We start from the raw sequence: 57,671 nt of genomic DNA on the forward strand, positions 1-57,671 counted from the left end.
TGTGCCAGTGGCGGGCGGTGTAGCCGGTTTCTTCCAGCAGCTCACGCTGGGCGGTGGCCAGCCCGCTTTCGCCGGGGTCGGTCTTGCCGGCGGGAATTTCCAGAAAAGTTTGCCGCGCCGGATAACGGTACTGGCGCACCAGCACCAGCTCGCCAGCGTCGGTCAGCGCCAGCACCGCCACCGCGCCGGGGTGGTCGATGTACTCCCGTGGCGCTTCCTTGCCATCGGGCAAACGTACCGTGTCGCGGTACACCTTGAGGAAGCCACCTTGCAAAACCTGCTGGGAGCTCAGGGTATATTCAGTGAGTGCCACGCGATGCCTTTCGTTGACGCCATGCCCGCACCGTATGCCAGCGCCAGCCAATCATAATCAGTCCATAACCGGTCAGGCCCAGGCTGATGCCCAGCGCCGGAACCCCCAGCAGCAGCGGCCAGCCCATGGCCGACGCCCAATCTACCATTTGCTGCAACCAGCTGCCAAACCCCTGCGCATCCCACTCGGGCGGTGGCGCGGCGGCGTGATGCTGCTGACCCGTCAGCAGCCGGCCATATTCGTAGGCCAGCCAGTATAAAGGAACAATGGTGAATGGATTGGTATACAGCGTGCAGGCCAGCGCCACCGGCAGGTTGACACGCCAATACCAGACCAGCAGCGCGGCAGTGAGCATTTGCGTCGGCCCCGGCATCAGCCCGGCAAACAGGCCAATGGCCACCGCCTTGGCCACGCTGCGCCGGTGCAAGGTCCACAGCTGCGGGTCGGCCAGACGTGGGCCCAGCCAGCTGAGCCAGCGGTTATTGGCCAGTTGGGCCGGGTGGGGCAGGTATTGCTTGAACCACTTGCGCGGCATGGGGATTCCTGAAAAAAACCAAGGCCGGCTTGGACCGCCAGGCCAGCAAAATGTGCCAGAGCCAGGTGTATGACACCCTGCTGGCACCCGCCTGGCAGGTGTACCGCATGCGCCCTTGGCGCGCAAGCCCCAATACGCTGGAATGGCCACGCCCGCTACGGCCAACCGCCGGCCATGGCACATTTTACCGCCGCTTGCCCCAGGCCGGATCATGGCATTGCCCGGCCAGGCAGCCAGAAGGGGGACCTAAACCAGCGGGTGCCGTTCCCTTGTCTGGCTCGACAAGCCGGACAACGGCAGGCAAGATGTGGCTTCCGTTCTGAATCAAAAAGGCAATTTCCTATGCTGTTGACGGTGCTGGTGGCCAACCCCAAAGGCGGTTGTGGCAAGTCTACCCTGTCAACCCATCTGGCCGGCTACTACGCCCAGGCCGGATACCGCACCCTGCTGGGCGATATGGATCGCCAGCAAAGCTCGGCGCGCTGGCTGACCCGCCGTCCGGCGGGGGTGGCCGCCATTGCCGGCTGGGCAATCGACCCGGAAGACCCGGCCCCGCCGCCCAAGGGCACGCAGGTGGCGATTCTGGACAGCGCGGCCAATCTGCACGGCAAAAAACTGGCCAGCCTGCTGCGCAAGGTAGACCGCATTGTGGTGCCGGTGATGCCGTCCCCATTCGATACCTGGGCCAGCGAAGATTTTTTTGCCGCGCTGGCCGAAGAAAAAGCCATCCGCAAAGAGAAAGTCACCATTGGTGTGGTGGGCATGCGCGTGAACCCCCGCACCCGCGCCGCAGGCGAGCTGCGCGACTTCTTTACCCGCTTTGAACTGCCGGTGATTACCTGCCTGCGCGATACCCAGCTGTATGTGCATGCCGCCAGCCATGGCCTGACCCTGTTTGACCTGCCCGCCAGCAAGGTCGTGCGCGACCGCCAGGAATGGCAGCCGCTGCTGGACTGGCTGGGCCTGCCAGCCAATGCCCGCGAACTGGACAGATGATCGGGCTTGCGCAGCACACGATGGGCACCCGTCGGTGTGGCGTTTACCCGGCCCAATCCAGCGCATCCGCCACCACCCTGGCCAGCGTATGCAGCGCCCGATCCACCTCGCGGGTGTAGGGCAGGCCGGCGTTCAGCCGCAGGCAGTGATCCACCCGGCCCGCGTTGGAGAACATCACCCCCGGCGAAATGCGGATGCCCTGCTGCAAGGCAGCGTGAAACACCGCCAGCGAGGATAACTCCCCCGGCAGCTCCACCCAGATGCTCATGCCACCCGGCGGCAGGCTAAAGCGGCAGCCCGCCGGAAACAGCCGGTCCACCGCGTCGGCCATTTGCTCGCGCTGGTGGCGCAGCGTGCGCTTGAGCGTGGTCAGATGGCGCGGCAGCGCGCCGCTGTTCAGGTAGTCGGTCATCGCCAGCTGCGGCAACAGCTCATTGGGCCGCGACTGGCTGTATTTCAGCATGGCGATGCGCTCGTGCCACTTGCCGCCGGCAATCCAGCCCAGCCGCAGGCCAGGGGCGAGAATCTTGTGCAGCGACGAACAGACAATCACCTGCCCGCTATCGTCCCAGGCCTTGATCGCCGCCAGCGGCGGGCCGGCGTCGTACAGCGGCGTGTAGGTGTTGTCTTCAATCAGCGCGATATCGTGGCGCACGCACCATTGCAGCAGCTGGCGCTTGTGCGCGTCCGGCATCACGCAGCCCAGCGGATTGTGCAGATTGGGCGTCACCGCCACCGCCTTCAGGCCGGGGCATTGCCGCGCCGCCACTTCCAGCGCCTCCAGCGACAGCCCGGTGTGCGGGCTGGCCGGGATTTCCAGCGCCTGCAAACCCAGGCTTTCCAGAATCTGTAACAGCCCGTAATAGGTGGGCGACTCCACGGCAATCACCTCGCCCGGCTGCGCCACCGCGCGCAAGGCCAGGGTCAGAGCCTCGGTGCAACCGTGGGTCACCACCAGCTCATCCGGCGACAAGGTCATCTGCGCATCCAGCGCATGCTGCGCCAGCGCCTGCAAAAACGGCGCACAGCCGGCCATCGCCAGCGGCTGGCTGAAAATATCCGGCTGCGCGCGCAAGGCGCGCTGGGTGGCCAGGCGCAAGGCCGCGCCCGGATACAAGCCCGGCGCGCCGCACGAGCCGGACAAATTCACCTTGGCCGGATAACGCTGGCTGAGCGCCAGCACCTCGGACACCCGCTGATGAATGCCCACATACTGCGCCACATCCGGCACACTGGGCTGCGGCTCTTGCAAACTGGCCAGCGCCCGACGCGGCCGCACAAAATACCCGGCGCGTGGCCGCGCCTCCAGCAAACCCTCCCGCTCCAGCGTGCGGCACACCAGCACCGCCGTGGACAAACTCACGCCATGACGCGCCATCAAATCCCGCAAGGACGGCATGCGCTCACCCGGCGGCAAGGCACCGGACTGAATCGCCAAAGCATAATGATCCGCCCATTGGCGGTACAAGGTGGGTGTGTGCATAGCCCACATCATGCCCGCCAACACCCCCCGGCGGACAGATACAGATGCAGGAAATTGGCGGGGGAACAGCGGGTGTATTGGTGGGGGGAGGTTATCTGCGTTTGGGTTTGGGCTTGGCTTTGCTGGGCGTGCGGCTGAAATGGTGCAATGCTTGGCGCATACCTTGCAAGCTGGCGCGCCATACGGCGTGATCTGGGGATTGCTGCACCAGCTGGCTGAGTTGGGATTCGGCTTGTTTGAGCAATAACAGGCCGGCTTTGGGTTTGCCTGTGTAAAAGTGACATTGGCCAAGGTTGGCTGCTGCTACGGCCAAGTCGTATTGCCAATTAAGGTTGGCTGGATCCAGCGCCGCCAGCTTGCCGCTAATGACCAAATATTCCGCACATGCTTGAGCAGCGGCATCTAGCTGGCCTTGCTTCATGCGCACATCGCCCAGCCTGCTATGGGCCACCGCCAAGTCATGCAGCCAGCCGGTGTTGGCCGGGTCGAGCGCCACCAGCCTGCTGCTGATGGCCATACCTTCGCTGAATGTCTGAGCAGCGGCGTTCAGCTGACCTTGCGCCATGTACACATCGCCCAGCTTGCTATGAGCCACTGCCAAGCCGCGCAGCCAGCCGGTGTTGGCCGGGTCGAGCGCCACCAGCCTGCTGCTGATGGCCATACCTTCGCTGAATGTCTGAGCTGCGGCGTCCAGCTGGCCTTGCGCCATGTACACATCGCCCAGCTTGCTATGGGCCACTGCCAAGTCACGCAGCCAGCCGGTGTTGGCCGGGTCGAGCGCCACCAACTTGCTGCTGATGGCCAAATCTTCCGCAAATGCCTGAGCAGCGGCGTCCAGCTGACCTTGCGCCATGTACACGTCGCCCAGCCTGCTATGGGCCACCGCCAAGCCGCGCAGCCAGCCGGTGTTGGCCGGGTCGCGCGCCACCAACTCGCTGCTGATGGCCAAATATTCCGCAAATGCCTGAGCAGCGGCGTCCAGCTGGCCTTGCGCCATGCGCACGTCGCCCAGCTTGCTATGGGCCACTGCCAAGCCACGCAGCCAGCCGGTGTTGGCCGGGTCGCGCGCCACCAACTTGTTGCTGATGGCCAAATATTCCGCAAATGCCTGAGCAGCGGCGTCCAGCTGACCTTGCGCCATGTACACATCGCCCAGCTTGCTATGAGCCACTGCCAAGTCACGCAGCCAGCCGGTGTTGGCCGGGTCGAGCGCCACCAGCCTGCTGCTGATGGCCATACCTTCGCTGAATGTCTGAGCAGCGGCGTCCAGCTGACCTTGCGCCATGTACACATCGCCCAGCTTGCCATGGGCCACCGCCAAGCCGCGCAGCCAGCCGGTGTTGGCCGGGTCGAGCGCCACCAGCCTGCTGCTGATGGCCATACCTTCGCTGAATGTCTGAGCAGCGGCGTCCAGCTGACCTTGCGCCATGTACACATCGCCCAGCTTGCTATGAGCTACCGCCAACTCACGCAGCCAACGCGGCGCATCGGGCTGTGTGGCCAATAATTGGCTTTGCAAAATGCGTTTGGCCTGCTGGTAGGCGTGCTCTGCATCGGCCAATTGGCCGGAGGTGAATTCAACATCCCCCAAGGCGCACCAGGCATCCATTTCGCCATCGGCTACTGCCTGCGCCTGGAACAGCGCCAATGCCCGGTGCGCCAGGCGTTCGCGTTCTTCGATGTTCAGATAGGCGGCTCGAATTTCCACCACATGCAGGCAGGCGCGTGCTTCGGCGGCGGCGGGCAGGTTTGGCAGGGTGAGCAGCTCGGCCAGCACCAGGCCCAGGCGATCCAATTCGGCCTGGCGGCCGATTTGTCTGAACTGATAACACGCCTCGCCCACTTGCCCGGCGGCGCTGTCAGGGTCGGCCAGCAGGCGGTGGTAGAGGGTTTCCACCTCGGCGTCTGGCTGCGTCTGAAAATGCGCGGCGGCATGGGCGGAAAGTTGGCGCAGGCGTTCGGGGTGTTCCACCGCCAGCCAGCGGCGCAGCGCCAGGCGGGTGGATTCATGCACATTCCAACCCTTGCCCTGAAAGGGTTCGACCATGGGCAGGGCGGTCAGCGCGGTGAAGGCGTCGGCGCTGATGGTCTGCTCGGGCAGCAGGGCGGACAAGATGTGGTGGTCGAACCAGTGCGGGATGGCGGCGGCTTCGATCAGCGGGCGCAGTTGCGGGCCGCGCGCCTCCAGCACGATGTTCAGCGTGGCCAGGGTGAGCGCTTGCGGGTCGCCTTGCGCGGCTTGCAGTTGGGCGAGGATGTGGTCGAAGTCGAAGCTCATATGGTGCTCCCCGTGGCACCAAGGCGCTCGGTATACAAGTTTAGAATAGGCGAAATTTTGTTGGGGTCACCTCTGTAGGTAAAGATCAGTGCCTCAATAAATTGAGCGGCATTTCCAGGTAACGACGTGCTGCGGCTATTTTTTATACAAAATGCCTGCCACACCTTGCTATCCAAAATCGGTTGTAGGTCAAATGTTTGCGCATAATTTCGCCAGACATTGTACTGGCGGCGAGGGATAGACTGCCCGCATAAAACCACTCGCAAGCCAGGGCAGGCATGCAGGTGCGTCAGCACATCACGCTCCAGCCATTCTTTTACCTCTTCTGAGGCCTGCTCAACGGTGTCCACTAACAACAGATGAGGATGGTCCAGATTTTTGCAGGCTTCAATCCAGTGCTTGCGCTGCGTGCCAGGCAAGTCTTCGGCGCAGGGGGTAAACCCTGGCACAGCCACCTCGTGAAGCACTGCCTCCAAGGTGGCACCACCTCTGCATTCGATTCGTGAATACTCAAGCCCCAGATCTATGGCCATGCGCTGGCATTCATTGGCCAATTCGGTTTTGCCGTGCCCACTCGGGCCTTGGATGAGCAGCGCACGCAGGGTAGAGTGGCCTTGTAGCATGGCTTCAAAAGCCTGGAATTCGTCGTTGCAGTTGGCCATGCGGCGGTCGAATGGCGTGTGCAGTGTAGGCCAGGGGATGACGGAGGCTTGGGGGGTGGTTTTAGGCTTTAGCCAGTCTAGCAGTTGGGCTTGCCCATGTTTTGTGTGCCAATCAAACCAATGAAAGGGCTCTAGCCCAAGAGGGATGCTCGGCATATCGTCCGGGGCCAATAACACTATGCGGAATTTTGGGTTATTGAAGCCAGTTTTATACAGAATCTGACGCACGATATGTGCTTCTGCAGCACTGCCAAGGCCAGTTGCCGAGGAGCCGCCTGCTTCGTAACACTCCCGCCAGCCTTGCGTGCAGGCAATCAGCACCTTGTCAGCTTTCTCTACCTGCTGTTGCGACCACTTCGGCCAGCCTTCATTCGGCCCGGCAGGCAGTTGGTCAGAGTCAATCACCACGTTCACCCCAGCGGCGCGCAGGGTTTGCGCCAATTCGGCCACACGGGGGCTGTGGATGTCGCTGTGTCGATACGAAATAAAAACCTGGCTCATGGGCGGTGGCGGGGGCTGGGCATGCAAGACAGGTATTGTGGCACAGTGCACCGGGGCGGGCGAGGGCTTGCCTGGCGGGCGACAGAGACAGATGGGCCGGCGGGCGGGGATAACAGCGGCTGATTCTGGCGGCTGTATCGGTCACAGAAGCCGGCGGCTATGCCTGTTTGCTCCAGGTGGGCGGCAGGTAAGCTGGGGTCATCGCATGTCAACCCGATGGAGCCTCCCGATGCGCGCTGCTGATTATTTCCTTCCCCGTGGCCAGGTGTTGCAATGGCATGGCCAGGCCGGCCAGTGCCTGCAGGTGTGTGAGGGTCTGATTGTGCTGGAAGAACTGCTCTGGGTAGAAGAGCAGCTGCTGCAACCCCGCCAGCGCCTGGGCCCTGGCAGCTGCTATGTGTTGCACAGCAGCGGCTGGGTTACCCTCACTGCGCTGGGCGATGCGCAATTGCGGCTGCCGGCCTGCCCGCCACCCGCCGTGCCGGCCCAGTGGTGGGCCACGGGGCTGGCGCGTTTGCGCCGGGTGGCGGACAAGCTGGGCGGGCGGTGGCTGCGACATATCCCTTGGGCTTGGGGGTTTTCAGCCCAGCCTGCGCTTGGGCGGCGACGCTCTCAGCGCCCTGCTTCCTGGCGTGCCTTGTCCAGCAAGGGAGTGAATTCGCGCAGCGACGCCTGATATGCCTGCTGTTTCTGGGCGCAGAAAGTTTGCTGGTCCTGCTGGCGGGCTTGCTGGTTGATTTGTTCGGCAATGCGCTTGCTCAACTGCACGCCTTCCTGTTCGCTCACCTGTCGGGTGCAGCCCAGCAGGGAGAAACCTTGCTGCAGCTGGCTGCTGAGCGTGCGTTGTGGCAGCTGGCACAGTTGTTCCACGCCACTGGCCACCAGCGCGCCGCTGAGCAGGGCGACACACACTTCGCGGGGCGAGGGCGGCGGCGGTTCGGCAGCCTGGGCGCAAGACAGGGCCAGCAGCGCGGCCAGCGCCAGCGGATAACAGGGGGTCATGGGGCATCCGGAAGTGGGGCGCGCGGTGGCACCGGGGTGCTCATGCTACACAGCGCATCGAGGGCGGGCAATCGGGCGCGCTCAGCTTTGCTGCCCGCGCTGGGCGCGTTCTTCGCGCGGGGTCATGCCAAAGTGGTTGCGGTAGGTGCTGGAAAAATGCGGGCCGGAGGAAAACCCGCAGGACAGGCCAATCTGCACAATCGACTTGCTGGTTTGCTGCAGCAACTGGCGGGCGCGACTCAGGCGCAGTTCCAGATAGTATTTGGACGGCACAGTGTTCAGGTGCTGCTTGAACAGCCGTTCCAGCTGGCGGCGGGAGACGCCCACATAAAAGGCGATGTCGTCGGTGGTCAGCGGTTCTTCAATATTGGCTTCCATCAGGCTCACCGCCTCGGTGAGCTTGGGCTGGCTGCCGCCAATGCGGGTTTGCAGCGGAATGCGCTGGCGCTCGTTGCCGGGGCGAACCCGTTCGATGCTGAACACTTCCGACAACTGGGCGGTAAAATCGCTGCCCAATTGCTGGCCAATCAGTGCCAGCATGAAGTCCAGCGTGGCCGCGCCGCCAGCGCAGGAGCCCCGGTTGCGGTCAATTTCATACAGATTGGACGACACAATCACATCGGGAAAATCATCGCTGAAGCGGTTGATTTCCTGCCAGTGCAAGGTGGCGCGGTAGCCGGACAGCAGCCCGGCGCGGGCCATCCAGTAGCTGCCGGTGTCCAGCCCGGCAATAAACAGCTTGTCCGGCGACAGCAGCGCCAGGTGGCGTTGCAGCAGGTCCACGTCCACCGGCAGGTGAATGTCTTCCGCCACGATGAACAAGGCGTCCAGCCGGGGCGCGTAGCTGAGGGTGAGGTCGGTGGTGATGTCCACGCCACAGCCGGCACGCACGCGTTCGCCTTCCAGGCTCAGGGTGAGCGTTTCAAACACCTTGCGTTCGGCCAGCAGATTGGCGCGGGTCAGCGCGTCTACCGCCAGGGCCCAGGCAGAGAGCGAAAATTGCGGCAGCAGCAAAAAGCCGTAGCGCAGGGGTTTGCTGGTGGGCGGAGTGGGTTCCGGCATGGGGCGGTGGCGGGCAGGCAATGGCGGTTGAACGGGCACGTCAGAACTCACACTAGGGCAAATCGGAAAAGATGGCAAGCCGCCAAAAGGAGGATGCAGCGGCGGACGGCAAGGTCAGAGGCAACCTTTATGCCTGTAATCCCGCAGGCTGGCAAGGCCAGCGCGGGACGGATTGGGCCACAGGCAGGCATGGGGTGCGGCCAAGTCTGTGGCAATGGCGCGGCGCACAAAACCCTCCTGGCGTGGTTGTACTGCCTTGCCGTGTCTGCGCCAGCACGCCTGGCCAGGCACGCTACGCTGGGTTGTGTGAGCTGCTCGACACAGGTTGCCAGCATACACCTTAGGCAACGAATGTCGCTTCCATTCGCGTTTACCGTCTTGATGTTGTATCTCCATGTCGCAAAACCGAAGGTGAGCCCCCCCTCCCACGCCTAGAATCGGCGGATGCATGGTCATCCCGCCCCAATCGGGCGCAAGATGAATGTGCACAGCAGACGCATTCTGTCCTAGCCTGAATTGTCGCCCCGCACTGAAAAGAGCCCTACACATGTCCTTGTCCAGCCAGATTGAACTGAAAGCGTTGATTGCCGACGTCACCGCCATTGCCGCCGAGCGCCTGCCGGTGGCCGAGTACGAACGGCTTGCCCCGTATTTTTCTGCCTACTTTGAAGAAGCCGAGGCGGCAGACCTCAAACGCGCTGCGCCGCTGGACCTCTACGGCGCGGCCATGGCCCATCTGGACTTTGCCGGCAGCCGCACGCCGGGCCAGCACAAGGTGCGGGTGTACCACCCGGATTTTGAACGCCACGGCTGGCAATCCACCCACACTGCCATTGAAATCGTCAACGACGACATGCCGTTCCTGATTGATTCGGTGGCCATGCTGCTGGCGCGGCACAACCTCACCCTGCACCTGCTGGTGCATCCGGTGCTGGAAGTGGAACGCGACAGCGCCGGCCAGTTGCTGGCGGTGCGCCGCACCGGCGGGCGCGCCGTGCCGCTGGAATCGCTGATTCATCTGCAGGTGGACCGCATCAGCGACCCGGCGCAGATGGCGCGTATTGCCGAAGAGCTGCAACAGGTGCTGGCCGATATTCGCGTGGCGGTGGAAGACGAACCGGCCATGCGCCATGAACTGCGCACCATCCAGACCGCGCTCAGCCAGGCGGCCCTGCCGCCAGGCAAGCTGGATGTGCAGGAGATTTCCGCATTTCTGGACTGGGTGAACGAGCGGCATTTCCTGCTGCTGGGCTATTGTGCCTACGACCTGGTGCGTACCGACGACGGCGACGCGCTGCGCATTGTGCCGGGCAGCGGCCACGGCATCCTGCGCAATCAGGGCGACAAAACCTTCTCGGCCAGCTTTGCCGTGCTGCCGGCCCATCTGCGCGAGCTGGCCTACGATCCGTCCTGCCCGATCATGCTGAACAAGTCGCAGACCCGTGCCACCATCCACCGCTCGGCGCATCTGGATTTCATCGGCATCAAGCGCTACAACGCCGACGGCCAGGTGGTGGGCGAATGCCGCTTCCTGGGCTTGTACACTGCCGCCGCCTACCATGAATCGCCGCGCAACATCCCGATTCTGCGCCGCAAGATGGACGCGGTGGCCACCGAATGCGATTACGTGGAAAACAGCTACAAGGCCAAAACCTTGCAGTTTGTGCTGGAAAGCTACCCGCGCGACGAGCTGTTTGAAATTCCGGTGGAGGTGCTGCAGCCGATTGCCGAAGGCCTGGTCAACCTGCTGGAGCGCCCGCGCGTGCGCCTGTTCCTGCGCACCGACCTGTACCAGCGCTATGTCAGTGCGCTGGTGTTTGTGCCGCGTGACAGCTTCAGCACCGAAGTGCGGCTGAAAATCGAAAAAGTGCTGATGCAGGCGCTCAATGGCAGCGCCGCCGAATACAGCGTGGCGATTTCCGACACCCATCTGGCGCGGGTGCATTACATCATCCGCACCCCGGCGGGCGCGCTGCCCGACTTTGACGCCCAGGCCATTGAGCTGGACATTGCCCGCATTGTGCGTGGCTGGGGCGACGAGCTGCACCACCAGCTGGTGGACAGCTACGGCGAAGGGCGCGGCAATGTGCTGTTCAGCCAGTACCAGAACGCTTTTCCGGTGGCCTACCGCGAAGATTTCTCGCCGCGTCATGCCGTGCTGGATATTGCCTTGATTGAAGAAGCGCTGGCTGGCGCGCCGCTGGCGCTCAAGCTGTACAAGCCGCTGCGCAAGGGCAGCGCCGGGCAAAACCTGAAAGTGTTCCGCGCCGGCCAGCCGGCCAGCCTGTCGGCCAGCCTGCCGGTGCTGGAAAACATGGGCGTGCGCGTACAGGACGAACGTCCGTATGCGGTGGAACGCGCCGACGGTGCCACGGTGTGGATCAACGACTTTGGCCTGGAAGTGGCCAATGTGGCCCATATCGAACAAGACGACGTGCGCGAGCGTTTCCAGCAGTTGCTGCGTCGGGTGGCAGCCGGCCAGGGCGAGAACGACGGCTTCAACAAGCTGGCGCTGCAAGCCGACCTGGACTGGCATGAAGTGCTGCTGGTGCGTGCGCTGGCCAAGTACCTGCGCCAGGCCGGGCTGACCTTCAGCCAGAGCTATATCGAACAATGCGTGGCCAACTACCCGGCCATCACCCGTGGCCTGGTGCGCTTGTTCATGGCCCGCCTCGACCCGGCCCAGCATGACCGCAGCCATGCCGCCGCGCTGGAAGCCGAGGTGCGCGAGCAGTTTGAACAAGTCAGCAACCTGGACGAAGACCGCATCCTCAACGGCCTGCTGACCATCATCCTGGCCATCCGCCGCACCAACTACTGGCAGCGCGACGCCGCCGGGCAGGTCAAGCCGTATCTGTCGTTCAAGCTGGAATCCGGGGCGATTCCCTTCCTGCCGCAACCGCGCCCGCTGTTTGAAATCTGGGTGTACGGCGCGCGGGTGGAAGGCGTGCATCTGCGCGGCAGCAAGGTGGCGCGTGGCGGCCTGCGCTGGTCGGACCGCATGGAAGACTTCCGCACCGAAGTGCTGGGCCTGGTGAAGGCGCAGATGGTGAAAAACTCGGTGATCGTGCCGATGGGCTCCAAGGGCGGCTTTGTCTGCAAGCAGCTGCCGCCGGCCAGCGAGCGCGAAGCCTGGCTGACCGAAGGCGTGGCCTGCTACAAGATGTTTATCTCCGGCCTGCTCGACCTCACCGACAACCTGGTGAATGGCCAGATTGTTCCGCCCGAGGCGGTGCTGCGTCTGGACGAGGACGACCCCTACCTGGTGGTGGCCGCCGACAAGGGCACGGCCACCTTCTCCGACATCGCCAACAGCGTGTCCGAGGCGTATGGTTTCTGGCTGGGCGACGCCTTTGCTTCCGGCGGCTCGGCGGGCTACGACCATAAAAAGATGGGCATCACCGCGCGCGGCGCGTGGGAATCGGTCAAGCGCCATTTCCGCCATCTGGGCATCAACACCCAGACGCAGGATTTCACTGTGATCGGCATTGGCGACATGGCTGGCGACGTGTTTGGCAACGGCATGCTGCTGTCCGAGCATATCCGCCTGCTGGCGGCATTCAATCACCAGCATATCTTCCTCGACCCCAATCCGGACGCCGCCAGCAGCTTTGCCGAACGCGCCCGCCTGTTCAACCTGCCGCGCTCCAGCTGGAGCGACTACAACACCGCGCTGATTTCTGACGGCGGCGGGGTGTTTGAGCGCCGCGCCAAATCCATCCCGCTGTCGCCGCCAGTGCGCGCCTGGCTGGGGGTGGAGCGTGACAGCATGGCACCCAACGAACTGATCCACGCCATTCTGCAAGCCCCGGCTGACCTGCTGTACAACGGCGGCATTGGCACCTACATCAAGGCCAGCACGCAAAGCCACGCCGAAGCCAACGACCGCGCCAACGACGGCCTGCGCGTCAATGGCAATGAATTGCGGGTGAAGGTGATTGGCGAGGGCGGCAACCTGGGCATCACCCAACTGGGCCGCATCGAATGCGCGCGCCATGGCGTGGCGCTGTCCAGCGACGCCATCGACAACTCCGCCGGGGTGGATTGCTCCGATCACGAAGTGAACATCAAGATCCTGCTGGGCGGGGTGATGCAGGCCGGCGACATGACGCTCAAGCAGCGCAATCTGCTGCTGGCCGAGATGACTGACGAAGTGGGCCAACTGGTGCTGCGCAATAATTATCTGCAAACCCAGATTCTGGCAGTGAACAAAGCCCATGCCGCACAAATGCTGTCGGCGCAGCAGCGCATGATCACCCAGATGGAAAAAACCGGCGAGCTGAACCGCGCGCTGGAATTCCTGCCTGACGACAGCGCCATTGCCGAGCGCCGCGCCAGCCGCCAGGGCCTGACCAGCCCGGAAGTAGCGGTGCTGCTGGCCTACAGCAAGATTTCGCTCGACCGCGCATTGCAGGCATCCACCCTGCCGGATCACCCCGATCTGGACAGCGTGCTGGTGAATTACTTCCCCACCGCCTTGCAAAGCCGCTTTACCGACGCCATGCACCGCCACCCGCTCAAGCGTGAAATCATTGCCAACCAGCTGGCCAACCAAGTGGTCAACCGCATGGGCACCACGTTTATCTTCCGCATGCAGGAAGAATCCGCCTGGCCGGCGGCAGACATCACCCAGGCCTGGGTGACGGTCAACCGCATCTTTGACGGCGAAGCGCTGTGGAACGCTATCGAGGCGCTGGATAACCAGGCCCCGGCTGACGTGCAGGTGAGCATGCTGGTGCAAGTGCGCACGCTGATCGAGCGCGCCACCCGCTGGCTGCTGCGCAATGGTCGCCCGCTGGATGGCATGGCCGCCTGGGTGGCACGTTGCTACGCGCCGATGGCCAGCTTGCTGGCGGGCCTGCCCAGCTGGATTGACGCCGCCCATTACCCGGCGGTGGCCGACTGGGAGCAGCGCCTGAGCAGCGCCAGCGTGCCGGCTGGATTGGCGGGGGTGATTGCCCGGCTGGACTTTGCCGTGGCCGGTTTTGACATTCTCGACCTGGCCCAGGCGCAAAGCCTGCCGCTGGGCGTGGTGGCAGCCAATTACTTCGAGCTGGGCCGCGTGCTGCAGCTGGACTGGCTGCGCGACGCCATCACCCGCCTGCCGCGCGACAACCGCTGGCAAGCCCTCACCCGCTCGGCACTGCGCGACGATCTGTATCGCCTGCACCGCGAACTGACCGCCAGCGCACTGACCTGCCCGGTATGCGGCGACCAGCAGTACGCCGCCCACTGGCTGGCCGGCAAGGGCGAACAGCTAGAAGTGTGCAAGCAGATGCTGACCGAGCTGCAAAGCTACGACACACTGGATTTGGCCATGCTGTCGGCAGGTATGCGCGAGGTGGGTAACCATCTGATGCGTTGATGGTGTGGTGGTGAAAATTTAGAGGGCGACCCGGAGTGAGTTCGGGTGAAGGGGAAACCGCGCGGGAGACCGCGCGGTTTTTTTGTGTTACGAATCAATACTGAGGGTTGCAACTATCAACTTGAATTTTCTTGATTTCCATATGAGCACGATGTACATTTCCACCTAATATAGACAAAATTGTGCGGCAACTTGCATCATTTTTAAGTATTTCAAACCAATCAGAAAATATCATTATGATTTGCATTAATTGCACAACACACAACCCGCTTAAAAATTTGATTATAGAAAATAATGAATTTGGGGTATGTAGTTACTGTGGTAAATCTGATTTGGCAATTAAAAAAACCGCATTATTTGATTACATCATAGACACAGTGCGCTCAAACACCATTGAACTTGAAGATCTCTCAATAACCACATTGTCTAATTTTTGGGGCGGCGGGGCGGATGACCAATGTATGCAATTTTCTGATTTATTAGAAATTAAGGCAGACTTAGAGAAAGAACCTTATGCGGAAGATTTTTATTCTCACATCCCAAATGACTTAATTTGGGATGAGGATGGCTCTACTCGAATTTTTTGTATAGACGACGGCATGGAGCGAGAAAATATTTTTAGTATTAAATGGGGTGAATTTGTTAAGCAGATAAAACACTCCTATAGGTTTTTTAATTCACACGCAAAAGATTTTCTGGATTCTGTTTTTCGTTTCTTGACAGAAGGTGGAAAATTAAAGCCTGAGCTGCTTAGATCAATTGCAGAAGGTGAGCCTATGTATAGGGCTCGAATTATATATTCTTACCAAGAGGCAAAGAGCTTTGAAAAAGATTTGATTGGTCAATTTGGCAAGCCTCCCAGCCATAAAGCAAGCAATCAGAGAATGACTCCCAGTGGCATTTCAACATTATATTGTGCTTTAGAACGCGAAACATGTTTAAGTGAAGTGAGAAGCATCACTGGCGATACCGTGGCCAGCGTTGCGCTAACTCCATGCTCAGAAATTGCCCTGCTTGACTTAAATCGACTGAATTTAATTCAACCGCAACCCCCATCCTTGCTGGATAAAACATACCGCGAAGTGGTACACTTTAAAGCATTTATTGCGTCACTTATTACTGAAATGTCAAAACCCAAGCGCCGGGAGGATGAGCTTGGATATTTGGCAACTCAAGCCGTATTTGAATATCTGAGAGCAAGTTTTTGTGATCAAATTCATGGGCTTGCTTTTTCATCAGTGCAAACAGGGGTTGGCACTAATGTTGTTATATTTCCAGAGTTCAGTTCAATTGGAAAGAAAGAAGACTACACCCCTCCAGAGCAGATTGACAATCCCTTCGAAGAGCCAATTTACTTTTACATTCAAGAAGACTCACTTCGCTGGCACAAAGTTAGATCGATTGTTACTCAGGCAGATGAATATTTTTCGCACCATAATCCTCAAATGCACCCTGAAGAATATTTATCTGTAGCCATAAAAGACAAGAGCTTGTATGGCCCCTATTAAAGATACGCTGAAAAATGTGACTCGTACGAAGGAGGGAGTCCAGGATTTTGATCTTGCTGGACTCTGTTTTTGGCAAACACGATGTTCCTGAATAAATTAGCGCATCCTTAAGAGTGTTGTATTTTTTGAAGCAGTTATCCCAACACCAGGGCCTCCGCACTCGGACATCATATTGGTTCGAGCCCAAGTACCCGGACGCGTTCTTCGTCCGACCATGCGGTGGCCTTGCGCTTCATGCGCAAGCTCATCTTGCCGTTTTTTCCCATCGGGACCGGTCGCACCAAATTCAGCACCATCTTTTTCAATAACGACAGGTTCTGCGGCGCGTAATCCTTGCGCACCGTACTGGCATCCTCGCCAAATCCCACATCCAGCACCCAGTGCAGCCGGTTTTCGATGCCCCAGTGTGCGCGTACCGCACGCCCCAGCGCTTCACCATCCAGATCGCGCGAACTGATGTAATAACGCCGCTCCCATTGTGCTGGCTTGTCGCCCTCCTTCCGCCACGAATCGATCACGCCAATACTTTTGCAAGCTGGCCAGGCCGTCGTGTCGATATGCCCTGCAGCCGGAATCACCCGCGCCGTCTGTACCACTTTCCGGCCATGGCGGTCCTCGACCATCGGCCACGGCACGGCGGCTTCACCCAGTTCGATCACCGCCGCCTCAACCGCCTTTTGCAGCGAGGGTTGGTTACCTTTGACCGCCAGCAGGTAATCACCTTCCTGTCGGTGAATTTGTGCCGCAATGTCGCGCTGGCAACCCATGGCATCGATGCTGACCAGCAAGCCCTTGAGGTATAGGCTTTCCAGCAGGATGGGGATCGCCGTGATCTCATTGCTTTTGTCGTGTACTTTCTCCTGCCCGAGCACCAGTCCGGCCTGGGTGGCAAAGGCACTCACCATATGGATGGCGCGTTCGCCACCGCTGCCAGAGCCGCGTAAGGTTTTGCCATCAATGGCCAGCGTTTCGTGACTCAGTGCCGGCAGAATGTCGCCGGCCCAGTCACGGAATGCCTGCTCGAACTGCCTGGGGTCGAGCATGCGGAATACGCGGATGAAGGTGTCTTCTGAGGGGATGCCATTCGCCAGTTTGAGGAAACCTCGCAGCCAGTCCTGCTTGTAACGTGCCCACGCCACCATTTCTTCGAAGGTGTCGTTGTCCGACAGCATCGCGCAGATGGCCACCACCAGGAGTTCACGGAAGTCATGACGCGTTCCGTTACTGGGGCTGCGTGGATCGTCAATATGTTCAAGGGCTTGCATCAGGCTGACTCCGGCAGTGCTCATGTTGGGATTGGGCAAAGCCTGATAGTGGACAACAAGTTCGCAGCCGGTGCAAACCTCAGCTCATGGCGCTTGTTAGCTATGCATTCCGAGTGCGGAGGCCCTGATCCCAACACCCCCAGCAACCCCGCCCCCGACGGGCGGTCCCGCCGATGAATCCGCCATAGCGTGCGCGTCAGCACCGGCAGGTCGGCGCGCAGTTCCACCAGCGCGCCGCTGGCCAGCAGTTCCGCCACCACGCGCCGTGACAGGCAGCTGACGCCCAGGCCGGCGGCGGCGGCGCGTTTGATGGCTTCGGAGTCGTCCAGCCAGGGGATGACTTCCAGCTCGGGGTGCTGGTATGGGCCTTCTACCAGGCCAAAATCCACGGTGCAGGCCAGCACGGCGGCACGAGTCGCGGGTGTTGGCCACGCGCAGGCTCAGCCGGCAATCCGGTTGCTGGCGGCGCAGCACCCCAGGCGCTGGGGCAGCAGGTAATTGGCGGCGGTGCTGCTGGCCACTCAGCCGATGGTGCGCGCCGATGCCCAGCGCGCCAGCGTAGCACCACCACATAGGCGGCGCTCACCCAACTTATCACCCTGTCTACCCAGCTGCAAAGCTGCTTACCACCCACACCGTGCCACCCCTAATCAAGCTGCTGTTTTGTCAGCGGTTTTATTGTCGGGAAGCTTGGCACGCATCTTGTTGTCTTCTTGGCATGCACTGAAGCTTTTCCCGCCACGTACATAAGGACAATAAGACGAGATGGAGACTTTTTACAACGTGATGCGGCGTCAGGGGGTCACCCGTCGCAGCTTCCTCAAATTTTGCAGCCTGACGGCCACCTCGCTCGGGCTGGGGTCGGCATTTGTGCCGAAAATTGCTCACGCACTGGAAACCAAGCCACGCGTGCCAGTGATCTGGCTGCACGGGCTGGAGTGCACCTGTTGCACCGAATCGTTCATCCGCTCGGCGCACCCGCTGGCCAAGGACGCGATTCTGTCGATGATCTCGCTGGATTACGACGACACCATCATGGCGGCAGCTGGTCATCAGGCGGAAGCCATCCTGGAAGAAATCCAGCAAAAGTACAAAGGCAACTACATTCTGGCGGTGGAAGGCAACCCGCCGCTGAATGAAGATGGCATGTTCTGCTTTCCCGGTGGTGAGCCGTTTGTGGAAAAACTCAAGCGCCTGTCCAAAGACGCCAAGGCGTTGATTGCCTGGGGTTCGTGCGCCTCCTGGGGCTGTGTGCAGGCGGCCAAGCCCAACCCCACCCGCGCCACGCCGGTACACCAGGTGATTCTGGACAAGCCGGTGATCAAGGTGCCGGGTTGCCCGCCGATTCCGGAAGTCATGGCGGCGGTGATCACCTATATGGTGACGTTTGACCGCATGCCCGATCTGGACCGCCAGGGCCGGCCCAAGATGTTCTACGGCCAGCGCATTCACGACAAATGCTATCGCCGCCCGCATTTCGACGCCGGCCAGTTTGTCGAGCAGTGGGACGACGAAGGCGCGCGCAAGGGCTATTGCCTGTACAAGGTGGGCTGCAAGGGCCCGACCACCTATAACGCCTGTTCCACCATTCGCTGGAATGACGGCGTGTCCTGGCCGGTGCAGTCTGGCCACGGCTGCCTGGGCTGCTCGGAAGATGGCTTCTGGGACAAGGGTTCGTTCTACGACCGGGTGACCGGGATTCCGCAATTCGGCATTGAGGCCAACGCCGACACCATCGGCCTGACCGCCGCTGGCGGCGTGGGGGCTGCCATTGCCGCGCACGCGGCAGTGAGCGCGCTCAAGAGCACGGCGCTGAAAAAACAGGACCTGAAACCGATCGAGACCACCCAGCCGGAGGATAAATAATGAGCAGTTACACGACACAAGGGTTCTCGCTGGACAATAGCGGCCGCCGCGTGGTGGTGGACCCGGTCACCCGCATCGAAGGCCATATGCGTTGCGAGGTTAACCTCAACAGCCAGAACATCATCACCAATGCGGTGTCCACCGGCACCATGTGGCGCGGCCTGGAAGTGATTCTCAAGGGCCGTGACCCGCGTGACGCCTGGGCGTTTGTCCAGCGCATCTGCGGCGTGTGCACCGGTACCCACGCGCTGACCTCGGTACGTGCGGTGGAAAACGCCCTGGGTATTGCCATTCCGAAAAACGCCAACCTGATCCGCAACCTGATGCAGGCCACGCTGTATGTGCACGACCATCTGGTGCACTTTTATCACCTGCACGCGCTGGACTGGGTGGACGTGGTGTCGGCGCTGAAGGCTGACGCCAAAAAAACCAGCGAACTGGCGCAAAGCATTTCCAGCTGGCCGAACTCCAGCCCCGGTTACTTTCACGACCTGCAAATGCGGCTGAAAAAGTTTGTCGAATCCGGCCAGCTTGGCCCGTTCCGCAATGGCTACTGGGGCCATCCGGCCTACAAGCTGCCACCGGAAGCCAACCTGATGGCGGTGGCGCACTATCTGGAAGCGCTGGATTTCCAGAAGGAAATCGTCAAGATTCACGCCATTTTTGGCGGCAAGAACCCCCATCCGAACTGGCTGGTGGGCGGCATGCCGTGTGCCATCAATCTGGATGGCGTGGGGGCGGTGGGCGCGGTGAATATGGAGCGGCTGAACCTGGTCAAGGACATCATCGACCGCTCGATTGCCTTCTGCGAACAGGTGTATGTACCTGATCTGATTGCCATTGCCGGTTTTTACAAGGATTGGTCCAAGATCGGCGGCGGCCTGGCCAGCCAGAGCCTGCTGTCCTACGGCGACTTCCCCAGCATTGCCAACGATTACAGCGAAAAAAGCCTGTTGCTGCCGCGTGGTGCCATCATCAATGGCAAGCTCACCGAAGTGCACCCGGTGGATCTCACCGCGCCGGAAGAAATTCAGGAGTTCGTCACTCACTCCTGGTACAGCTACGGCGACGACAGCAAGGGCCTGCACCCGTGGGATGGCCGCACCGAGCCAAAATTCGAGCTGGGCAAGGGCCACAAGGGCACCAAGACCAAGATCGAACAGCTGGACGAATCGGCCAAGTATTCGTGGATCAAGTCGCCGCGCTGGAAGGGCCACGCCATGGAAGTGGGCCCGCTGGCCCGCTACGTGATTGGCTATATGCAGAACAAGCCGGAATTCAAGGAGCCGGTGGACGCGCTGCTGAAAAAGCTGGATGCGCCGGTGGAAGCCTTGTTCTCCACCCTGGGTCGCACCGCCGCCCGGGGTCTGGAAAGCGTGTGGGCCGCGCACGAAATGCGCCGCAACTACGACGAGCTGATTGCCAACCTGAAGGCAGGCGACACTGCCACCGCCAATATCGAAAAATGGGAGCCGTCCACCTGGCCCAAGCAGGTGAAGGGCGTGGGCTTTACCGAAGCGCCGCGCGGCGCGCTGGGCCATTGGCTGAAAATCGATAACACCCGCATCGACAGCTACCAGTGCATCGTGCCCACCACCTGGAACGCCGGCCCGCGTGACAACAAGGGCCAGATTGGTGCCTACGAAGCCAGCCTGATGAACACCCAGCTGGCCAAGCCGGATGAGCCGCTGGAAATCCTGCGCACCCTGCACAGCTTCGACCCCTGCCTGGCCTGCTCGACGCATGTCATGAGCCCGGAAGGTGAAGAGCTGGTGCGCGTGGCTGTGCGCTAACCCGGAGGATGGCAAATGAAAACCTATGGTTTTGATGGCGACGCACCCGCGCAGGCGGGCCGGCGCAAGGTCACCTCGGTGTATGTGTACGAAGCGCCGCTGCGCTTGTGGCACTGGGTCACCGTGCTGTGCATCATCGTGCTGTCGGTCACTGGCTACCTGATTGGCAAGCCACTGCCCAGCGTGCCGGGTGAGGCAACCTTCAACTATGTGATGGGCTATATCCGTTTTGCCCACTTTACCGCCGGTTATATTCTGGCTGTGGGGTTGGTCGGACGGCTGTACTGGGCGCTGGTGGGCAACCACCACGCCCGGGAAATCATCCTGGTGCCGGTGTGGGACAAACAGTGGTGGAAAGAATTTCTCTTTGAAATCCGCTGGTATCTGTTTCTGGAGCGCTATCCGAAAAAGTACATCGGCCACAACCCGGTGGGCCAGATTGCCATGGCCAGCTTTTTGTGGATTACCCTGTTCATGTGCGTGACCGGTTTTGCCCTGTACGGCGAAGGCACCGGTGCCGGCAGCTGGGCGCACAGCATGTTTGGCTGGGTGATTGGCGCGTTTGGCAGCAGCCTGGACGTGCACAACTGGCACCGGCTGGCCATGTGGGGAATTGTGCTGTTTGTGATGGTGCATGTGTACGCCGCCATCCGCGAGGACATCATGTCCAAGCAGAGCATGATTTCCACCATGGTCAGCGGTTTCCGCATGTTCAAGGACTGAGGACGCACGATGAACGCGCCCCTGCCCTCCCTCGCCCGCTGGCCCGCGTTTGGCGGCAACCGCGCCCCCTTGCATCCGGGGCGCTTTCTCGCCACCCGCATCCTGGCCCCGCTGGGCCTGAGCCAGCTGGCGGCGGCGCAGGCGCTGGGCATGTCGCGCCGTCGGCTGAACGAAATGATCCATGGCCGTCGCGCCATCACCCCGGACACCGCCTTGCGGCTGGCCGCGTGTTTTGGCGTGGACGCCGGCTTCTGGCTGCATTTGCAGGCGGATTGGGATTTGTATACGGCCCGTCGCCAGCTGACTCCGCATAAAAACAGCCTGGAAGCGGCTTAGTGCGGTATTCGCGCAGGCAGACGTCTTGTGTCTCTTGCCCCGGCATCTGCTGGGGCAATTTTTTGCCGTGCGAACCATTGCCCATGCGGGCCCCCGGCGTAGCGGCGTGTAGCCGGCTGGCCGGGCGTGGCGATGCCAGTGCTACCCTGCCGCCTGCACCGCCATCGCCAGCGCCCGACCGCTTAGCCAGGCGTCTTCAATCCGTGTACCCAGGCACCAGTCACCGCACAGCCCCAGGCCAATATCCGCTGCGTAGACCTGTCCCAGTGTCAGCGGATTGGCCGCCTGCCCATACAGCCAGCGGTGGGCGCTGCGGCGGCTGACCTCCACTTCGACATCCACCAGGTCAGCAAATGCAGCGTGCAGCAATGCGGCCACCTGCTCGGCGCGGGTGTCCAGTTGCTGCTGCGACCAGGCCGGGGTGGCGTGAATCACCCAGCCTTCACGGCCCGTGCGTCCTGGCTTGCTGGTATTGCGCGCCAGCCAGCGAATCGGGCCGTGCTCCACCCAGGCGGCGTCAATTGGCAGCGGCAGGCGGTCTGGCAGTTCCAGCATGGCCGCCCAGCATGGCTCCATCGCCACGCTGGCAGCCAGCGCCTGCAGTTCCGGGGCTGGGCCAAGCAGGGCCGCAGCCTGCGCGGGCGGGACAGCCAGCAGCACCTGGCGGGCCAGCCAGGCGGGCTGGTCGTCGGCAAAGCTGAGCTGCCAGCCTTGTTCCTGGCGCTGCAATGCCACCAGCCGCTGCCCCAGCGCAACGTCCAGACCATCGGCCAGGCTGCGGCACAGGCTGCTCATGCCTGGTTGCGGCACATAACGCTGTTCCGGATAGGCGGGTGTCTGGCCCTCTGCACGCCACTGCACCACCTGGCCGGTCCAGGCGGCGCAGCGGCCATCTACCAGCCAGCGCGCCACTTCGGCGATAAAGTCGGGGTGGCGGGCGGTAAAATATTGCGCGCCGTGGTCGATGGCAAACTGCTCGCCACGCCGGGTGGCCATGCGCCCACCCATGCCCTTGCTTTTGTCAAACAGCTGCACCTGATAGCCGGCGGCGGCCAGCTGGCGGGCGCAGGTCACCCCGGCCAGACCTGCGCCAATCACGGCAATGTCGGTATGAAAGGCCAACATGCGCATGCTCCTGAAGATGGCTTGAGCGGGCCATTGTGCGCGTTCGGCGTATTTTTGTATAGGACAAACAGGCAAATGGAGCCGAACAAAACCCCCGCGCCAGGCGGGGGTGAGTGTGTCCAGCCAGCGATGGCGTCAGCGCAGCAGGCTACATGGCATGGGCGTGGCTTTGCTGGCTGCCCGAGCAGCCAGAAATCAGCGCCTTGAGCGCTGCCGGCTGAATCAGCTGGATATGCTTGTGCTCGACAGTGATCCAGCCATTGGCCTGAAAGCGCGACAGCGTGCGGCTGACGGTTTCCAGTTTCAGCCCGAGGAAGGAGCCGATTTCTTCCCGGCTCATGCGCAGGATGAAATCATTGGCGGCAAAGCCCCGGGTGGAAAAACGCAGCGACAGGTTGAGCAGGAACGCCGCCAGCCGCTCTTCGGCCTTCATGTTGCCCAATAACAACATCACCGACTGATCGCGGACAATTTCGCGGCTCATCAAACGGAAAAAATGATGTTGTAAACTGGGAATGTCACGGCCAAGGCTTTCCATCCGCGAAAACGGCAGCTCGCACACTTCACTGTCTTCCAGCGCAATGCTGTCGCAGCCGTGGGCGTTGGCCGAGATGCCGTCCAGGCCCAGCAGCTCGCCAGACATGTGAAAGCCAGTCACCTGTTCGCGGCCATCATGGCTGCCCACACAGGTTTTGAAAAAGCCGGTACGCACGGCAAATACCGACTTAAAGCCTTCTCCTGCACGGAACAGGTATTCGCCGCGCTTGAGCCGGCGCGACTGGCGGATCACCGCATCCAGCTGCGACATTTCTTCGCGGCTCAGGCCGATGGGCAGGCAAAGCTCGCGCAAACTGCAATTCGAGCAGGACACCTTAAGGGTGTGAATCGGGATATTGGTATGTTCAACCATGGTATTTCGCATGAACGGTGACCTGAGCTTGATGCATGTCAAACCATACTTAACAGGTTTGTTGCAAAGTTTGCAACCTGCCCAAGGAATTTTCTGATGACTGCAACAACTGCTATGCTGGCGCCGACTCGTTGTGAGTTTGACCGCGCCTTGATTGAAAAACTCGACGGCTATGGCCCGCGCTACACGTCGTACCCGACGGCAGACAGGTTTCATACCGGTTTTACCGAGCGTGATTATCGGCATTGGCTACAACAGAGGCAAATTGGCGCAAGCGCCTGGCCGTTGTCCCTGTATGTGCATCTGCCTTTCTGTAATACCGTGTGTTACTACTGCGCCTGTAACAAGGTCATCACCAAAGACCGCTCAAAAGCAGACATCTACCTCGATTATCTCGAAAAAGAGCTGACTTTGCACGCAGAAGCGTTAGGTGACGGCGTGCGCGAGGTGGCGCAGTTGCATTTTGGTGGCGGCACGCCCACTTTTTTGAACGACGCCCAGCTTACCCGGCTGATGGCGGCGATTCGTCAGCACTTTCATTTGCAGACCGGCGGCGAGTTCTCCATCGAAATCGACCCGCGCAAGGTCAGCGCCGACACCGTGCGCCTGCTGGCCAGCCTGGGCTTCAACCGCATGTCGGTGGGCGTGCAGGATTTCGACCCCGCCGTGCAGGCGGCAGTCAACCGCATCCAGAGCGAGGCAGAAACCCGGCTGGTGATCGACACCGCCCGCGCTGCCGGCTTTAAATCGGTCAGCATCGACCTGATCTATGGCCTGCCGCTGCAAACCGTCGACAGCGTGATGCGCACCGTCGAACGGGTGCTGGCCATGGACCCCGACCGGCTGGCCATCTACAACTACGCCCACCTGCCGCATATGTTCATGCCGCAACGACGCATCAACGAGGCCGAACTACCCAGCGCCGAAGTCAAGCTGGACATTTTGCAGGCCGTGGTCACCCGGCTGACCGATGCCGGTTATGTGTTCATTGGCATGGACCACTTTGCCAAACCGGATGATGACCTGTCGGTGGCACTTAAGCAAGGCCGGCTGCAACGGAATTTCCAGGGTTACTCCACCCACGCCGACCACGACCTGCTTGGCATCGGCGTTTCCGCCATCGGCAAGCTTGGCCCCACCTACAGCCAGAACGTGCGCACGCTGGACGAATACTACGGCGCGCTGGATGCCAACCTGCTGCCCACCCTGCGCGGCATGGTGCTGACCGAAGACGATATTTTGCGCCGCAACATCATCCAGCGGCTGATGTGCCAGTTTGCCCTGTCCAAAGAAGCCGTTGAAGAAGTTCACGCCATCGACTTTGCCGGCTACTTTGCCCCGGAACTGGAACAACTGGCCGAATACGAACGCCACGGCATGCTCACCATCGACAAGGAATGGATTACCGTCACCCCCAGGGGGCGTTTTCTGATCCGCACCATCGCCATGGTGTTTGACCGCCATCTGCGCGAAAAACAGGCTCAGGCGCGCTATTCCCGCGTGATTTGACCCCCTGATGCCGCACTGGTTCTGGCCGCTGCTTGGCCTGGCGGCGCTGCTGGCTGCCGGGCGGGCCGGCAAAGCCTGGCTGCTAAGCCGCCTGCGCCGCAGCCTGACCCCGGAGCGGGTGCAGCGGCCCTACGCCCTGCCCGCCGTGCAGCGCGTGTTGCAACCGTGCCGGATTGCCACGGTGGGTGCGCGTCAGCTGGCCGGCTGGTACAGCCCGCCCTCCACCCCCACCACACCCATCCTGATTGTGGCGCATGGCTGGGGCAGCAGCGCCGCGCTGATGCTGCCGCTGATTGCCCCACTGCACGCCACCGGCTACGGCATTCTGGCCTACGATGCCCGCTGCCACGGCCATAGCGACGACGACAGCTACAGCGCGCTACCACGCTTTGCCGAAGACCTCGACGCCGCGCTGGACTGGCTGGCGGGTCAGCAGGGGGCCAATGCCGCCCCGCGCTGGCTGCTCGGCCATTCGGTGGGCGCTGCCGCCTGCCTGTGGGTGGCCCGCCGCCGTCCGGGCGTGGCCGGCGTCATCAGCCTGTCGGCGTTTGCCCATCCCGGCGAACTGATGCGGCGCTGGCTGACGGCCAGGCATATTCCCTACTGGCCGCTGGGCCACTGGCTGCTGGCGCAGATTCAGCAGATCATCGGCCACCGCTTTGATGCCATCGCCCCGCTGGCGCACCTGCCACACCTGCGCTGCCCGGTGCTGCTGATTCATGGTCTGAACGACAGCACCGTCCCGGTCAGCGACGCCCACCGCCTGCACGCCGCCGCCAGTCATGCTGGCGTGGCGTTATGCTGCCTGCCCGGCGACCACGAGCGCCCGGATAATCTGGAGGATTGCGTGGTGCAGATTCAGCGCTTTATCCAGCAGCACAGCGACTGAATGCTTTGACAATAAAAAACGGAGAAACCCAGGCGGGTTTCTCCGTTGTCATCTGGCCATCCGGCCAGCGCCCCTCTGAATAGCGGGATGCACCACGCCGTACCGACGTGGCGCGTGGCACGCTCAGTCCGGATTGATGGCCTGCTTGACCTGCTCCAGCCCGGACGGATCGTCCAGCGTGGTCAGATCGCCCGGATCGCGGCCTTCGGCAATCGCCTGAATCGAGCGGCGCAGCACCTTGCCCGAGCGGGTTTTTGGCAGCTGGGTGACAAAATGCACCTGCGACGGGTTGGCAATGGCCCCCAGCTCCTTGCTCACTGTGGCAATCACTTCGCGCGCCAGCGAGTCGCGCTGTTCGCTGGTGGCCAGCTGTGACGGGTCCTTGACCACGGCAAACGCCATCGGCACCTGGCCCTTGAGCTGGTCGGCCACGCCCACCACCGCGCATTCGGCGATGGAGGCATGCACATTCACCGCTTCCTCGATTTCGCGGGTACCCAGACGGTGGCCGGCCACGTTGATCACGTCGTCGGTGCGGCCCAGGATGAAATAGTAACCGTCTGCGTCCTTCATGCCCCAGTCAAACGACGAGTACACCTGTTTGCCCTTGAAGCCATTGAAGTAGGTGTTGACGAAGCGCTCGTCCTGTTTCCACACGGTGGACAGACAGCCTGGCGGCAGCGGTGGAATCACTGCCACCACGCCTTTTTCGCCCGTGGCGACTTCTTCGCCGGTGGCTTCGTCCAGCAGCTTGAGGTTGTAGCCATAGGCCGGGAACGACGGGCTGCCAAACTTCACCGGGGTGTTTTCCACACCCGGCATGGCGGTCAGCATCGGCCAGCCGGTTTCGGTTTGCCAGTAGTTGTCGATGATGGGCACGCCCAGTGCATCGGAAATCCAGTGGGCGGTGGGTTCATCCAGCGGCTCGCCAGCCAGGAACAGATAGCGCAGCGAAGAAATATCGTACTTTTTCAGCCAGGCCGGATCCTGCTTTTTCAGCACGCGCACGGCGGTCGGCGCGCTGAACATCACCGATACCTTGTACTTTTCGACAATCTGCCACCAGATGCCCGGATCGGGGCGGATGGGCAGGCCTTCATATACCACGGTGGCCATGCCGCCAATCAGCGGACCGTAGACAATATACGAGTGGCCCACCACCCAGCCGATGTCGGAGGTGGAGAAATACGCCTCGCCAGGGTTGCCGCAGTAGATATGCTTCATCGACGCGGCCAGCGCCACGGCGTAGCCGCCGGTGTCGCGCTGCACGCCCTTGGGCTTGCCGGTGGTGCCGGAGGTGTACAGGATGTAGCTGGGGTGATTGGATTCCACCCACTCACACGGCACATTGGCGTCCAGATGGCGCTCGCGCAGGGTGGCATAGTCCACATCACGCCCGGCCACCACGGCCATGTCCGGATCAAGGCCACGGTTGACAATCAGCACGCTGGCCGGCGGAAATTCCGATTGTGCCAGCGCGTCGTCCACCAGATGCTTGTACGGAATCACCTTGCCGCCGCGCATGCCGCCATCGGCGGTGACCATCACCTTGGGCTGGGCGTCGTCCACCCGGGTGGCCAGGCTGTGCGCAGCAAAGCCGCCAAACACCACCGAGTGAATCGCCCCCAGGCGCACGGTGGCCAGCATGGCAAAAATCGCTTCCGGGATCATCGGCATGTAAATCAGCACGCGGTCGCCCTTGCCCACGCCCAGTTCCTGCAGGCTGGCGGCAAAGCGGTTGACTTCGCGGTGCAGATCGGCAAACGAATAGGTTTGCTCGGCACCGGTTTCGGTGGAAATGTAGATCAGCGCGTTCTGCTCGGCGCGGTCTTGCAGATGGCGGTCCACCGCGTTGTGGCACAGATTGGTTTCGCCATTGACAAACCAGTCGCGAAACGGCGGATTGTCAAAGCGCAGCACTTGCTCATACGGCTTGTGCCAGTCGATCAGTTCAGCCTGTTCGGCCCAGAAGGCTTCCGGCTGCTCAATGGAACGGCGATGAAACGCCTGATAGGTTTCGGCCATGGGTTCTCTCCTCCAGCACAAAGGCAACCCCGTGGCGGCTCATATTAATGATCTTGGCGGCTCGGCACGGGGCAGAATTCTCCTACCAAGCAACTGCTTGGTAGGCGGAACCCTACACGCTAATGCCGGGGCGGTCAAATGTTCATGCATTTGCCCTGTGGCGGGCATAAAGCCTGACAAATCATTGTTGCAGCGCAATATTATTTGCCCCTAGTTGCGGCAGGGTTAATCCGATTGCGCCGCGCCGATTTTGCTGCACTGCAAAAGCCCTCGCCCTGCACCGGATTCGCGACACTGGCCGGCTGGGGTCATTTTTTGCGCAGGCTGACACTGGCCACCCCGCCCACCACCAGGCCGGCCCCCACAATCTGCAGCAGTGACATCGACTCGCTCAGCACCAGCCAGCCCAGAAACAAGGTAATCACCGGCCCGAGGGTGGACACCAGCGCCACCTGATTGGCCCCAACCCGGCGAATGGCCTCGTTCAGCAAGGCCACCGGCAATACCGTACTCAGTAGGGCCATGGCCAGGCCATAGCCATACACTGGCCAGGGCAGGCTAAACGCCGCCGACAGCGGATGGGTCAGCAAGAAATGCACAATAATCGCCAGCGATGCCACAATGCACAGCCAGGCCGACAGCCGCAGCGCGCCCACCTGCTTGACCAGCTCGCCCGTGCCAATCAGGTATAGCGAATAACACAGCGCACTGGCCAGCACCCAGCTTACCCCAATCAGCACACTCTGCCCGGCACCCAGCGCATGCCAGTCGTGCGCCACCGCCAAACCGGTGCCCAGGTAGCACAGGCCCAGCGCCAGCCATTCACGCAGCCCCACCTTGCGGCGAAACAGCAGCGCCGAAAACAGCAGCACAAACGTGGGATAGAGAAACAACACCAGCCGCTCCAGCGTCGAAGACACATATTGCAGGCCGATAAAATCAAATACGCTGGACAAGTAATAGCCCATCAATCCCAGCGGCAGCAGCATCATCCACGCCTGGCGCGGCAAACGCGCCGCCCCCCGGCCACTGATGCCGGCCATCAGGATAAAAAACGGCAGGGCAAACACCATGCGCAACATCAGCAAAGTGATGGCGTCCACTGGGTAGGCGTAAGCCAGCTTGACGAAAATCGCCTTGGCGGAAAACCCGGCGGCAGACAGCATGGCCAGCAGCACGCCTTTGCTGATTGAGAAGCCACGCAAGCGCGAGCCGATGGCCAGAGCGGCAGACATATCCTGCTCCTGAAGGTTGATTTGATTGATAGTATCCAGCGAAACCCTTGTGCTTCCCATCAGTATTTGGCACATGCAGTATTCGCAAAACAAGAAGCCCAATATTCTTGCCATAGGCATTATGCCATGTTGGTGCCGATGACGGGCCATGGCGGCGGAAGTGATGCGCCGCCATTTGCGCCAGGTCAAATCAGCGGCACCTTCTCTCCGGAAAGCCCCTGATTGCGCCAAAAAAAGGGGGCTGCAAAAAGTAAAAACCAGCAAAATCAACTGTCTGAATCCCGCTCCTGGCTGGGGTAACGATTTTTTACCGAGTTTTCTTTTTCTGCGGCCCCATGCCGTCTAGAATCCCGTCATGTCACAATCCGGACGCTTTGCCCATGCGCATCCTGCACACCTCCGACTGGCACCTGGGCCAGCACTTTATTGGCAAAACCCGTCAGGCCGAGCACCGCGCGCTGATTGCCTGGCTGCTGGCGCAGATTTCGGCGCGGGATATCGACGCGGTGATTCTGGCTGGCGATGTATTCGACACCGGTGCGCCGCCCAGCTATGCGCGCGAGCTGTATCACCAGCTATTGGCCGGGGTGGCCGCCGCCGGGGCCAGCCTGCTGGTGGTGGGCGGCAACCATGATTCCGCTGCCACCCTGGGCGAAATCCGCCCGCTGCTGGGCGCGCTGCGCGCCACGGTGATTCCATCCGCCGACGGCCCGCTGGACGAGCAAGTGGTGTTGCTGCCGCGCCGCGACGGCCAGCCTGGCGCACTGGTGTGCGCCGCACCGTTTATCCGCCCGCGCGATGTGCTGCGCAGCCAGGCCGGGCAAGGTGCCGACGACAAGCAAGGCGCGCTGCAAGCCGCCATTGCCCAGCACTACCAGGCGCTCTACCAGCGCGCGCTGGCCCGCCGTGCCGCGCTGGGCCAGGCGTTGCCGATCATCGCCACCGGCCACCTGACCACGGTGGGGGCCAGCGCCAGCGAATCGGTGCGCGAGATTTACGTGGGCGCGCTGGAGGCGTTTCCCACTCAGGCGTTTCCGCCGGTGGACTATCTGGCGCTGGGGCATATTCACCGCCCACAATGCGTGGGCGGGCTGAATCACATCCGCTACAGCGGCTCGCCGCTGGCGCTGGGTTTTGACGAAGCCGACACCGCCAAACAGATGTGGCTGGTGGATTTTGCCGACGGCCAGCTGACCCAGGTCAGCGCGCTGCCGGTGCCGTGTGTGCAGCCGCTGGCCTCGCTCAGCGGTGATCTGGCCCGCTTGCCGGCGCAATTGGCCGCCGTGGCGGCGCAGGGCAGCGCCGAGCAGCCAGTGTGGCTGGAAGTGCGCGTGCGCGGCGACGATTACCTCAGCGACCTGGCCGCGCGGGTGGCGGCGCTGGCCGACGGCCTGCCGGTGGAAATTTTGCGCGTGCGCCGCGAACGCGGCGACGCCGTGGCCACGCTCAGCGCCGACCCCGGCGATACCCTGGACGAACTCAGCCCGCTGGAGGTGTTTGAGCGCCGGCTGGCGCAGGAAACCCTGACCCCTGAACAACACGATGGTCTGCTGGCCCGCTACCACCAGGTGCTGGCTGACCTGGCCGAGTCTGCCTGATGAAAATCCTCTCCCTGCGCCTGAAAAACCTGAACTCGCTCAAGGGCGAATTTTGCATTGATTTTCGGCTGCCGCCATTTGCCGGCAATGGCCTGTTTGCCATCACCGGCCCCACCGGCGCGGGCAAATCCACCCTGCTGGACGCCATCTGCCTGGCGCTGTACCACCGCACCCCCCGGCTGGATGCAGTGTCAGCCGGGGGCAACGAGCTGATGACCCGCCACACCGCCGACTGTCTGGCTGAAGTGGAGTTTGAAGTGCGCGGCGTGGCCTACCGCGCCTTCTGGAGCCAGCGCCGCGCCCGCGACAAAGCCAGCGGCGCGCTGCAAGCGCCCAAAGTGGAGCTGGCCCGTGCCGATGGTGAAATCCTGGCCAGCCAGGTACACGACAAACTGCGCCAGGTCGAAGCGCTGACCGGCCTGGACTTTGCCCGCTTTACCAAATCCATGCTGCTGGCGCAGGGCGGTTTTGCCGCCTTTTTGCATGCCAGCGCCAACGAACGCGCCGAGCTGCTGGAGCAGCTCACCGGCAGCGAAGTGTATGGCCTGATCTCGCAGCAAGTATTTGAACGCGCACGCGCCGCACGCCAGGCACTGGCCGAACAACAGGCCCGCGCCGATGGCGTGCAGCTGCTGTCCGCCGAGGCCCGCGCCGAGCTGCTCGCCCACTGCGCCGCCCAGCGCACACAACTGGAAGCACTGACGGGTCAGTTAAGCCACACGCAGGCGCAACTGCACTGGCGCGAAGCGCTCAACGCTGCGGAGCACGACGCCCAGCGTCAGCATGCTGCACTCAGTCTGGCACTGGCCGCGCGCGAACACGCCGCACCGGCGCTGGCGCGGCTGGCAGCCAGCGAACCCGCAGCGGCCATTGCTGGCGCACACCAGCACTGGCAGCACGCCTGTGCGCAACGCGACACCAGCACGGCAGCGCTGGCTGCGCTGCACCGCCAGCGTGACAGCCTGGCGCGCAGCCACGCCCTGGCCCACTGGCAAGCTGCCCAACTGGCACGCACGCTGGCCGGGCAGGCCGCCGCGCAACAAACCGCGCTGGGCGACCAACTGGCCGACGCCAATGTCTGGCTGGCCAGCCACCGCCGGCACGCCGAACTGGGCGAACACCTGCCGCACTGGCGTGCCGAATGGGCCGAGCTGCGCCGGCTGGATGCACAACTGGCCGATGACGACACCCGGCTGGCGGCACTGGCTGCCACACAACACCAGCGCACCCAACAACAGCATCAGGCCCGCGCGCATGCCGACGCACAGGCCAAAGCCTGGCAAACCGCCCACACCCAGGCCCAGCAGCAGCAAGCCCAACGCGACGCCTTGCTGAGTGGCCCCATCCCGCCGCATCAGCGCTATGAAGCGGCATTGGCGCGGGCACAGCATTTGCGGCAACTGGGCCACGACGCCCAGACACTGCGCCAGCGTGCGGCCATGCTGGCCGAGCAGACACAACAGCAGCACACCCTGAATGCCGAACGGGATAGCCTGCGTCAGCAACTGGACATCAGCCAGAAGCAGCGCGTCCATCTGGACGAACGAGTGGCCGACAAGCGCCGGCTGCTGGGGCAGGAACAGCTGATTCGCAGCCTGGACGCCCACCGTGCGGCCCTGCGCCCCGGCGAAGCCTGTCCGTTATGCGGCGCACAGAGCCACCCGGCAGTGACGGCGTATCAGGCGCTGGACCTGGACGCCAGCCAGGCGGCGCTGGCCGAGGCCCAGGCGCAACAGCACGCTCAGCAGGCGCAAGAACAGGCGCTGCAAGCGCAATTGAACCGCACCGAAGGCCAGGCCACGCAACTGGCCGCCGAACTGGCGCACAGCGCCGCCGCCCAACACGCCGGAGAGGCCGCCTGGAACGCCAGCGTGCGCGCGCTACAGGCTGATGCCAGCGCCCCGCCGCTGCACTGGGCGGACGCCGCAACGCTAGCTGCCAGACAACGCATCGCCGACGCCGAACACGCCGACTGCCAGGCACACTTGCAGGCATTGGACACCGCCAACGCCGCCTGCCGGACCGCTGACCACCAGGCGCAACAGGCGCGTGACGCACACGATGCCGCCCAGGCCACGCTGCGTGCCAGCGAACAAGCCTGTGCCGATATCCAGGCCGAACACAGTGCCCGCGATGAACAACGCACCCACCACGCCCGCCAGCGCGCCGAGCGCGAAACCCACTGGCGTAACACCATTGGCTACGCCGGCTACACGCTGGACGCCGAACCCGACGCCTGGCTGGCGGCGCGTCACACCGACTGGCAAACCTGGCAAACGCAACAGGCGCATGCCCAGCAGCTGGAGCAGCAGCTGGTTCGCCAGCAAGACCTGTGTGCCCAGGCCGAACTGCGCGCCGACACCTGGCTGGCGCGCTGGCTGGGCCTGACGCTGACCGCACCGGACGCCGCAGCCCCCGACGCCGGTGCAGAGGGCGAAACCGCGCTGGCCAGTCTGGCCAGCCAAGTGGACGCGCTCAGCGCCGAACTGGCCCGGCTGGATGGCCGCTGTGGTGAACTGGGCAATACGCTGAACCAGCAAACCCAGCACGCCGAACACAGCCAGCGCAACTGGCAGGCGGCACTGGACGCCAGCCCGTTTGCCGATGAAACCGCCTTTCTGGCCGCCCGCCTGCCCGACGCTAAACACGCCGAACTGCGCCAGCGCCAGCAGCAACTGGATGCTGACGAGCAACGCGCCCGAGCACTGAGCGAAGCCGCCGACACCCGGTTGGCCGAACTGGCCGCCCAAGCCCTGAGCGAGCACAGGGCCGATGCCCTGACGGCCCACATCAGCGAACTGGACGCCCAGCGCCAGCAGCTGGCCGCCGAATATGGCGCGCACCAGCAGCAGCTGGACGACGATGCCCGTCATCGCATTGCGCACCGCCAACTGCTGGCCAATCTCGACGCCCTGGCCGCCAACAGCGAACACTGGCAACGGCTGGACGGCCTGATCGGCTCGGCCCGAGGCGATAAATTCCGCCGCTTTGCCCAAGGCCTGACGCTCGACCACCTGATTGGCCTGGCCAACCGCCGCCTGGCACGGCTACATGGCCGCTACCGCCTGCAGCGGCAAAGCAGTGGCGAACTGGAACTGGCCATCATCGACAGCTGGCAAGCCGACGTGGCCCGCGACACCCGTACCTTGTCTGGCGGCGAAAGTTTTTTGGTCAGCCTGGCGCTGGCGCTGGCGCTGTCTGACCTGGTGAGCCACAAAACCTCAATTGATTCGCTGTTTCTGGACGAAGGCTTTGGCACTCTGGACGGCGACACCCTGGACGTGGCCATCGACGCGCTGGACGCGCTCAACGCCAGCGGCAAGATGATTGGCGTGATCAGCCATGTGGAAAGTTTGAAAGAACGGATCGCCACGCAGATTCGGCTGAAACCGCAGGCGGGGCAGGGGGTATCGCGGGTGGAGGTGGGGGGGTGATCTGACCCGATGTGTGGTCAGCTTTGGCCGCTTGCCTGCCGGGCTTGCCACCATGTATCGCGACGGGCAATCGACCGACGCAAGCCACGGTTACCTGTGCTGTATCGGTCACAGAAGCCAGTAACTATGCCTGTTTGCCCTTGTTGGGCAGCAGGTAAGCTGGGGTCATCGCATGTCACCCGAGGGAGTGCCCCAGATGAGCCCGATTGATTATTTCCTGCCCCGTGGCCAAGTGTTGCAATGGCATGGCCAAGCTGGCCAATGCCTGCAGGTATGTTCTGGTCTGATTTTGCTGGAAGAGTTGCTTTGGGTGGAAGAGCAACTGCTCCAACCTCGCCAGCGCCTGGGCCCGGGCAGCTGCTATGTGTTGCACAGCAGTGGCTGGGTGACCCTCACCGCCCTGGGTGATGCGCAATTACGGTTGCCGGCTGGCCTGCCGGCCACGGCACCGGATGAGGGGTGGGCCACCGGGCTGGTGCAGCGCTTGCGCCGGGCAGTGGAAAAGCTGGGAAGGCTGCGGCTGGGGCATTCCGGCATGAAAAGGGGTGCCAGCCCAGTGTAGCGAGGGCCGCCCGGCAACAGCGCTGGGCGGCTTTTTTGCCTGCGGCGGGTCAGATCAAGGCTGACAGGGTTTTGAACAGATGGCTGGTGTTCTCGCCAGCAAACAGCATCTGGTCGGCCAGCAGGGCGCAGCTCAGCCACGACAGGACAATGACGACAAGTTCAAAATTGCCGCTTTTCCACATCGACAGCGAATGCCGCCGGAAAATCCACGGTACACCCATCGGGTTTGGCCAGTCAGTGAGCAAATGCATCACGCCGCCAGCAGCAAAACCGAAGGTGATGGGGGCCCACCAGAATGCGCCCAGGCTGATATAGGAGCCAAACAGCAGCAGCATCCAGGGCACGCCCCAATGTGTCAGCGAGCGATGCTTGATCCACAGTCGGCTGGCGCCGCGCCGCCGCTTGCTGCGCCACCAGGCCACTTCCATCCAGTCGGGCGCGGTGCCGCCCCAGGCACCGGCAAACAGTGCCATGATGGCCAGCAACTGGAACGGCCCGCCAGCCCCGGCGCGGATAACCAATAACGCCGCCAGCACGCCGGCTGCCACGCCAGAAGCATGGTGTGCTTTTCTTGATGCCATGTGTTCTTCAACCTCAAATGACTTGACTATGTTCCGCAAGCATCATACTGCAAATGCTGCGCATGATAACGCAGGGTTGAAGTGAAGTCGCGCAGGTGGCAATCAGGGAACAAAGTGCTCAGGCAAATGGCGCAGGCGGGCTGACCCCGCTGCGCCACTCAATATGCTCACCCCTGCAAGGCCTTGCCCAGCTTGCGCCGGTAGAACTCGTGGAAGTGCTGCATGCCGTCTTCGGTAGGCGACTGGTACGGGCCTACTTCGGATTCGCCACGCTGCCACAGCGCCTTGCGGCCTTCGTGCATGCGGTAGCAGATTTCGTCGTCTTCCACGGCGGTTTCAAAGTATGCCGCCTGCTCGGCCTGGATGAATTCCGGCTCGAACCACAGGATGTCCTGCGGGTAGTAGAACTCGGTAATCACCGTGGTCTGTTCCGGGCCCTTGGGCACCGCCACGCTGACCACCAGCACATGCGGGTACCACTCCACCATGATGTTGGGGTAGTAGGTCAGCCAGATGGCACCAAATTCCGGCTGTTTTTCCGCATAGCGGCGCAGCACCTGCTGCTGCCAGTCGGCGTATACCGGGCTGCCGGAGCGGGCCAGGGCGTTTTTCACCCCCACGGTTTGCACATGGTATTGCTCGCCCCATTCCCACTTGAGATCGCCGCAGTTGACGAAGTTGCCCAGGCCGGGGTGGAACGGGTCAACGTGGTAATCCTCCGAATACACTTCGATAAAGGTTTTCCAGTTGAAGTTGTACTCGGTGATGACGGTTTCGTGGTAACCGTAGTCCTCGAAGCGCATGTGCTTGGCCACGCCCAGGGCTGCCAGGTCGGCGGCGATGTCGCGGCGGGCGTCAAACAGCAGGCCGTTCCATTCGGTCAGCCGGGTCTGGCCCAGATCCAGGCAGGGCTGCTGGGCAAAGTGCGGTGCGCCAATCAGCTTGCCCTGGTTGTTGTAGGTCCAGCCGTGGATATTGCACACAATGTGCTCGGTGTTGCCGCGCCCCTTGAGCATCAGCGCCTGGCGGTGGCGGCAGACATTGGACAGCAGCTGGACGCCGTCCTCGTTGCGCTTGAGCATCTTGCCGTGGCCCATCCACTCCAGGGTGTGATAGTCGCCCACATTGGGCACCATCAGGGCATGGCCATAGTATTGCGGCGCGTCGGCAAACAGCAGTTGCTGTTCGAGTGCGTAAAACGCCGGATCAAAATAGGTATAGACAGGAAGTTGCGCGGCGGATGCGGTCAGCAGTTGCGCAGAAGCCAGATCAGACATTATTCCCAATCCCCACAAAGGTAGAAGAATCAAGACCAGCCGAATCTCGCCAAAACGAGTTTACGGTATACAGGTAGTAAGTAAGTGATGCGACGGTCAAAGGACAATCAGAAGGCGGGGGATTGTCCCCAAAATCGGGGAGGGGGGCAAGCGTTTTTTCAGCGGGAATTGTGTAAAACCGACACTTTTTCTGCATAAGTCTGTTTGTCATCGCGTCGTGGCACAATTTTCTGGCAAAACTTGCGTTAAATCAAACAGACAAGTATTTTGATGCAGTGCAACATCCTGCGCGCGGTATAGTCGCCGCTCGCCGAGTGGCCGGCCTGTGCTGTCGGCTGTCACTGCCTGACCCCGTGCCGTAAGCCCTTGCCCGGCACCCCTGCCAACCCGCTGACCGGATTTTTTCCATGACCGACCATGTTCTCGTGATTAACTGCGGAAGCTCATCCCTCAAATTTGCCGCCATCGACCCGATTTCCGGCCAGGCTGCCCTGAGCGGGCTGGCCGAGCGCCTGGGTAGCCCGGACGCCAGCCTGAATGTGCGCCAGGGCGACACGCGCCAGAGCGTGTCGCTGGCCGAGGGCGGCCACGACGCCGCCATGCTGGCGGTGCTGCAACTGCTGGACAACAGCGGCCTGTCGGCCAAACTCAGCGCCGTGGGCCACCGTGTGGTGCATGGCGGCGAGCGGTTTAAAAGCTCGGTATGCATTGATGATGTGGTGGAAGCCGAAATTGACGCCTGCGCCCGTCTGGCCCCGCTGCACAACCCGGCCAATCTGATTGGCATTCGCACCGCCCGTGCCTGCTTTGCCAATCTGCCACAAGTGGCAGTATTCGACACGGCATTTCACCAGAGCATGCCGGCGCATGCCTATCTGTACGCCATTCCCAGCGCGCTGTACACCGAACACGGCCTGCGTCGCTATGGTTTTCATGGTACCAGCCACCGTTATGTGGCGGCTGAAGCCGCCGCCATGCTGGGTCGCCCGCTCAATGACTGTGCACTGATTACCGCTCATCTGGGTAATGGTGCCTCTGCAGCCGCCGTGCTGGATGGCCACAGCGTGGACACCACCATGGGTCTGACCCCGCTGGAAGGCCTGGTGATGGGCACCCGTTCCGGCGACATCGACCCCAGCCTGGTGCCGTTCATTGGCAAGGCGCTTGATTTGCCGGCTGACCAGGTGATCGACTTGCTTAACCGCAAGAGCGGCTTGCTGGGCCTGTCGGGCTTGTCCAACGACTGCCGGGCGCTGCAAACCGCCGCCGCCGAAGGCCACGCCGGCGCGCAAATTGCGCTGGACGTGTTCTGTTACCGCCTGGCCAAGCATATTGCCGGCCTGTCGGTGGCGCTGCCGCGTCTGGATGCCTTGGTGTTTACCGGCGGCATTGGCGAAAACTCGGTGTGGGTGCGTGAGCAGGTGATGAAGCAGCTGGGCCTGCTCGGCTTTGCCATCGACAGCGCCGCCAATGCCCGCTGTGTGGGCGGCGTGGCCGGCCCGATTCATGCCGCCGGCAGCCGCACTGCCCTGGTGGTGAACACCAATGAAGAACTGCTGATTGCCCGCGACACCTTCGCGCTGGCCCAATCCTGAAAGGCCTGCCCATGTATGCTTTGTATCTTTCCCCGGTGGGTTACGACGTTGGCCTGACCTCGGTGGCGCTGGGCCTGGTGCGCGCGCTGGAACGTCGTGGCCTGAAGGTGGGTTTTGTCAAACCGGTGGCGCAGCAGCGCGAAGTGACTGCCGGCCCGGAGCGCTCCACCCACTTTGCCGCCAGCCTGTTCCGCCTGGAAGCCCCCACCCCAATTGACTTTGCCCGCGCCGAACAGCTGATGGGGGCCGGCCAGACCGACCAACTGATGGAAGAAATCATCAGCCTGTACCAGCAAGTGGTGGACCACAACGATGTGGTGGTGATTGAAGGCCTGGCGGCAGATTCCAACCATGTGTACGCGCCGCAGCTGAACACCCAGATTGCCCGCACCCTGGACGCGGAAACCATTTTTGTCGGTTCTGCCGCCCGCCTGTCGGCAGAAGACCTGGCCGAGCAGATTGAAGTGGCGGCGCGCCAGTCGGCGGAATCGCACAATAACCGCTTTGCCGGCTACATCATCAACAAGGTGCCGGAAGACGTGCGCCCCGGAGACTACACCCTGGACATTGCCCAGCTCACCGCCACCGCCAAGGCGCGCCGGCTGCCGCTGCTGGGCACCATTCCGCTGTCCAGCGCCTTTGCCGCGCCGCGCACGCTGGACATTGCCCAGCACCTCAACGCCCAGGTGGTGGCACCGGCCCGGCTGCATTCGGCGCGGGTGACCGACATGCTGATTGCTGCGCGCTCGATTACCCATCTGATCAGCCGGCTCAAGCCCGGTGTGCTGGTGATCACCCCCGGCGACCGCGACGACGTGGTGCTGGCCACCGCCATGGCCGCCCAGCGCGGCGTGCCGCTGGCCGGCCTGCTGCTGACCTGCAACTCCATGCCGCACCCGCATCTCCAGGCGCTGTGCCAGATCAACGCCCACGCCAACTTCCCGGTGCTGGCCACCGAGCTGGAAACCTTCGACACTGCCCGTCAGCTCACCCAGATGTCGCACCATGTGCCAGTGGACGATCTCGCCCGTATGGAGCGAGTGGTGGATTTTGTTGCCGAACGGCTGGATCTGGACCGGCTGATTGCCCGCATTGGCCAGCCAGGCGAAAGCCGGCTGTCGCCGCCGGCGTTCCGCTACCAGCTGATCCAGCATGCCCGCCACGCTGCCAAGCGCATTGTGCTGCCAGAAGGCGACGAGCCGCGCACGGTAGAAGCTGCAGTGATCTGCCACCAGAAAGGCATTGCCCGCTGCGTGCTGCTGGCCAAGCCGGAAGCGGTGCAAAAGGTGGCCGACGCCCAGGGCATCACCTTGCCGGCGGATCTGGAAATCCTCGATCCTGATCTGGCCCGCACCCGTTATGTTGCTCCGCTGGTAGAACTGCGCCGCAGCAAGGGCATGACCCCGCACATGGCCGAGCAATACCTGGAAGACAGCGTGGTGCTGGGCACCATGATGCTGGCGGTCAACGATGTGGACGGCCTGGTGTCGGGCGCGGTGCATACCACCGCCAACACCATCCGCCCGGCGCTGCAGTTCATCAAGACCGCGCCTGGCTCGAGCATTGTCTCCAGCGTGTTTTTCATGCTGATGCCCGATCAGGTGCTGGTGTACGGCGACTGTGCGGTGAACCCAGACCCCAGCGCCGAAGAGCTGGCCGACATCGCCATTCAGAGCGCTGACTCGGCCAAGGCGTTTGGCATCAGCCCGCGTGTGGCGATGATTTCCTATTCCACCGGCAGCTCCGGTGCTGGCAGCGATGTGGAAAAAGTCCGCGCCGCCACCGAGCTGGTGCGCGAACGCCGCCCGGACATTCTGGTGGACGGCCCGCTGCAATACGACGCCGCCAGCGTGGAAAGCGTGGGCCGGCAAAAAGCCCCGGATAGCCCGGTGGCCGGTCGCGCCAATGTGTTTGTCTTCCCCGACCTGAACACCGGCAATACCACTTACAAGGCAGTGCAACGCTCGGCCAATGTGGTCAGCGTCGGCCCGATGCTGCAGGGCCTGCGCAAGCCGGTGAACGACCTGTCGCGTGGTGCGCTGGTGGACGACATTGTCTACACCATTGCGCTGACGGCGATTCAGGCCGAGCAGATGGGCGGAAAGTAGGCCAGCCGGCCAAGCTGGCCAGCAGCAAAAAACCACCAGGGCGGCCCCCACGCGTACTGACTGTGCGCAGTGGGGGCCGCCCTGGTGGTGTGTGCCTGCGGTGCAGGGTGGGGATGACGTCCCTTAACGCGGTGCGCTGCGGAAGCTGTCGTGGCAGCTCTTGCAGGTGTTGGCCAGGGTAGCGTATTTGGCGCGGATGTCCTTCATGTCGCCGGTCTGAGCGCTGCTGGCCAGCGCATCCACTGCTGCGATCATGCCTTGCTGTTCTTTCTTGAACGCATCAGGCTGGCTCCAGACTTCTGGCTTGGCGCGGCTTTTGCCCACTGCGCTGCCCGGCACAAACAGCGGCCAGGGGTCACGGGCCAGGGTTTGCAGGGTTTTGGCCTGTTCAGCAAAGGCTTCCTTGCGATACGGCTCACGGTCGCGCACCACCAGGCCCAGCGGTTCGAAGGTGCGCAGCATTTTCTTGAACGCCTGCACCCGCGCTTCGGCGGTGGCGGCGGTGGCGGCGGGGTCAGCCGCATGGCTGACGGCAGAACAGGCCAGGGCGGCGCACAACAGGGTGGAAGACAGCAGTTTCATCAGGGGTGATTTCCAAAAGATTGATTGAAGCAGACCGACCAGCGGCCAGTCGGCAAGGTTATCGAAGGCGTAGCGGCGTTTAGCCGGCCAGCAGCAGGCGCAGCGCGGCCAGGGTGCCTGCTGCCACACCGCCCACCAGCGCGCCATTCACGCGAATCCATTGCAGCTCCAGGCCCACCCGCTGTTCGATTTGCGCCACCAGCCGGGCATCCGGCAGGCGTTGCGGCGACAGGCTCAGCCGCACGGTGTCGCCAATCAGCGCGTGGTTCTGCTCAACAAAATGGTGAATGCCCTGCTTGCACCAGCCATCCAGCCGCTCGCGCAGGCTGGCATCGGCAGCCAGCCCGGCCAGCGCGCTGTCGATCAGATCGGCCAGCAGGGCATTCAGTTCCGATTGCCGGTTCAGCCACTGGCGCTGCATGCCGCTGCGCAGGCTGGCCAGCAGGCTATGCACCATCGGCTGGGTATCCAGGCCGTGCAGTAGCTGGCCCTTGACCTGGGCCATCGCCTCCAGCAACGCCGGGTCGCCGTGTTCCAGCCGCTGGGCCAGCCGGGTGAGCAATTGCTCCAGCCCCTGGCGCAACGGGTGGTCGGGCTGCTCGGTGAGCTGGTCAAGTTCGCTGCGCAGCCAGCCGACAATGCGCTGGGTGAGGTGGTCGAGTTTTTCTTCGTCGCTGTCGCCATGCAGCTGGGTTTTGCCCAGCCAGGACTTGGCCTTGTGCCACCAGCCGGTGTCTTCGTAGTCGCGCAGCGCCTCCAGCGCCAGCCGGGCCGTGGCGTCACGAAAGCTGGCCGACGCCAGCGCGTGGTTGAGCAGCTTGATCAGCGCATCCCACAGCGCCGCCTCGCCGCCATGGCGCAGGCAGTGTGCCAGCAGCTGGCCCAGTGGGCGCGACCAGTCTGCCTCGGCCAGCCGGGCGCGCAGCTGCACGTCGATAAAGCGCGCCAGTGCCGGAGAATCCAGGCTGTCGGTCAGCCGCAACAGCAGATGGCGGATAATCCGCTGGGCACGCAAGCGGTGCGCCGGCTGTTCCAGCAGCGCCAGCAGGGTATCGGCCAGTTGCACCGACGCCAGCCGCTCACGAATCGCCGCTGGCGACAGCCACTGGGTTTGCACCATATCGACAATGCCATCGGTCAGCCGGTGGCGGCTGTTGACCACAATATTGGTGTGCCGGGACAAACCCGGTATGGGAATGCGATGAAATAACGCCGACACGGCAAACCAGTCGGCCAGGCCACCTACCGTGGCCCCTTCGGCAGCGTGCAGGGCAATCTGCCAGCCCGGCGACAGCAGCCAGCCCTGCGCACGCAGGGTTTCCAGCAGCGCCAGGCTGCCAGCGGCCACGCTGAGGGAAACGCCGCCCCGGTGTCGGGCCAGCCAGTCGGAAAAAGAAGGCGCATGCATGGCGGCGATGATACACCAAGCGCCACTGGGCTGGCCGCTGGTGGAGGACGCTTGCCTGAATTTCCCGGCTGGGTGAGCGGGGCAACCCCCCGTCTGCCGGGCCGGGTCGCACACAGGGGTGTGCCGGGGGCCAATTTATCGCACAATCGCCTCAGCCAGCGCCTGCCAGGCGCGCTGCTTCTCCGCCAGCGCCAGCGTATAGGCCGGGCTGGATGACGGCAGGCGCAGTACAGTCAGCGCCGGAAACCCGGCCAGTTGATCCGCCGCCCGCGCTGCCGTGGCCCCGTTGAATGCCACCAGGCGCAGCGCAGGCAGGCTGGCCACCAGTCGGGCCAGGTCATTGCGCTGGGCGGCGCGGATGGCGGTGTCCAGGCTGCCGCGCCGCTGCGCCTGCGCCACCACATCCCACAGCCCCACCCCGTGCGCCTGCAGTCGCGCCAGCCGTTGCGGATAGTCCAGCGCCGGCAGTTCGGGTTGCGCCAGCACTGCAGCCAGCAGTGGCCAGAACTGGTTGCGCGGGTGGGCGTAATACTGCTGCGCTGCCAGCGAGGCCACGCCAGGCAGGCTGCCCAGAATGAGCACACGGGTGTCGGTGTTCACCACCGGGGCAAAACAGCGCGCCGGCGCGTCTTCCTGGCCCACTGCGCTCATCCGAACAGCTCGCCCTGGTGCGCGGCCAGCCAGGCTTTCACCGGGCCAAAGGTCTTGCGGTGAATCGGCAGCACGCCATGTTCGGCAATGGCCGCCATATGCTGGGCGGTGGGGTAGCCCTTGTGGCGGGCAAAGCCATAGGCCGGATAATGCGCGTCCAGCGCCACCAGCTCGGCATCACGTGCGGTTTTGGCCAGAATCGACGCGGCGGAAATCTCCGCCACCTTGGCGTCGCCCTTGACGATGGCGCTCACCGGCAGCGGTTTGAACAATTTGGGCGTGCGGTTGCCATCCACCTGCACCTCGCTGGGGGTCAGCGCCAGTGCATCTACCGCCCGCGCCATGGCCAGCATGCTGGCGTGCAGGATATTGATCTGGTCGATTTCTTCCACACTGGCGCTGGCAATCGCCCAGGCCAGGGCTTTTTCGCGGATTTCCAGCGCCAGCGCATCACGCTTGGCCTCTGAGAGTTTTTTTGAGTCGGCCAGGCCGACGATAGGGCGAGCGGGGTCGAGAATCACGGCAGCGGCAAACACCGCACCGGCCAGAGGGCCACGGCCAGCTTCGTCAACGCCGCAGAGTAGGGAGGGGGTCATGGTCAAGGGAAACGAACTCGGAGCAAACAAGCCGGACAGTATGGCATGGCAGTGGCGTTGGAGAAAATGGAATGGTGTGGCGCGCGAACGCTTAGCGCTGGCGTTTTGGCGGGATGATGCTGTCCACATCGCCGGCAGGGTAAAGGTTAGGCAATAAAGACCCCAAGGCATGCACCGGAAAGCCCGCGCGCACTTTGCCTTTTGGGCTGTCAGACACCAGCAGCCCTTCGTCCAGCAAGGCGCGGAGCACCGACCGGGCGGTGCGCTCGGGCAGGCCGGTGAGACGGCTGACCTCACCGCGCGCAAACTCGCCAATGACAAATGCATGGATATATAAATGGGCGCTCTGGGGATTCAAGTCAAAACGTACCCGATGGAAGTAAGCATGCGCACGCGCCTGTACATGCTCCAAGGCAAACATGCTGTCCATGAACCGGGCCTGATCAATCGCGGTTTGCATGGCGTATTCGCAAAATGCCGCCAATCCCTTTTCGCTGAGATTGCCTCGCCCATCAAGGTCACCACGGCGGCTGACATCCGCACCAGCCAGACGGGCCTTGTATTCGTCGGCACTTTTGGCAAAACCGCGCGACATCGACCACAGGCAGGCGTCGTTCACGCCACAGGCCCTGAGCATGGCATCCAGGGCAATGCGCGCGACGCGACCGTTGCCATCCAGAAAAGGATGAATCCACACCAGCCGATGATGAGCGGCAAATGCGGCGACTAGCCCATCCAGCTTGGAAATCCCACCCTTTTTGGCCCATGCCAGTTTTTGCCCATACACCTGCACATAGCGGTCGATAAAGCCCATCAGTGTGCTGGCGCTGGGTGCCACATGCCGGCCAACGCTGACTTCCCGCGAACGAAATGTCCCCGCAACAAGCATGGAGCCATCTCCCAGCTGCAAGAGTGCAGCGGGCAGTGGCTGACAAAAGCGCTGATGTGCATCCAACAAAAAGTTTTTCAGCGTGCCCGAGTCAAGCGATTGCTGCCTGGCCCAGTGTTCTGTCTCAATGTGTGCCAGAGCAAGACTTTGCAAATGCTGGCGGTTGCCATGTTGTTCAAGCGCGTACAAGGCAGCATCAATGTCAATGGGTAAGGTTTTGTGTCCCTCGATCAGATTGCTGTAGTAGCAATTCATCCCGGTCACCAAGGCCGACAGGCTTTTGGCCGTGGCCGGGCGCACTGCCGCATCCAGCCGCGCCGACGCTTCGGCCAGCACCTGCGCCAAATCAATCAGCCGCCGATGCAAGGGCCGGCTACTGTCGATGAGCAAGGGCTCCATCTGTGCGGGGGTGTCGTAGAAATGCGGTTTCAGCATGAATCGCCTAATTTTTGCCGATCTTTCAGCCGGTTTTATACAATAAAAATCATTGGTTTACTACATGTTTCACTGTATATTTGGCCGGTTTTCCTGCCGAACTTTCCCCGGTCAGCAGCCCTTTAGGCATTCTCCCCCACCACCTCCAGCACCGCCTGCGCCGCGCGCGCAGCGCTATCCTGCTTGAGCGTCAGATGCAGCTCAGTCAGCTTGTCATCCAGCCAGGCGCGGTAATCCGGGTCGTGCCAGGCGTTGAGCAGTGCCTGGGCAAGGTTTGCCGGGGTGGCGTCGTCCTGCAGCAGTTCCGGCACGATGAATTCGCCGCACAGGATATTGGGCAGGCCCACGTAGGGCAGCTTGAGTTTGCGTTTGACGATGCGGTAGGTGATGGGCGAAATCTTGTAGCTGATCACCATGGGCCGTTTGGCCAGCGCCACTTCCAGGGTGGCGGTGCCGCTGGCCACCAGCACGGCGTCGGCGGCCACCATGGCGTGCTGGGCGTGGCCAAACAGGCGGCGGATGGGCAGTTGGTGGGCTTTCAGCCGCCACAGCAGCTGTTCAAAGCGGTCAAAGGTGGCGCGGGTGGCCAGCGGCACCAGAAACTGGGCGTCGGGTTCGTGGCGCAAGATTTCGCGGGCGGTGGCGATGAACAGCGGAGCCATCACGTCCACTTCGCCCTGGCGGCTGCCCGGCATCAGGGTGAACACCGTGGCCTGGCGCGGCAGGATGTGCAGCAGCTCGCGGGCGGCTTCGCGGTCGGGCTGCAGCGGCATGCTTTCTGCCAGCGGGTGGCCCACATAGCTGACCGGCACGCCAGCAGCCTGGTAAATCGGCGCTTCCATCGGAAACAGCGCCAGCACCCGGTTGACCGCCTGCTTGATCTTGAACACCCGCTCGCCACGCCAGGCCCAGATGGAGGGGCTGACGTAGTGAATGGTGCGAATGCCCGCCGATTTGAGCACTTGCTCGACATGCAGGTTGAAATCCGGCGCGTCCACGCCGATGAACACGTCCGGGCGCTCGGCTAGCAGTTTGGCCTTGAGCTCGCGCCGGATGGCCAGAATGCTGCGCAGGCTGCGCAGCACTTCCACATAGCCGCGCACGGCAAGGGTTTCTTGCGGATACAGGCTTTCCAGCCCGGCGGCCTGCATTTTCGGGCCGCCGATGCCAACAAAACGCGCATCCGGGCGACGGGCACGGATGGCGTCAATCAGCCGCGCGCCCAGCATGTCGCCAGAAGCTTCGCCGGCCACCATGGCGATGCGCAGGCCGGCGTCGGCTGGAAACAGGCCCATCAGCGGATGATGCCGCGTTTGGCGCGGGCAAAGAAGTCAACAAACAAATCCAGCTCCGGCGCATCGGCAGCGGCCTCGGTAATGGCGGTCTTGGCGTCTTCCAGGCTGAGGCCCTGGCGGTAAATCTGCTTGTAGGCGCGCTTGATCTGGCTGATCTGCTCGGCGCTGAAGCCCCGGCGGCGCAGGCCTTCGCTGTTGATGCCCACCGGGCTGGCGTGGTTGCCGGCGGCGGTGACATACGGCGGAATATCCTGCACGACAATCGATCCACCAGCAGTCATGGCGTGGGCACCGATGGTGCAAAATTGATGCACGGCGGTCAGCCCGCCCAGAAACACATGGTCGCCGATGGCAATATGGCCGGCCAGGGTGGCGTTATTGGCCAGAATGCAGTGGTCGCCGACGAAACAATCGTGGGCAATATGCACATAAGCCATCACCCAGTTGTCGTTGCCCAGCCGGGTCAGCCCGCCGTCTTGCACGGTGCCCAGGTTGAAGGTGCAGAATTCGCGGATGGTGTTGTCGTCGCCGATTTCCAGCCGGGTGGGCTCGCCGGCATATTTCTTGTCCTGCGGTGCCGCGCCCAGTGAGGCGAACTGAAAAATCTGGTTATTGCGGCCAATGGTGGTGTGGCCTTCAATCACCGTGTGCGGGCCCACGCGGGTGCCGGCACCAATGCGGACATGCTCACCAATCACCGCATACGGGCCAATCTCCACGCTGGTATCCAGCTGCGCGCCAGGGGCGATGATGGCGGTAGAGTGAATCGCCATGGATCACACCTCCCGACGGGCGCACATCAGGTCGGCTTCGGCGGCCACTTCTCCATCTACCTTGGCCACCGCCTTGAACTTGCCAATGCCGCGTGCCACACGCAGCATTTCCACTTCCAGGATCAGCTGGTCGCCAGGGACAACCTGACGCTTGAAGCGGCAGTTGTCGATGCCGACAAAAAAGTACAGGGCGTTTTCCTTGCGCACGTCGCCGTCGTGGGTTTTTACCGCCAGAATGCCGGCGGCCTGGGCCAGCGCTTCGATCATCAGCACGCCCGGCATCACCGGGTAGCCGTCAAAGTGGCCGACAAAAAACGGTTCGTTGATGGTGACGTTTTTCAGGGCGACAATGCGCTTGCCCACTTCCAGTTCGTTTACCCGGTCAACCAGCAAGAACGGATAGCGGTGCGGCAGCAGTTTGAGGATGGCGCGCAGGTCAATCAGGGGAGAGGTGTCACTCATGCTTGTTCCTTCGACTGGGCCAGGCCAGCCTGTTCAAGTTGTTTGATCCGTGCCGCCAGCTTGCCCAGCTGGCGCACATAGGCCGCGTTGCTCAGCCATTCTTTGTGGGTGGCCAGCGGGTACACGGCGGTGTACTGGCCCGGTTTATCAATATTTTTTGCTACCAGTGTGCCGCCGGAAACATGCACACGGTCGCCGATTTTCAGGTGGCCGGAGATCATCGCCGCGCCGCCAATCATGCAGTTGGCCCCAATATGGGTGCTGCCGGCCACGCCGACGCAGGCGGCCATGGCGGTGTGGGCACCCACCCGGCAGTTGTGGGCGATGTGAATCAGGTTATCCAGACGCACGCCGTGCGCAATCACCGTGTCGGCCAGCGCGCCACGGTCGATGGTGGTGTTGGCCCCGATTTCCACGTCATCGCCCAGCACGGCGCGGCCAATTTGCGGGATTTTTTCCCAATGGTCACCAGCCCAGGCGTTGCCAAAACCATCCGAGCCGATCACCGCGCCAGCATGCAGGATGCAGCGGGCGCCCACCACGCAGCGGTGGTGCACCACCACACGCGGATGCAGCACGCAATCATCGCCAATCACCGCGCCGGCTTCGACCACCACGCCGGCCATCAGCAGCACGCGTTCGCCAATCACCGCACCAGCGCCCACGCTGACAAATTCGCGCAGCTCGGCGCTGGCCGCCACTTGGGCGTCGGCGGCCACCACGGCGCTGGGGTGAATCTGGCCGGCGCGCGCGCGCGGGGCTGGGTGAAACAGCGCGGCCAGGCGGGCAAAATACACATAGGGGTCGGCGCAGACAATGGCCGGGCGGGCGGCGGTGTCCAGCAGGTCGGCCTTGATGATGACCGCACCCGCTGCCGAGGCGCGCAGGGCGTCGGCAAACTTGTTGCCAGTGACAAAGGCAATTTCATCCGCCTGGGCGTCTTCCAGCGGAGCCAGCCGGGTCACGCTCAGGTCAGCGCCGTGCAACTCGCCACCGAGTTGGGCCACGATATCGGAAAGGGTCAAAGCCATGGGTTGGTTCACCTTGGCACCGCCAGAGGCGGGCAAAAAAGAAACACGCCAGCCATGCCAGCGTCCTGCCGGCAGACCGGCGGAACACGGCAGGCTGGCGTGTTTCAGTCGTCCAGTGCTTTCAGCACCCGGTCGGTAATGTCAAACCGGGGGCTGACGTACACCACATCCTGCAAGATCAGGTCGAAGCGTTCGTCGCGGGCAATCTCGCGAATCACCCGGTTGGCGCGCTCCTGGATGGCGGCAAATTCTTCGGTGCGCCGCTGGGAGAACTCCTGGCGAAATTCGCGCTGCTTGCCCTGAAACTCGCGGTCCAGCGCCAGCAGGTCGCGCTCTTTGGCCTTGCGCTCGGCTTCGGCCAGTTTGCCGGAATCCAGCGCCTGCTTCATGTCGCGGGCGCGGCGGGCCATGGTGGCCAGTTCGGCTTCGCGGCTGGCAAACTCCTGCTCCAGCCGCTTTTGCGCCTTCACTGCCGCCGTGGCCTCGCGGTACACCCGTTCGGTGTCCACATAGCCCAGATTCATCTGCCCATCCGCCGCCGCTGCTGGCCAGGCGGCAAGCAGTAGCGACAGAAGCAGTGCCCAGCGGGCTCGCGTCAATGCAAACATCAGTGTGCGCCAGGTCAGAACGAGGTGCCCAGGGTAAACTGGAAGCGCTCGATATGGTCACCGGATTTCTTGTGCAGCGGCTGCGAGAAGCTGAAGCGCATCGGGCCCAGCGGTGAAATCCACGACACGCCCAGACCGGTGGAGTAGCGCAGGTTGTCGCGCCAGTTGGTGCCGCTATTGAACTGGCCGCCAAACACGGTACCCGCATCCAGGAAGGTGGACAGACGCAGGGTCTTGTCGTCACGCATGCCCGGGAAGGGGAACAGCACTTCGATATTGAACACGGCACGGCGGGTGCCGCCGTAGGCGTTGTCGTTTTCGTCCTGCGCGCCAATACTGCCCGACTCAAACCCGCGCACCGAGCTGATGCCGCCCAAGTAGAAGTTTTCGTAGAACGGCAGCTTTTTCTTCGACCAGCTGTTGACCATGCCCAGTTCGCCATTGAGCATCAGCGTCAGGCTCTTGCTGATCGGGTAGTACCACTGGTTGCTCACGCTGAAGCGGTAGTACTGCACATCGCCACCCGGCAGGGCAAATTCGGCGGCGGTTTTGGTCACATTGCCCTTGGTGGGCCACAGCGCCGAGTCGCGGGTGTCGCGCGCCCAGCTGACCGAAGACAGGATGCTGTTGTTGCTGCTGCCATATTCGTCAACAAAGTCGATATAGCGCTTCGGGCTGTCGGAGAACAGGCCCAGCTTGGTGTTTTCAAAACCGGCGCTGAAGTTGATGCGGTCGAATTCGGTAATCGGCACGCCCGCGCGCACGGTGAAGCCGGTAGTCTTGGTCTTGTACTGACCGCGATCCTTCTGGCTGGGGTCGTAGGTCTTGCGGTAGACGTCGTAACCCAGGCTGGTGCCATCGACGGTAAAGTACGGGTCGGTGAACGACAGGTTGTAGTATTCGTTGACCTTGTCGGTGTTAAAGCCCGCCGACACGGCCTTGCCCGAGCCAAAGAAGTTGCTCTGCGAGATCGACGCCGACAGGGCAAAGCCGTTGTCCTGCGAGAAGCCGGCACCCAGCTGTACGCTGCCGGTCGGTTTTTCGGTGACGCTGACATTCACATCCACCTGGTCGGCGGTGTCGGTCACTGCCGGGGTTTCGATGTTCACGTCGGTAAAGTAGCCAAGCAGGTCCAGACGTTCCTTGCTGCGCTTGATTTTCTGGTTGTCGTACCAGCCGCTTTCCATCTGGCGCATTTCACGGCGCACCACTTCGTCGCGGGTGCGGGTGTTGCCGGCCACATTGATGCGGCGCACGTACACACGACGGCCCGGATCGACAAAGAAGGTAAACGCCACCAGGCGCTTGTCCTTGTCCACTTCCGGCACGGCGTTGACGTTGGCAAAGGCGTAGCCGCTGTTGCCCAGCAGGTCGGTGATGGCGGTGACGCTGTCGTTGACCTTTTCGCGGGTGAAGGTGTCGCCCGGCTTGATCTGCACCAGCGGTTTCAGCGTGGCTTCCGGCACGGTCAGGTCACCGGCAAAGCGCACGTCGGACACGGTGTATTTTTGCCCTTCGTTGACGTTGATGGTGATGTACACATCACGCTTGTCCGGGCTGATCGACACCTGGGTGGAGTCGATGTTGAATTCGAAGTAGCCGCGATTGAGGTAGTACGAGCGCAGGCGTTCGAGGTCGCCCTGCAGCTTTTGTTTGGAATACTGGTCGTCGCGGGTCAGCCAGGTCAGCCAGCCGGAGTCGGTCTGGGCAAATTCGTCGAGCAGGTCGCCTTCCTTGAACGCCTGCGCGCCGACAATCTTGATCTGCTTGATGCGGGCGGCTACGCCTTCGTTGATGTCCAGCGTCAGCGCCACGCGGTTGCGCTCCAGCTTGGTCACCCGCGAGGTGATTTCTACCGAGTACTTGCCCTTGCTGTAATACTGGCGCTTGAGTTCCTGTTCAGCCTGCTCCAGCACGGATTTGTCGAATACCCGCGACTCGGACAGACCGTTGTCTTTCAGGGCTTTTTTCAGCTGCTTGCTGTCGAATTCCTTGGCACCGTTGATGGTCAGTTCGGCAATCACCGGACGTTCGGTGATGGCGACAATCATCACCTCGCCTTCGGTTTCGATGCGCACGTCGGCAAAAAACCCGGTGGCGAACAGCGCCTTGATGGCGGCAGAGGCCTTGTCGTCGGAGAAGGTGTCGCCCACTTTTACCGGCAGATAGTTGAATACGGTACCGGGTTCGGTGCGTTGCAGGCCTTCTACCCGGATATCCTTGACCACAAACGGATCAACAGCCCAGGCCAGCGGCGCCAGCGACAGGCCCATGAGGGAGAGAGCAAGTGTCTTGATTTTCATAAGATTGGCGGTTAACCCGTCACGAGACGTTGAATGTCGTTGAAAAGCGCAAATGCCATGAGGGCGGCCAATGCGGCCAGGCCGATGCGCTGGCCCCAGGCCAGCGTGCGTTCGGACACCGGACGCCCACGCAATAACTCGACCGTATAATACATCAAGTGGCCGCCGTCGAGCACCGGAATCGGCAACAGATTCAGCACGGCCAGGCTGATGCTGATCAAGGCCATGAACTCCAGATACGACTGCGAGCCCTGGCGGGCGCTCTGTCCGGCGTAGTCGGCAATCATCAGCGGGCCGGACAGATTGTCCATGGACACCCGGCCCAGCAGCATTTTGCCCATCATCACCAGGCTGGTCCAGGCGGTGTCGGCGGTTTTGTCCATCGCCGCCAGCAGGGCATCAACCGGCCCATCCTGACGGGTCATGCGCAGGCTGTCCATCCAGGCGCTGTCCTGACGCGGGCCCACGCCCAGCCGGCCCTGGCGCTGGCCGGATTCGCCCGCCACGCTGTCCGGGGTGACGGTCAGGCTGACGGTGTGGCCATGGCGGGAGACGTCCAGCCGCAAGGGCTGGGCCGGATGGTGATGAATCGCCTGGGTAAACTGTTCCCAGCGGCTGATTGGCTGGCCATTCACCGCCAGGAGGCGGTCACCCACTTGCAGGCCGCCACGCGCGCCGGCCCCGGCGGGGTCAACCATGGCAATTTCGGCCAGCACCCGCACCGGCGACAGGCCAAAGCGCGACAAGCTGCTGGCTTCAGTGCCCAGTGCCGCCAGTCGGCCAGGTGGCACGCTGAGCACGCTGCCGACGGGATGGCTAAGGGTAAAGCTCAGCTCGCCATTGCTCAGGCCTTCCATCATCGCCAGGCGCACGTCCTGCCAGCTGCTGACGCTCTGGCCATTGACCGCAGCAATCATTTCGCCACCGCGAAACCCGGCAGCGGCAGCAGGCGATTCCGGCAGCACCGACCCGACCCCCGGCTTGAGCCAGGTGACCCCGGACAGAAACACCAGCCAGTACAGGATCACGGCCAGCAGCAGGTTGGCCAGCGGCCCGGCGGCGACAATCGCCATACGCCGGCCCACTGGCTGAGCATTGAACGACAGATGACGCTCGCTGGCCGGCACCTCGACTTCGCGCTCGTCGAGCATCTTGACATAGCCACCCAGCGGAATCGGCGACAGGGTCCAGTCGGTGCCGCGCCAGCGCACGGTGTATAGCGGTTTGCCAAACCCGATGGAAAACCGCAGCACTTTCACCCCACAGCGCCGCGCCACCCAGTAATGGCCAAATTCATGAAATGTGACCAATACACCAATGGCCACGGCAAATGCCAGCAGGGTTCCGAGCATGGTCATGCCAGCTTCTGGCGGCAGAATGCCCGCACTTCGTGATCGCAGGCCAGCAGGGCGTCCACGCTGTCGCTGCCCTGACCGGCAAAGCGGGTCAGGGCGGTTTCCACCAGGGTGGGAATGCCGGTAAACGCCAGCTGCCCGTCCAGAAACGCCGCCACCGCCAGTTCGTTGGCGGCATTGAGCACCGCCGGGGCGTTGCCGCCAGCGTTCAGCGCGTCAAATGCCAGGCGCAGACACGGAAAATGCGTGGTGTCCGGCGCTTCAAAGGTGAGCGCCGACAGGCTGGCAAAGTCCAGCGCGGCCACCCCGGCGTCCATCCGGTCCGGCCAGGCCAGCGCATGGGCAATCGGCGTGCGCATGTCCGGTGTGCCCAGCTGGGCCACCACCGAGCCGTCGCGGTAGCGCACCATCGAGTGAATCACGCTTTGCGGATGGACAATCACCTCAATCGCCTGCGGCGGAGCATTGAACAGCCAGCGCGCCTCGATCACTTCCAGGCCCTTGTTCATCAGCGTGGCGGAGTCCACCGAAATTTTGCGGCCCATCACCCAGTTGGGGTGTTTGACCGCCATGGCCGGGGTCACCTCAGCCAGTTGCGCCGCCGACCAGCCGCGAAACGGGCCGCCAGAAGCGGTGAGCACAATCTTGTCCACGCCGGCTGCGCTCAGGTCACCGTGATAATCTGCCGGCAGCGCCTGAAAAATGGCGTTGTGCTCGCTATCAATTGGCAGCAGCACGCTGCCGCTGGCGCGCACGGCGTTGATGAACAGCTCGCCCGCCATCACCAGCGATTCCTTGTTGGCCAGCAGTACGCGCTTGCCCGCGCGCACCGCCGCCAGCGTGGGCGGCAGGCCGGCGGCACCAACAATTGCTGCCATCACCATGTCCACTTCCGGCAGGGTGGCCACTTGGGCCAGCGCGTCAGCGCCGTACAGCACTTCGGTGGCGCTGCCGGCGGCGGCCAGTTGCGCGCTCAGCACGCTGGCAGCGGCGGCATCAAGCACCACGGCGTAGCGCGGGGCAAAGCGCAGACATTGCTCGGCCAGCTTGTCCAGTTGGGATTGCCCGGTCAGGGCGATGATGCGAAAACGCTCGGGATGGCGGCTTGCCACGTCCAGGGTGTTGACGCCGATGGTGCCAGTGGCACCAAGAATGGTCAGGCCTTGCAAAGTCATGGGGTGCGCCTTACAGCGAATGGGTGGCAAGGTAGCGGGCGGCCTGGCTGACCGCCAGCACGGCAATCAGGCTGTCGATGCGGTCGAGCACACCGCCATGGCCGGGCAGCAGCTGGCTGCTGTCTTTCACTCCGGCGGCGCGCTTGAACCAGGATTCCAGCAAATCGCCAATCACACTGACGGCGGTCAGGCCCCAGCCCACCGCCAGCCAGCCCCACCACGGCAGGACAAATTCAAACAGGCCGGACTGGCCCACCCACAGCGTGTAGACCCCGGTGGCCAGCAGCGCGCCGGCCACGCCTTCCCAGCTTTTGCCAGGGCTGATGGCCGGGGCCAGTTTGTGCTTGCCAAACGCACGACCGGCAAAGTAGGCGGCGGTGTCGGCAATCCACACCAGCGCCATCACCGCCAGCAAGGCGGCACCTTGCTCGGGGCCGGGTCGCCAGGCCAGCAGGGCAAACCAGGCCGGCAGCAGCAGCAGCCAGCCGAGCATGGCAGCCTGGGCGCGATCGGTCAGCGTCCAGCGTTGCAGCAGCCAGGCGGGCACCACCACCAGCCACAGCACCAGCACCAGCAGATGCATGCCCAGACCAGGCAGCAGGCCGGTTTGCGCCACCGCGCCCATCATCGCTGCCGACAGCAGCAGATAGCCGGCCTGCGCCAGGCCAGTGATGCGAAACAGCCGGGTCCATTCCCACAGCGCCGGCAAGATGATGGCAGCGGCAAACGCCGGCCAGTAGGCGGTGGGCAGGTAAAACACCCCACCCAGCATGAATGCCACCAGAAAAATGGCGGTGATGATGCGTGGAATCAGCATGGCAGGCCTTATTCTGCCCGGCGCTGCGCCGGGTCAAGCTGCTCGGTGGTGCGCCCGAAACGGCGCTCGCGGTGACGGTAGGAGTCAATCGCCAGATCCAGCGCGGCGCGGTTGAAATCCGGCCACAGGGTCTGGGTAAAGTGCAGTTCGGTATAAGCCAGCTGCCAGAGCAGGAAATTGCTGATGCGCTGTTCGCCGCCAGTGCGGATGAACAGGTCGGGCTCGGGGGCGTAGGCCATCGACAGATGGGCGCTCAGATCGGCTTCGCTAATCTGGCTGAGGTCGCCCTGGCGATCGGCGGACAGACGCTTGACCGCCTGCAGCACATCCCAGCGGCCACCGTAGTCGGCGGCCACGGTCAGTGTCAGCCCGCTGTTGGCGGCGGTTTTTTCTTCAGCGCGATGAATGCGCTCCAGCAGGGCCGGGTTGAAGCGTTCGTTGGCCCCGATGATTTTCAGGCGGATATTGTTACGGTGCAGGCGCTCGACTTCGCGCTCCAGCACCTGCAGGAACAGCTCCATCAAAAACGACACTTCGTCTTGCGGACGTCGCCAGTTTTCGCTGGAAAAAGCAAACAGGGTGAGGTATTCCACCCCCATGGCCGCACAGGATTTCACCGTATCGCGCACTGCTTCCACCCCGCGCTTGTGGCCGGCTACCCGTGGAAGAAAGCGTTTCTTGGCCCAGCGCCCATTGCCGTCCATGATGATGGCAATATGGCGGGGAATGCCGGATACGTCGGGAATGGTCTGCGTGGCGCTGTGGAACAAGGCTCTATCCTGCTCGGTTAAGGAAAACTGGGCCGCCCTTTGGCCGCCCTGACAACACGGTGCCGACTGGCCGCCGTGATGGCGGGCCAGCCTGGCGGTGCCTGGCCATGGAGACGCGCGGGGCGCCTTATACGGCCATCAGTTCCTTTTCCTTCTCGGCCAGCGCCTTGTCCACTTCAACGATGAACTTGTCGGTCAGCTTCTGGATGTCATCCTGGGCGCGACGTTCGTCGTCTTCGGTAATCGCCTTGTCCTTGAGCAGGTTCTTGCAGTCGTTGTTGGCGTCGCGGCGGATATTGCGCACTGCCACGCGGGCGTTTTCTGCTTCGGCCTTGACCACTTTGGTCAGGTCGCGACGGCGTTCTTCGGTCAGTGCCGGCATCGGCACGCGGATCACGTCGCCGGTGGCCGACGGGTTCAGCCCCAGATCAGAATCACGGATGGCTTTTTCCACCTTGGCAACCATGGGTTTTTCCCAGGCCTGCACGCCAATGGTGCGGGCGTCGATCAGGGTGACGTTGGCCACCTGGTTGATCGGGGTCGGGTTGCCGTAGTAGTCCACCATCACATGATCCAGCAGCCCGGTGTGAGCACGACCGGTGCGCACCTTGGTCAGGTCGGTCCGGAAGGCTTCCAGGGTTTTCTGCATTTTGGTTTCGGCTTGTTTTTTCACGTCTTGGATCATGGTCTTGTCAGCTCCGGTCAGTCTATTTTGCGTTATCTCAGCCTGGCGCGCAGGCCGGCTGTGGTCAGCAGTGTACGAGGGTGCCTTCGTCTTCGCCAAGCACCACGCGCTTGAGCGCACCCGGCTTGAAGATGCTGAACACCTTGAGGTCAAACTGCTGGTCACGGCACAGGGCAAAGGCGGTGGCGTCCATCACCTTCAGGTTGCGGGCAATCGCTTCGTCAAAGGTCAGCGTCTGATAGCGCACCGCGTCCGGGTTTTTCTTCGGATCATCGGTATACACGCCATCCACCTTGGTGGCCTTGAGCATCACATCCGCGCCCATTTCGATGCCACGCAAGGCGGCGGCGGTATCGGTGGTAAAGAACGGGTTGCCGGTGCCGGCGGCAAAGATCACGATTTTACCTTCTTCCAGGTATTGCATGGCCTTGCCGCGCACATACGGCTCGGCCACTTGCTGCATGGTCAGTGCCGATTGCACGCGGGCCACCAGGCCGGCCTTGCTCATGGCATCCTTCAGCGCCAGCGCGTTCATCACCGTGGCCAGCATGCCCATGTAGTCAGCAGTGGCGCGGTCCATGCCCGAGGCGGCCGGGGCAATGCCGCGAAAGATGTTGCCGCCACCAATCACCACGCCGACCTGGACACCCAGCTCGGCCACTTCCTTGATTTCGCCGACAATTTTTTCGATGACAGCACGGTTGATGCCGTAACTGTCGTCGCCCATCAGGGCTTCACCGGACAGCTTGACGAGAATGCGCCGGTAGGCAGGGGTCTGGCTCATACGGGTTCCTTGGCAATAAGAGCATGCAGTGGTTTGGTCGGGCAGACTGTGGTGAACCGCTTTGCACCGGTCACAATCGGCCTGACCAAGCCATCTCCGCTACGCGGAAAATGCTTGTAAAAAAGCACCCCGCACGACGCCCGGACAGCTGCCCGGGAGTCCTGGAGGGGGTGCCTTGGGTCCAGCAGAAGAGGATTAGCCCTTGATGGCAGCCGCAGCGGCAGCCACTTCAGCAGCGTAGTCTTCCACTTTCTTCTCGATGCCTTCACCCACCACGAACATGGTGAACGCGTTGACCGAAGCGCCGTTGTCCTTCAGCAGCTTTTCCACGCTCACGTCCGGATTCTTGACGAACTGCTGGCCCAGCAGGGTCACTTCGGCCAGGTATTTGTTGATGCGGCCTTCCACCATCTTGGCAACGATGTCAGCCGGCTTGCCGGACTGGGCAGCCTGTTCGGTGTAGATGCGGCGTTCGGTTTCCAGCGTTTCAGCCGGCACCTGGTCTTTGGACACG

48 protein-coding genes (2 of these 48 running past the window's edge) are annotated in these 57,671 nt (G+C 62.5%); 15 read left to right on the forward strand and 33 right to left on the reverse strand.

The window, feature by feature from the left end:
* Nucleotides 1-313, reverse strand: the 5' portion of a protein-coding gene (locus BXU06_RS05915) for an NUDIX domain-containing protein (RefSeq protein WP_077297729.1). 248 nt of this gene lie to the left of the window's left edge; 313 of the gene's 561 nt are visible here — the first part of the coding sequence; it begins with the start codon at nt 311-313; the stop codon falls past the left edge of the window.
* The gene (locus tag BXU06_RS05920; protein WP_077297731.1) at nt 300-848 is read right to left on the reverse strand and encodes a DUF2062 domain-containing protein; all 549 of its coding nucleotides are present in this window, start codon (nt 846-848) and stop codon (nt 300-302) included. The genes BXU06_RS05915 and BXU06_RS05920 overlap by 14 nt, the downstream gene beginning before the upstream one ends.
* A gap of 342 nt (nt 849-1,190) precedes the next feature.
* Here BXU06_RS05920 and BXU06_RS05925 point away from each other — a divergent pair, with 342 nt between their 5' ends.
* Nucleotides 1,191-1,844 (forward strand): ParA family protein, encoded by a 654-nt coding sequence (locus BXU06_RS05925; RefSeq protein ID WP_077297733.1) that lies wholly within the window; start codon nt 1,191-1,193, stop codon nt 1,842-1,844.
* Between the two features lie 43 nt (nt 1,845-1,887).
* On the opposite strand, the gene BXU06_RS05930 is transcribed toward BXU06_RS05925, so the two are convergent.
* The 3 genes from BXU06_RS05930 to BXU06_RS05940 all read right to left on the reverse strand — a co-directional run bounded on the left by BXU06_RS05930 (nt 1,888) and on the right by BXU06_RS05940 (nt 6,768).
* Nucleotides 1,888-3,327, reverse strand: a complete 1,440-nt coding sequence (locus BXU06_RS05930) for a PLP-dependent aminotransferase family protein (RefSeq protein WP_077297735.1) — start codon at nt 3,325-3,327, stop codon at nt 1,888-1,890.
* 91 nt (nt 3,328-3,418) lie between these two features.
* Nucleotides 3,419-5,605: a tetratricopeptide repeat protein gene (locus BXU06_RS05935; RefSeq protein WP_077297737.1), complete on the reverse strand. Its 2,187-nt coding sequence runs from the start codon at nt 5,603-5,605 to the stop codon at nt 3,419-3,421.
* On the reverse strand, nt 5,602-6,768 hold the full coding sequence (locus BXU06_RS05940; protein WP_077297739.1) for a TIR domain-containing protein: 1,167 nt from the start codon (nt 6,766-6,768) through the stop codon (nt 5,602-5,604). Before BXU06_RS05940 ends, BXU06_RS05935 begins: the two co-directional genes overlap by 4 nt.
* Nucleotides 6,769-6,997: 229 nt before the next feature.
* Here BXU06_RS05940 and BXU06_RS05945 point away from each other — a divergent pair, with 229 nt between their 5' ends.
* Complete coding sequence (locus tag BXU06_RS05945; RefSeq protein ID WP_077297741.1) at nt 6,998-7,444, forward strand: hypothetical protein; 447 nt, start codon at nt 6,998-7,000, stop codon at nt 7,442-7,444.
* Here BXU06_RS05945 and BXU06_RS05950 read toward each other — a convergent pair.
* Both BXU06_RS05950 and BXU06_RS05955 read right to left on the reverse strand, forming a co-directional pair.
* Nucleotides 7,381-7,770, reverse strand: a complete 390-nt coding sequence (locus BXU06_RS05950) for a hypothetical protein (RefSeq protein WP_077297743.1) — start codon at nt 7,768-7,770, stop codon at nt 7,381-7,383. The genes BXU06_RS05945 and BXU06_RS05950 overlap by 64 nt on opposite strands.
* 81 nt (nt 7,771-7,851) lie before the next feature.
* Nucleotides 7,852-8,871 carry a GlxA family transcriptional regulator gene (locus tag BXU06_RS05955; RefSeq protein ID WP_305764627.1) on the reverse strand — a complete coding sequence of 340 codons (1,020 nt, stop codon included), beginning with the start codon at nt 8,869-8,871 and terminating at the stop codon, nt 7,852-7,854.
* Between the two features lie 508 nt (nt 8,872-9,379).
* Here BXU06_RS05955 and BXU06_RS05960 point away from each other — a divergent pair.
* Nucleotides 9,380-14,197, forward strand: coding sequence for an NAD-glutamate dehydrogenase (locus BXU06_RS05960; protein WP_077297747.1), 4,818 nt, complete (start codon nt 9,380-9,382; stop codon nt 14,195-14,197).
* Nucleotides 14,198-14,379: 182 nt separating this feature from the next.
* Nucleotides 14,380-15,705: an RES family NAD+ phosphorylase gene (locus BXU06_RS05965; protein ID WP_150125120.1), complete on the forward strand. Its 1,326-nt coding sequence runs from the start codon at nt 14,380-14,382 to the stop codon at nt 15,703-15,705.
* A gap of 167 nt (nt 15,706-15,872) precedes the next feature.
* On the opposite strand, the gene BXU06_RS05970 is transcribed toward BXU06_RS05965, so the two are convergent.
* The gene (locus BXU06_RS05970; protein WP_077297751.1) at nt 15,873-16,970 is read right to left on the reverse strand and encodes an ISAs1 family transposase; all 1,098 of its coding nucleotides are present in this window, start codon (nt 16,968-16,970) and stop codon (nt 15,873-15,875) included.
* Nucleotides 16,971-16,990: 20 nt separating this feature from the next.
* Nucleotides 16,991-17,374, reverse strand: a complete 384-nt coding sequence (locus BXU06_RS18085; protein WP_077297753.1) for a LysR substrate-binding domain-containing protein — start codon at nt 17,372-17,374, stop codon at nt 16,991-16,993.
* Nucleotides 17,375-17,735: 361 nt separating this feature from the next.
* Between BXU06_RS18085 and BXU06_RS05980 the strand changes: the two genes are divergently transcribed.
* From BXU06_RS05980 to BXU06_RS05995, 4 genes are read left to right on the forward strand one after another with little or no spacing between them, the layout of a single operon-like run.
* Entirely contained in the window at nt 17,736-18,836 is a 1,101-nt protein-coding gene (locus BXU06_RS05980; RefSeq protein ID WP_077297755.1) for a hydrogenase small subunit, read from the forward strand.
* Entirely contained in the window at nt 18,836-20,629 is a 1,794-nt protein-coding gene (locus tag BXU06_RS05985; protein WP_077297757.1) for a nickel-dependent hydrogenase large subunit, read from the forward strand. Before BXU06_RS05980 ends, BXU06_RS05985 begins: the two co-directional genes overlap by 1 nt.
* A gap of 15 nt (nt 20,630-20,644) precedes the next feature.
* Nucleotides 20,645-21,352, forward strand: coding sequence for a Ni/Fe-hydrogenase, b-type cytochrome subunit (gene cybH, locus BXU06_RS05990; RefSeq protein ID WP_077297759.1), 708 nt, complete (start codon nt 20,645-20,647; stop codon nt 21,350-21,352).
* Between the two features lie 9 nt (nt 21,353-21,361).
* Nucleotides 21,362-21,688 (forward strand): HigA family addiction module antitoxin, encoded by a 327-nt coding sequence (locus BXU06_RS05995; protein ID WP_077297762.1) that lies wholly within the window; start codon nt 21,362-21,364, stop codon nt 21,686-21,688.
* 141 nt (nt 21,689-21,829) lie between these two features.
* Here the strand turns inward: BXU06_RS05995 and BXU06_RS06000 are convergent, their stop codons facing one another.
* Both BXU06_RS06000 and fnr read right to left on the reverse strand, forming a co-directional pair.
* Nucleotides 21,830-22,813 (reverse strand): NAD(P)/FAD-dependent oxidoreductase, encoded by a 984-nt coding sequence (locus BXU06_RS06000; RefSeq protein WP_216352548.1) that lies wholly within the window; start codon nt 22,811-22,813, stop codon nt 21,830-21,832.
* 148 nt (nt 22,814-22,961) lie between these two features.
* Nucleotides 22,962-23,723, reverse strand: a complete 762-nt coding sequence (gene fnr / locus BXU06_RS06005) for a fumarate/nitrate reduction transcriptional regulator Fnr (protein ID WP_077297766.1) — start codon at nt 23,721-23,723, stop codon at nt 22,962-22,964.
* A gap of 96 nt (nt 23,724-23,819) precedes the next feature.
* On the opposite strand from fnr, the gene hemN reads away from it, so the two are divergent.
* Together hemN and BXU06_RS06015 are read left to right on the forward strand one after the other, a co-directional pair.
* Nucleotides 23,820-25,232, forward strand: a complete 1,413-nt coding sequence (hemN, locus tag BXU06_RS06010) for an oxygen-independent coproporphyrinogen III oxidase (protein ID WP_077297768.1) — start codon at nt 23,820-23,822, stop codon at nt 25,230-25,232.
* 7 nt (nt 25,233-25,239) lie between these two features.
* The gene (locus tag BXU06_RS06015; RefSeq protein ID WP_077297770.1) at nt 25,240-26,121 is read left to right on the forward strand and encodes an alpha/beta hydrolase; all 882 of its coding nucleotides are present in this window, start codon (nt 25,240-25,242) and stop codon (nt 26,119-26,121) included.
* A 123-nt stretch (nt 26,122-26,244) separates the two neighbouring features.
* On the opposite strand, the gene BXU06_RS06020 is transcribed toward BXU06_RS06015, so the two are convergent.
* Both BXU06_RS06020 and BXU06_RS06025 read right to left on the reverse strand, forming a co-directional pair.
* Nucleotides 26,245-28,146, reverse strand: coding sequence for a propionate--CoA ligase (locus BXU06_RS06020; RefSeq protein WP_077297772.1), 1,902 nt, complete (start codon nt 28,144-28,146; stop codon nt 26,245-26,247).
* Nucleotides 28,147-28,454: 308 nt separating this feature from the next.
* Nucleotides 28,455-29,381, reverse strand: a complete 927-nt coding sequence (locus BXU06_RS06025) for a DMT family transporter (RefSeq protein WP_077297774.1) — start codon at nt 29,379-29,381, stop codon at nt 28,455-28,457.
* 380 nt (nt 29,382-29,761) lie between these two features.
* Between BXU06_RS06025 and sbcD the strand changes: the two genes are divergently transcribed.
* The 3 genes from sbcD to BXU06_RS06040 all read left to right on the forward strand — a co-directional run bounded on the left by sbcD (nt 29,762) and on the right by BXU06_RS06040 (nt 34,975).
* Nucleotides 29,762-30,979 carry an exonuclease subunit SbcD gene (gene sbcD, locus BXU06_RS06030; protein ID WP_077297776.1) on the forward strand — a complete coding sequence of 406 codons (1,218 nt, stop codon included), beginning with the start codon at nt 29,762-29,764 and terminating at the stop codon, nt 30,977-30,979.
* Nucleotides 30,979-34,413: an AAA family ATPase gene (locus tag BXU06_RS06035; protein WP_077297778.1), complete on the forward strand. Its 3,435-nt coding sequence runs from the start codon at nt 30,979-30,981 to the stop codon at nt 34,411-34,413. The genes sbcD and BXU06_RS06035 overlap by 1 nt, the downstream gene beginning before the upstream one ends.
* 196 nt (nt 34,414-34,609) lie before the next feature.
* Entirely contained in the window at nt 34,610-34,975 is a 366-nt protein-coding gene (locus BXU06_RS06040) for a hypothetical protein (RefSeq protein WP_077297780.1), read from the forward strand.
* 49 nt (nt 34,976-35,024) lie between these two features.
* Here BXU06_RS06040 and BXU06_RS06045 read toward each other — a convergent pair whose 3' ends face one another.
* A complete protein-coding gene (locus BXU06_RS06045) occupies nt 35,025-35,558 on the reverse strand; it encodes a metal-dependent hydrolase (RefSeq protein ID WP_077297782.1) in 534 nt (177 codons plus the stop codon).
* Between the two features lie 167 nt (nt 35,559-35,725).
* Entirely contained in the window at nt 35,726-36,835 is a 1,110-nt protein-coding gene (locus BXU06_RS06050; RefSeq protein WP_077297784.1) for an aromatic ring-hydroxylating dioxygenase subunit alpha, read from the reverse strand.
* A gap of 407 nt (nt 36,836-37,242) precedes the next feature.
* On the opposite strand from BXU06_RS06050, the gene BXU06_RS06055 reads away from it, so the two are divergent.
* Nucleotides 37,243-38,430 (forward strand): acetate/propionate family kinase, encoded by a 1,188-nt coding sequence (locus BXU06_RS06055; protein ID WP_077297786.1) that lies wholly within the window; start codon nt 37,243-37,245, stop codon nt 38,428-38,430.
* Between the two features lie 11 nt (nt 38,431-38,441).
* Nucleotides 38,442-40,538 (forward strand): phosphate acetyltransferase, encoded by a 2,097-nt coding sequence (pta, locus tag BXU06_RS06060; RefSeq protein WP_077297788.1) that lies wholly within the window; start codon nt 38,442-38,444, stop codon nt 40,536-40,538.
* 123 nt (nt 40,539-40,661) lie between these two features.
* On the opposite strand, the gene BXU06_RS06065 is transcribed toward pta, so the two are convergent.
* The 18 genes from BXU06_RS06065 to tsf all read right to left on the reverse strand — a co-directional run.
* The gene (locus BXU06_RS06065; RefSeq protein WP_171982125.1) at nt 40,662-41,120 is read right to left on the reverse strand and encodes a cytochrome c; all 459 of its coding nucleotides are present in this window, start codon (nt 41,118-41,120) and stop codon (nt 40,662-40,664) included.
* Between the two features lie 79 nt (nt 41,121-41,199).
* Complete coding sequence (locus tag BXU06_RS06070) at nt 41,200-42,528, reverse strand: DUF445 domain-containing protein (RefSeq protein ID WP_077297792.1); 1,329 nt, start codon at nt 42,526-42,528, stop codon at nt 41,200-41,202.
* A 135-nt stretch (nt 42,529-42,663) separates the two neighbouring features.
* A complete protein-coding gene (locus tag BXU06_RS06075) occupies nt 42,664-43,179 on the reverse strand; it encodes a DNA-deoxyinosine glycosylase (protein ID WP_077297794.1) in 516 nt (171 codons plus the stop codon).
* Entirely contained in the window at nt 43,176-43,775 is a 600-nt protein-coding gene (gene rnhB, locus BXU06_RS06080; protein WP_077297796.1) for a ribonuclease HII, read from the reverse strand. Before rnhB ends, BXU06_RS06075 begins: the two co-directional genes overlap by 4 nt.
* Nucleotides 43,776-43,866: 91 nt before the next feature.
* Nucleotides 43,867-45,099 (reverse strand): Fic family protein, encoded by a 1,233-nt coding sequence (locus BXU06_RS06085; protein WP_077297798.1) that lies wholly within the window; start codon nt 45,097-45,099, stop codon nt 43,867-43,869.
* A 122-nt stretch (nt 45,100-45,221) separates the two neighbouring features.
* Nucleotides 45,222-46,394 (reverse strand): lipid-A-disaccharide synthase, encoded by a 1,173-nt coding sequence (lpxB, locus tag BXU06_RS06090; protein ID WP_077297800.1) that lies wholly within the window; start codon nt 46,392-46,394, stop codon nt 45,222-45,224.
* Nucleotides 46,394-47,167, reverse strand: coding sequence for an acyl-ACP--UDP-N-acetylglucosamine O-acyltransferase (gene lpxA / locus BXU06_RS06095; RefSeq protein ID WP_077297802.1), 774 nt, complete (start codon nt 47,165-47,167; stop codon nt 46,394-46,396). Before lpxA ends, lpxB begins: the two co-directional genes overlap by 1 nt.
* 3 nt (nt 47,168-47,170) lie before the next feature.
* The gene (gene fabZ, locus BXU06_RS06100) at nt 47,171-47,629 is read right to left on the reverse strand and encodes a 3-hydroxyacyl-ACP dehydratase FabZ (protein ID WP_077297804.1); all 459 of its coding nucleotides are present in this window, start codon (nt 47,627-47,629) and stop codon (nt 47,171-47,173) included.
* Complete coding sequence (gene lpxD, locus BXU06_RS06105; protein WP_077302698.1) at nt 47,626-48,660, reverse strand: UDP-3-O-(3-hydroxymyristoyl)glucosamine N-acyltransferase; 1,035 nt, start codon at nt 48,658-48,660, stop codon at nt 47,626-47,628. Before lpxD ends, fabZ begins: the two co-directional genes overlap by 4 nt.
* A 104-nt stretch (nt 48,661-48,764) precedes the next feature.
* Nucleotides 48,765-49,268 (reverse strand): OmpH family outer membrane protein, encoded by a 504-nt coding sequence (locus BXU06_RS06110; RefSeq protein WP_077297806.1) that lies wholly within the window; start codon nt 49,266-49,268, stop codon nt 48,765-48,767.
* A 14-nt stretch (nt 49,269-49,282) separates the two neighbouring features.
* A complete protein-coding gene (gene bamA / locus BXU06_RS06115; RefSeq protein WP_253189532.1) occupies nt 49,283-51,541 on the reverse strand; it encodes an outer membrane protein assembly factor BamA in 2,259 nt (752 codons plus the stop codon).
* 41 nt (nt 51,542-51,582) lie between these two features.
* Nucleotides 51,583-52,929: an RIP metalloprotease RseP gene (rseP, locus tag BXU06_RS06120; RefSeq protein WP_077297810.1), complete on the reverse strand. Its 1,347-nt coding sequence runs from the start codon at nt 52,927-52,929 to the stop codon at nt 51,583-51,585.
* Complete coding sequence (gene ispC / locus BXU06_RS06125) at nt 52,926-54,101, reverse strand: 1-deoxy-D-xylulose-5-phosphate reductoisomerase (RefSeq protein ID WP_077297812.1); 1,176 nt, start codon at nt 54,099-54,101, stop codon at nt 52,926-52,928. Before ispC ends, rseP begins: the two co-directional genes overlap by 4 nt.
* 10 nt (nt 54,102-54,111) lie before the next feature.
* Entirely contained in the window at nt 54,112-54,918 is an 807-nt protein-coding gene (locus tag BXU06_RS06130) for a phosphatidate cytidylyltransferase (RefSeq protein WP_077297814.1), read from the reverse strand.
* 8 nt (nt 54,919-54,926) lie between these two features.
* Complete coding sequence (locus BXU06_RS06135) at nt 54,927-55,688, reverse strand: isoprenyl transferase (RefSeq protein ID WP_171982126.1); 762 nt, start codon at nt 55,686-55,688, stop codon at nt 54,927-54,929.
* A 127-nt stretch (nt 55,689-55,815) separates the two neighbouring features.
* The gene (gene frr / locus BXU06_RS06140) at nt 55,816-56,373 is read right to left on the reverse strand and encodes a ribosome recycling factor (RefSeq protein ID WP_077297816.1); all 558 of its coding nucleotides are present in this window, start codon (nt 56,371-56,373) and stop codon (nt 55,816-55,818) included.
* 64 nt (nt 56,374-56,437) lie between these two features.
* Nucleotides 56,438-57,157, reverse strand: coding sequence for a UMP kinase (pyrH, locus tag BXU06_RS06145; RefSeq protein ID WP_077297818.1), 720 nt, complete (start codon nt 57,155-57,157; stop codon nt 56,438-56,440).
* Between the two features lie 195 nt (nt 57,158-57,352).
* On the reverse strand, nt 57,353-57,671 hold the 3' portion of the coding sequence (tsf, locus tag BXU06_RS06150) for a translation elongation factor Ts (RefSeq protein ID WP_077297820.1). It continues 566 nt past the right edge of the window; only the last 319 of its 885 coding nucleotides appear in the window; the start codon falls outside the window, past its right edge; it ends in the stop codon at nt 57,353-57,355.

It is taken from the genome of Aquaspirillum sp. LM1, from assembly GCF_002002905.1.
Classification (GTDB): Bacteria; Pseudomonadota; Gammaproteobacteria; order Burkholderiales; family Aquaspirillaceae; genus Rivihabitans.

What these genes read in the sequence shown, in the direction of transcription:
- BXU06_RS05920 (WP_077297731.1), bottom strand. Translation starts at nt 848, where the DNA reads ATGCCGCGCAAGTGGTTCAAGCAATACCTGCCCCACCCGGCCCAACTG.
- BXU06_RS05925 (WP_077297733.1), top strand. Translation starts at nt 1,191, where the DNA reads ATGCTGTTGACGGTGCTGGTGGCCAACCCCAAAGGCGGTTGTGGCAAG.
- BXU06_RS05930 (WP_077297735.1), bottom strand. Translation starts at nt 3,327, where the DNA reads ATGCACACACCCACCTTGTACCGCCAATGGGCGGATCATTATGCTTTG.
- BXU06_RS05935 (WP_077297737.1), bottom strand. Translation starts at nt 5,605, where the DNA reads ATGAGCTTCGACTTCGACCACATCCTCGCCCAACTGCAAGCCGCGCAA.
- BXU06_RS05940 (WP_077297739.1), bottom strand. Translation starts at nt 6,768, where the DNA reads ATGAGCCAGGTTTTTATTTCGTATCGACACAGCGACATCCACAGCCCC.
- BXU06_RS05945 (WP_077297741.1), top strand. Translation starts at nt 6,998, where the DNA reads ATGCGCGCTGCTGATTATTTCCTTCCCCGTGGCCAGGTGTTGCAATGG.
- BXU06_RS05950 (WP_077297743.1), bottom strand. Translation starts at nt 7,770, where the DNA reads ATGACCCCCTGTTATCCGCTGGCGCTGGCCGCGCTGCTGGCCCTGTCT.
- BXU06_RS05960 (WP_077297747.1), top strand. Translation starts at nt 9,380, where the DNA reads ATGTCCTTGTCCAGCCAGATTGAACTGAAAGCGTTGATTGCCGACGTC.
- BXU06_RS05970 (WP_077297751.1), bottom strand. Translation starts at nt 16,970, where the DNA reads ATGCAAGCCCTTGAACATATTGACGATCCACGCAGCCCCAGTAACGGA.
- BXU06_RS05980 (WP_077297755.1), top strand. Translation starts at nt 17,736, where the DNA reads ATGGAGACTTTTTACAACGTGATGCGGCGTCAGGGGGTCACCCGTCGC.
- BXU06_RS05985 (WP_077297757.1), top strand. Translation starts at nt 18,836, where the DNA reads ATGAGCAGTTACACGACACAAGGGTTCTCGCTGGACAATAGCGGCCGC.
- cybH (WP_077297759.1), top strand. Translation starts at nt 20,645, where the DNA reads ATGAAAACCTATGGTTTTGATGGCGACGCACCCGCGCAGGCGGGCCGG.
- BXU06_RS05995 (WP_077297762.1), top strand. Translation starts at nt 21,362, where the DNA reads ATGAACGCGCCCCTGCCCTCCCTCGCCCGCTGGCCCGCGTTTGGCGGC.
- BXU06_RS06000 (WP_216352548.1), bottom strand. Translation starts at nt 22,813, where the DNA reads ATGTTGGCCTTTCATACCGACATTGCCGTGATTGGCGCAGGTCTGGCC.
- fnr (WP_077297766.1), bottom strand. Translation starts at nt 23,723, where the DNA reads ATGGTTGAACATACCAATATCCCGATTCACACCCTTAAGGTGTCCTGC.
- hemN (WP_077297768.1), top strand. Translation starts at nt 23,820, where the DNA reads ATGACTGCAACAACTGCTATGCTGGCGCCGACTCGTTGTGAGTTTGAC.
- BXU06_RS06015 (WP_077297770.1), top strand. Translation starts at nt 25,240, where the DNA reads ATGCCGCACTGGTTCTGGCCGCTGCTTGGCCTGGCGGCGCTGCTGGCT.
- BXU06_RS06020 (WP_077297772.1), bottom strand. Translation starts at nt 28,146, where the DNA reads ATGGCCGAAACCTATCAGGCGTTTCATCGCCGTTCCATTGAGCAGCCG.
- BXU06_RS06025 (WP_077297774.1), bottom strand. Translation starts at nt 29,381, where the DNA reads ATGTCTGCCGCTCTGGCCATCGGCTCGCGCTTGCGTGGCTTCTCAATC.
- sbcD (WP_077297776.1), top strand. Translation starts at nt 29,762, where the DNA reads ATGCGCATCCTGCACACCTCCGACTGGCACCTGGGCCAGCACTTTATT.
- BXU06_RS06035 (WP_077297778.1), top strand. Translation starts at nt 30,979, where the DNA reads ATGAAAATCCTCTCCCTGCGCCTGAAAAACCTGAACTCGCTCAAGGGC.
- BXU06_RS06040 (WP_077297780.1), top strand. Translation starts at nt 34,610, where the DNA reads ATGAGCCCGATTGATTATTTCCTGCCCCGTGGCCAAGTGTTGCAATGG.
- BXU06_RS06045 (WP_077297782.1), bottom strand. Translation starts at nt 35,558, where the DNA reads ATGGCATCAAGAAAAGCACACCATGCTTCTGGCGTGGCAGCCGGCGTG.
- BXU06_RS06050 (WP_077297784.1), bottom strand. Translation starts at nt 36,835, where the DNA reads ATGTCTGATCTGGCTTCTGCGCAACTGCTGACCGCATCCGCCGCGCAA.
- BXU06_RS06055 (WP_077297786.1), top strand. Translation starts at nt 37,243, where the DNA reads ATGACCGACCATGTTCTCGTGATTAACTGCGGAAGCTCATCCCTCAAA.
- pta (WP_077297788.1), top strand. Translation starts at nt 38,442, where the DNA reads ATGTATGCTTTGTATCTTTCCCCGGTGGGTTACGACGTTGGCCTGACC.
- BXU06_RS06065 (WP_171982125.1), bottom strand. Translation starts at nt 41,120, where the DNA reads ATGAAACTGCTGTCTTCCACCCTGTTGTGCGCCGCCCTGGCCTGTTCT.
- BXU06_RS06070 (WP_077297792.1), bottom strand. Translation starts at nt 42,528, where the DNA reads ATGCATGCGCCTTCTTTTTCCGACTGGCTGGCCCGACACCGGGGCGGC.
- BXU06_RS06075 (WP_077297794.1), bottom strand. Translation starts at nt 43,179, where the DNA reads ATGAGCGCAGTGGGCCAGGAAGACGCGCCGGCGCGCTGTTTTGCCCCG.
- rnhB (WP_077297796.1), bottom strand. Translation starts at nt 43,775, where the DNA reads ATGACCCCCTCCCTACTCTGCGGCGTTGACGAAGCTGGCCGTGGCCCT.
- BXU06_RS06085 (WP_077297798.1), bottom strand. Translation starts at nt 45,099, where the DNA reads ATGCTGAAACCGCATTTCTACGACACCCCCGCACAGATGGAGCCCTTG.
- lpxB (WP_077297800.1), bottom strand. Translation starts at nt 46,394, where the DNA reads ATGGGCCTGTTTCCAGCCGACGCCGGCCTGCGCATCGCCATGGTGGCC.
- lpxA (WP_077297802.1), bottom strand. Translation starts at nt 47,167, where the DNA reads ATGGCGATTCACTCTACCGCCATCATCGCCCCTGGCGCGCAGCTGGAT.
- fabZ (WP_077297804.1), bottom strand. Translation starts at nt 47,629, where the DNA reads ATGAGTGACACCTCTCCCCTGATTGACCTGCGCGCCATCCTCAAACTG.
- lpxD (WP_077302698.1), bottom strand. Translation starts at nt 48,660, where the DNA reads ATGGCTTTGACCCTTTCCGATATCGTGGCCCAACTCGGTGGCGAGTTG.
- BXU06_RS06110 (WP_077297806.1), bottom strand. Translation starts at nt 49,268, where the DNA reads ATGTTTGCATTGACGCGAGCCCGCTGGGCACTGCTTCTGTCGCTACTG.
- bamA (WP_253189532.1), bottom strand. Translation starts at nt 51,541, where the DNA reads ATGGGCCTGTCGCTGGCGCCGCTGGCCTGGGCTGTTGATCCGTTTGTG.
- rseP (WP_077297810.1), bottom strand. Translation starts at nt 52,929, where the DNA reads ATGACCATGCTCGGAACCCTGCTGGCATTTGCCGTGGCCATTGGTGTA.
- ispC (WP_077297812.1), bottom strand. Translation starts at nt 54,101, where the DNA reads ATGACTTTGCAAGGCCTGACCATTCTTGGTGCCACTGGCACCATCGGC.
- BXU06_RS06130 (WP_077297814.1), bottom strand. Translation starts at nt 54,918, where the DNA reads ATGCTGATTCCACGCATCATCACCGCCATTTTTCTGGTGGCATTCATG.
- frr (WP_077297816.1), bottom strand. Translation starts at nt 56,373, where the DNA reads ATGATCCAAGACGTGAAAAAACAAGCCGAAACCAAAATGCAGAAAACC.
- pyrH (WP_077297818.1), bottom strand. Translation starts at nt 57,157, where the DNA reads ATGAGCCAGACCCCTGCCTACCGGCGCATTCTCGTCAAGCTGTCCGGT.